A 57,671-nucleotide genomic window follows, 5' to 3' on the forward strand; every position below is an offset into this window, starting at 1 on the left:
TCTTGAAAAATCAGGAGTGAACTTGTTTGCTGCTTCTCAAAACTCGGGTATCGCAGCGACTGGAACACCAAGCACAAACGGTCTTGGGCAATTGACATCCGGTACACTGGAGATGTCGAACGTCGATTTATCAGAGGAATTCACGGAAATGATCATCGCGCAACGTGGCTTCCAAGCAAATACCCGGATCATCACAACATCAGATCAAATTTTAGAAGAACTCGTTAACTTGAAACGATGATTACTTTAACGACATTACGTGAAACGCCGCTTGTCTTAAATGCAATCTTAATCGAAGCGGTCCGGTCGACACCCGATACGACGATTCAGTTGGTCGGGGGACAGACTTACGTGGTCAAAGAAACATTGGAAGAGGTAAAAGCAGCCACAATCGATTTTTACCGACAAGTCGGTTTAACGGGCTTGAACAGTGCTAGGAGGCTCGAAGATGGCAGAAGAAAAGAAGAAGAGTAAGTTGAAATTACCACTCATCATGGTCGTCGTCGCCATCATGATGGTAGGCGCCGGTTACATGCTTTCGAAATACTTGTTAACGAGTGATCCGACCGAAGCGAAAGTCGAACAACCGACAGGCGCAGAACTCGAAGAACGAAGTTTTCAGACAGATGATTTAACGACGAACATTGCAGACGAACGCTTCTTAAATGTTCAGTTTACAATCGTTACGGATGACGCTGCGACGCGGGAAGAACTAGAATTACGAAAATTTCAAATCAACAATATCATCTTAGGAGATTTAGCTTCGATGAAAAAACAAGATTTAGATTCCAAACAAGACATGGCGAAACTCGAAGAAAAATTACGGGGGCAATTTAAAAAGCTTCTGCAAGAAGGCGATGTTCAACGTGTCTACACGACGAAAAAAATCATCCAGTGAGGTGGCCGCATGAGCGAAGTATTATCACAACATGAAATTGACGCCCTGCTATCAGCCATTTCAAGCGGAGATATGGAAGTCGAGGAAATACGCAGCCAAGAAGAAGAACGCCGCGTGAAAGTGTATGACTTTAAACGGGCGTTACGATTCTCAAAAGACCAAATGCGAAACTTAACGCGGATTCATGAACAATTCGCACGAGTCTTGACGACCCATTTCTCAGCACAGCTTAGAACATACGTCCAGTTTACAGTCAATACGGTCGAACAACTGCCTTATGATGAATTCATTCATTCAATTCCGAATATGACCTTGATTAATCTCGTTAATCTTCATCCGTTAGACGGACGAGTCATTTTCGAAGTGAATCCGAACATCGCTTATGCGATGCTTGATCGACTGCTTGGTGGACCGGGTGAAGGCATGAATAAGATTGAGAACTTGACGGAAATTGAAACCCGGATTTTGACACAGTTATTCAAGCGCGCCTTTGTCCAATACGGAGCAGCCTGGGAATCGATTGCCGAAATCGAAGCGGAGTATGACGATTTGGAAATCAATCCACAATTTCTTCAACTCGTCTCACCGAATGAAACGGTCATTCTCGTCTCGATCTACGTAACGGTCGGAGAAGTGAGCGGAACACTTAACGTCTGTCTACCGTTCGTGACGCTAGAACCAATCATTCCGAAACTATCCAGTCACTTTTGGATGCAGCAAGAAAAACGAAAGTCAGCCGATAACCAAGAGTCAGAACATATGCAAACACAGTTGATGGGATCAATCGTCGATTTGAAAGCAGTGCTCGGCCAGACGGAACTTTCGTTTGGAGAGTTGTTACACCTCGAGGTAGGCGATTGCCTGTCCCTCCAGACACGTACATCCGATCCGGTTGAATTGTTCGTCGATGACCGGAAAATGTTCAAAGCGCGGCCTGGTCTGAACGGGAAGCATCTCGCTTTACAAGTCTTACAACGAATTGAGGAGGAATAACATGAGCGATATGCTTTCGCAAGATGAAATCGATGCATTATTACGCGGGACCCCATCGGCTGAAGAACCAACCGATACCGGTTCAACGGATGACTTACATCAATTGGATGAGATGGAAATTGATGCACTTGGAGAGGTCGGGAATATCTCGCTAGGGAATTCTGCGACGGCGCTGTCCGCGTTATTGAATCAAAAAGTCGAAATCACGACACCACACGTGCGGATGATTACGATGGAAGAACTGCGGAGCCGTTATCCGATTCCACACGTCGCCCTTCGTGTCGGATATACAGAAGGATTCAAGGGAGAAAACGTTTTGATTTTGACACAACGGGATGCTTCCGTCATTGCGAACTTGATGATGGGCGGCGATGGTGTCGTGGACGAGAGCCTTGAGATGGAACCGATTGCGTTATCCGCCGTTCAGGAAGCGATGAACCAGATGATGGGGGCGGCTGCGACCTCCATGTCGACCGTGTTCTCGATGCGGATTGACATCTCACCTCCGGCAGTCGAAATTTTCGATTTCTCGCAGGAAAAAACAATTGTTGATAGTTTCTCGTTATGGGAGAGCATGGTCATCATCGAATTTGATTTGAAAATCGGTACGTTGATCGACTCGAAAATCGTACAGTTGGCACCACTTGAATTTTCCAAACAATTGATTCAGAAATTATTCAATGCCAGTACGACAACGACCGAACCAGCGCCAACAGCTCAAGTCCCTGCACCAGAACCGGTCCGGGAACAGCCGGCCGCGTCTCAGCCACAGCCGGAACCGCGGTATGAAGCACCACCAGAACACAAAAAAGAGCCGGTTGGGGTGAGTCCTGTCCAATTCGGTCAGTTTTCTGAAGTGCAACAAGAGGGTCCACCCGGTAACATCGGTATGCTCTACGACGTACCGTTGAATGTCACAGTTGAATTAGGACGGACACGCCGTTCAGTTCGGGACATTCTAGAACTGACACAAGGATCGATTATTGAATTGGATAAATTAGCAGGGGAACCCGTTGATGTGTTCGTCAATAATACATTGATTGCAACGGGAGAAGTCGTCGTCATCGAAGAGAACTTCGGTGTCCGGATTACAGAGATCGTCAATACAAAAGAACGTCTGCGGATGTTCTAAGGAGGAAATAGGATGAGTGCAAAAGTTTTGATTGTAGATGATGCAGCTTTCATGCGAATGATGATTAAGGAAATTTTATCAAAGAACGGATATGACGTCGTCGGTGAGGCAGAAAATGGTCGTGAAGCAGTTTCGAAATATAAAGAGTTAGCGCCAGATCTCGTCACACTCGATATCACGATGCCGGAAATGGACGGAATTTCAGCACTAAAAGAAATCAAAGCCTTTAACCCGGCTGCTAAAGTCATCATGTGTTCCGCAATGGGACAACAATCGATGGTTATCGATGCAATTCAAGCCGGAGCAAAAGACTTCATCGTTAAACCGTTCCAGGCAGACCGCGTCCTCGAAGCCGTTTCGAAAACCATTTCATCATGAGAAGACTGACCTGTTTGACCTGTCTTCTCCTGTTCCTACTAACGCATCAGGTCGGTGCGGAAACAGTGGAAGAGAAGCTCAACCCATCTAAGAAAAATGAACCTACAACACAACAGGTCGACGGGTCATCGACAGTCGTCACGGTCGTCAAGATTGTCGTGACGCTTGCAGTTTTGATTGGTGGATTTCTTCTTGCTGTCCGTTTCATCAATGAACGGACAAAGGGAGTCCGTCAATCGAGCCGCCTGTCCCATCTCGGTGGTGTCCCGCTTGGCAAAGATCGATCCGTTCAGCTCGTGAGGGTTCACGGTAAGATTTATGTTGTCGGTGTCGGTCAGAACGTTGAACTGCTTGATACGATTGAGGAAGATGACGAATGGTTAGCCACACAAGATGTACCAGACAGCACATCACATACGTCAAATGCGTCTCCGTTTCTGGAATCGTTTAAGCAACAGCTCGATCAATTCCAGAAGAAACGAGGACAGTCATGACGACGATTGAAAACTTGATTTCCTTGGATACACCGTCCGGGACGGCGACTTCCGTTAAATTATTGGTCTTACTTACGCTGTTGTCCTTAGCACCGTCTTTACTGATTTTGATGACTTGTTTCACACGCGTCATCGTCGTCTTATCCTTTGTGCGTTCTGCTCTAGGGACACAACAAACGCCGCCTAACCAATTGCTCGTCGGGCTGGCATTGTTCATCACATTGTTCGTCATGGCGCCTGTCTTGACGGAATTAAATACGACGGCGCTCCAACCGTACATGGATGAAAAAATCAGTCAAGATGAAGCCTTTGATCAAGCAGGCGGTACGATGAAACGATTCATGTCTCAGTACACCCGGAGCAATGATTTGGAACTTTTCTTGAAGTATGGCAATTACGACAAGCCGGAGAAAGTGGAAGATATTCCACTTGTCGCGTTAGTACCGGCTTATGCCATCAGTGAGTTAAAGACGGCATTTCAAATCGGTTTCATGATTTTCATTCCGTTCCTCGTCATCGATATGGTCGTCTCGAGTGTTCTGATGTCGATGGGGATGATGATGTTACCACCGGTCATGATTGCCTTACCGTTTAAATTATTATTGTTCATTTTAGTAGATGGTTGGCATTTGATTGTCGAATCACTACTCGTCAGCATGCGATAGGGAGGGACGACATGACGCAGGAAATGATTATTCAATTAGCCAGCTCGGCTGTATGGACCTTGTTAAAGGTGTCAGCTCCGCTCTTGCTCGTCTCACTCGTCGTTGGACTTCTCGTCAGCATCTTGCAGGCGACGACCCAAATCCAAGAGCAGACCTTATCCTTTGTTCCGAAGATTGTTGCCGTTTTTTTAGCACTCGTCTTTTTTGGACCATGGATCATGGAAGAACTCAAAACGTTTACGATTGAAATTTTTAAACAGATCGCAGAGGTTTCACGGAAATGACGTTACTGTCCTTTGTCAGTGTTTTTTTACTTGTATTTGGTCGACTTGTCGGATTTTTAGTGGCTGCTCCTTTGTTCTCATCAAAGCAGTTACCCGCCCAGCATAAGTTGGCAATCGCTGCAGGACTCGCTTATTTTGCCAGTTATGCGGTCAAGACGACAGTTCAAGTCGATGATATCGATTTCTTTTTTCGAATGGGAACAGAAGTCATCATCGGGCTGGCACTTGGTTTGCTCGCCAGTTTTTTACTATATGCGCCACAAATGGCTGGATCGATCATTGATTTACAGATGGGGCTGGCGATGGCATCAGCATATGATCCGATGTTTGGTGGTCAATCGCCGATCGTCGGTCGATTTTTTTACATGTTGACACTCCTCGTGTTGCTGGCGTCAGATATGCATTTGATTTTACTGGATGGTATCTATACGAGCTTTAAAATTTTTCCGCCCGGTAGTGCGATTCATGTTTCCGGAGAAGCCGGCATGAGCTTAGTCGTTCGTGTCGTGGGGCTAGCCATGCTCACGGCCCTTCAAATGGCGATGCCACTTGTTGTTGCCTTATTTTTAGTCGACTTGGCGCTTGGTTTTTTAGCGAAAACCGCACCCCAGTTCAATATTTTTGCGATTGGATTTTCCGTCAAGCTATTGATGGGTTACGCGATTTTGTTTTTACTCGCCGGAGCGACCATTACTGGAATCTCCCGATTTGTTCCATTATTACAAGAAGTATTGTCCGATGCGGTTCACTTACTAGGAGGTTGAGATGGGAAAATACACATTAACACTTGACCTCCAGTATTTTGCGGGCGAAAAGACGGAAAAAGCATCGCCCCGAAAACGCGATGACTCTCGAAAAAAAGGTCAGGTCGCAAAGTCAGCTGATTTAACAAGTAGTTTGATGTTGTTTGGCATGTTCTTGATTTTATTTTTCTTTGGTCCGTTTCTAGGAAAACGGTTCGTCATGGTGTTAGAGCATGGACTTAGTGCTCAAACGGTTTTAGTCGCTGTCGAAGAAGGGCGTGTTCAGGAAGTCATGATTGAAATGTTGGTCCAAATGAGTATTCTCGTGGCCCCATTCTTTCTGACAGCCGTTATCATCGGCATTTTAGGAAATTTCATGCAAATCGGAGCATTGCTCAGCGCGGAATCAATCCAACCGAAACTTGATCGGATCAATCCCCTGCAAGGAGTCAAACGAATCGTCAGCATGAAAGCATTGATTGAATTCTTGAAATCTGTTTTTAAACTGCTTGTCATCGGTGTGACGAGCGGAACCGTCTTATGGAATAACAAAGTAGAAATTTCACGCTTGACGTCAGAACCGATTGGTGACGCCTTGGCGATTATCGGTCATCTGACTTTCCTGTTGGGGATTTCGGTCAGTATCGCGTTGATTGTCCTTGCTGTCCTTGACTTTGCTTATCAAAAATTCGATTTTGAAAAGTCGATTCGGATGAGTAAGCAAGATTTAAAGGATGAACATAAGAATACGGAAGGTGATCCGCAAATCAAAGGGAAAATTAAACAGCAACAACGGGAGATGGCCATGCGGCGTATGATGCAGGAAATACCGAATGCCGATGTTGTCATTACAAACCCGACCCATTATGCCGTTGCGATTCAATATGATGACGGCAAACATGCCGCACCAATTGTCGTCGCCAAGGGAGTGGATGCTGTCGCATTCCGGATTCGGGAGAAGGCGACAGCAGCTGAGATCCCGATTATTGAAAATAGACCGCTCGCACGAGCATTATTCGCAAAATCAGAAATAGGAATGGCAGTGGATGAATCATTTTATCAGGCACTCGCTGAAACACTCGCCTTTGTCTATCAAATGAAACAAGCGAAATGAAAGGATGAAGCATCATGACCATTTCAACACGAGATTTATCTGTCCTGCTAGGCGTCATTATGATTGTCTTCATGCTCGTCATTCCACTGCCAGGATTTTTACTCGATTTTCTTATTATCATCAACATTTTAATTGCCTTAATGGTCTTACTTGTCGCGATGAACGCGAAGGAAGCATTGGAATTTTCTGTTTTCCCGACACTCTTACTGATCGTAACCTTGTTCCGGTTGGCACTGAACGTCTCAACGACCCGGTCGATTCTTTCGAACGGGAACGGTGGGGAAGTCATTGAAGCATTCGGTGATTTCGTTGTCGGCGGAAACGCCCTCGTCGGGTTCGTCGTCTTCCTGATTCTTGTCTTGATCCAGTTTTTGGTCATCACAAAAGGATCCGAGCGGGTATCGGAAGTATCCGCCCGCTTTACGCTTGATGCGATGCCCGGAAAGCAGATGGCAATCGATGCCGATTTGAACTCCGGCATGATTGATGAATTACAGGCCCGGACACGCCGCCAAAAAATCCAGTCGGAAGCTGATTTTTACGGCGCGATGGACGGAGCATCAAAATTCGTTAAAGGAGATGCGATTGCCGGTATCATCATCGTCATCATCAATTTGATTTTCGGAATGATCATCGGTGTCGTCCAACAAGGATTACCGATGGGAGAGTCCGTAAAGCTGTATACGCTGTTGACGGTTGGTGACGGGCTGGTCAGTCAAATCCCGGCCTTGTTGATTTCTGTCGCAACCGGAATCATCGTCACCCGTTCGACTTCTGACGGCAATTTAGGGGAAGATATCGTCGGACAGCTGTCACGGACGCCGCTCCTCGTCATGATTGGAGCCGGCGCAATTTTCCTGTTAGGACTTTTTACTGCAATTCCCGATTACGTGACGATTCCTGTCGCGGCTGCAGCAGGCTTCTTCGCTTGGCGATTAACACGAACGTCAAAAGCAGCGCAAGAAGAAGTGGCTGTCGAAGAAGCACCAACTGAAAATCTGCGATCCAGCGAATCGGTCATTTCGCTCTTAAACGTCGATACGATCGAATTTGAATTTGGCTATGGTTTGATTCCACTTGCCGATGAAGCACAAGGTGGGGATTTACTCGACCGGGTCGTCATGATCCGGAGACAGTTGGCACTTGAACTTGGATTCGTCTTACCGACGGTCCGCATTCGCGACCATCTGCAACTCCCGCCAAACCATTACCGGATAAAGATTCGCGGAAGTGAGATGGCAACCGGTGAACTGTTGCTCGATCATTATCTGGCGATGAGTCCGGGTGTCGATGATCCGGAAATCCAAGGCATCGAGACAGTTGAACCCGCGTTCGGAATGCCGGCGTTATGGATTGACGAGCGGACGAGAAGCCGGGCCGAGATGTCCGGATATACGGTCGTTGATCCGCCGTCTGTCGTCGCGACACACTTAACCGAACTCTTGAAAAAGCATGCGGCCGATTTACTCGGTCGAGAAGAGACAAAACAGCTGGTTGATCATTTGAAGGAGTCGCATCCGATTTTAGTCGACGAAGTGACACCACAGTTGTTGTCGATCGGCGAATTACAAAAAGTATTCGTGCAGTTATTAAAAGAAAAAATCTCGATTCGAAACTTACCGCTCATTTTTGAGACACTCGCTGATTATGCGGCGGTGACGAAAGATAGTGATTTGCTAGCCGAATATGTCCGTCAAGCGTTGGCTCGACAAATTACGGAACAAGTCTTACAAGGAGACGTATTGCATGTCGTGACGGTATCGAGTGAACTGGAGATGGATATCCAGTCGGCGATTCAAAAAACGGAGTTTGGAAATTACTTGGCGCTTGATCCGGATAAAGCAACACGTTTCATCGAGTCATTAAATGAATTGACGGCAGAATTCGAACGATACGGGGCTCAGCCAATCGTCTTGGCATCTCCAAGTATCCGGATGTTTGTTCGTCAATTGACAGAACGTTATTTCCCGGACGTGCCCGTTCTGTCCTATAACGAACTGATTCCGACAATTGAAGTCAAGAGTATTGGGGTGATTTAACACATGATGGTCAAACGAATTATCGCAAATTCTGTCAGCGAAGCGATGGAACTGGTCAAACAAGACTTAGGAAATGATGCCATCATTTTAAACACGCGTCAGATCAAAGTGGGTGGTTTGTTCGGCTTATTTGCACAAAAAAAAGTTGAACTCGTCGCCTCGGTGGAAGAACATCCGGTCGTCAAAACAGCACAGCCTGTAAAACAGATCTCGCCTGAGCTACAGCCAACTAAGACAGCAGTTCAAAGTCGTCCACCAACGATGGAATCGCTAAGCCCGAAGATTGTCTCGTTCGCTTCACGTCGATTGCCGGAAGCGCTTAGCGCATACGAGGTGTTGCTCGCTGAACCGGCTCTGCAGCATGAGGCGGAGGCACTCTATGATTTGTTAGTGTCAACCTATTACAAGACCAATGACTTGAGCCAGGTCGAACAAGCATTCATCACGACCTTGACCACCCCTATCCAAGTCACGACGGCAACTTCCCGTTTCATCATGGTGACAGGACCGACGGGAGTCGGGAAAACGACGACACTTGCAAAACTGGCTGCGTATTACCGTCTCACGAAACAACAAACCGTTGGATTGATTACGACGGATACATACCGGATTTCAGCCATCGAACAATTGCGTACTTATGCAGATATCATCGATATTCCGCTACGTGTCGCCTATGATTTACAGGAATTTGAACAAGCAAAAGCCGAGTTGTCAGACTGTGATGTCATCTTGGTCGACACAGCAGGGCGAAATTTTCTTGACGCAGGTTATGTCGAGCAGTTAAAAAAACGGCATGATTTTTCAGATACAGATGTGTTTCTTGTACTCAGCTTAACGTCAAAATACCGTGATTTAGAACAGATTCAACAACGGTTCGATCAAGTACCGCTGTCTGGTTTCATTTTTACCAAAGCAGATGAAACAACAGATTTGTGGTCGATTTACGGACTTGTGAAAAAGACGCAGTTGCCTGTGTTTTGTCTGACGACGGGACAAGAAGTGCCTGAAGACATCATCTGGCCGACAAGTGCAGAAGTTTCCCGAATGATTGTAGAAAGAGGGTTAAGATGATGCCAGAAGATCAGGCACGTGCGCTAAGATCAAAAGTTTCAGTACGGCAGACCAAAACCATTGCCATCGTCAGCGGCAAAGGTGGGGTCGGGAAAACGAATGTCGCGGTGAATCTGGGTGTCGCGCTATCGTTGCAGGCTAAAAAAGTATTAATCATTGACCTGGATATCGGCATGGCGAATGTCGGTGTGTTGCTCGGGAAATCGTCCAAAGTCTCATTAATGGATTGTGTCAAAGAGCGGTCACCCCTAAACCAAGCCGTCGTCGAAGCGACACCGGAGTTGCATTTCATCCATGGCGGAAGCGGATTCACCGAACTGATGGATCTGACGGATCATGATGTCGAATTCATGATGAGCGAGTTCCGGTTTTTCTATGAATATGATTTCGTCTTACTTGATTTAGGTGCCGGTGCAACACATCAGACTTTTGATTTCATCAGCAGTGCGGATGAAGCATGGCTGGTCGTGACTCCCGAACCGACTTCCATCATGGACGGATATGCTTTTGTCAAACTTGCCCATCACCATGCCAATGAACTTCCTGTCGCTGTCATCGTCAATCGGGCGACGAACGGACAAGAAGCACTTGAAACGTTTGACCGGTTACAACAGGTCAGTCAGAACTTTTTGGGGAAATCGTTGCGTTTCGTTGGTTTCTTGCCGGATGATCCGACTGTCATGAAGGCAGTTAAAGCACAGCGACCATTTTATGTATTTGATCGGACAAGTGATGTCAGTTGGCGACTCGACCATATCACGACATCGCTGACAGGACTTCAGGTCCAGGAACAGAAATTTTTAGACCGGTTACTGAATCGTTTGAAAAAACGGCATAACCGTGTCCGCTAACCATAAAGGAGGATACGTTCCATGGATTTAAATGAATATTTAGGATTGTTTCTTGATGAATCGATTGAACATTTACAAGCCATTAACTCGAGTTTGCTGATTTTTGAACAACGACTCGATGATGAAGCCGTCATCGATCAAATTTTCCGATCCGCTCATACGTTAAAAGGCATGTCTGGAACGATGGGATATGATGCGATTGCCGATTTAACACACGAAATGGAAAGTGCACTTGATTTAGTCCGTTCAAAGACACAACCTGCAACACCTGAATTGATTGATGTATTGTTTGTCGCAGCTGAACAGCTGGAAACGATGGTCGAGGATATCAGTCAAGGCGGTACCGGAAAGCTTGATGTGACAACAACCGTCATTCGTTTGAAGCAGTTCATCAATGCGGATTCGGAACCAAGTCAGGATACGGTTAAACCTGCAGCAACAGTCATGAAAAACTTTGAGTGTGACGTCTACTCCGAGTCCGTTGTTCGTCAATCGATGGCTTCCGGTTATCAGGCCTATGTCATTACGGTGGAATTATCGGCGGATGTCATTTTGAAGGCAGCGCGTGTGTATATGGTATTTGACCGATTACAAAACCTTGGGGATGTCATCTTGTCGAATCCGACTTCGGATGAACTGGAACAAGAACAATTCGAGACCCGTTTTGATGTCTTGTTCGTGACGATGAAGTCTGCCGAAGACATTCAGGATGAAATCAAAGCCGTTTCGGAAGTCGCTCAAGTGTTAATTCAGCCATTCGAGGTGTCGATCGAACCAGCAGCAGCGGCGACGTTGCTCGAACCGGTTGAAACTCCGGTCGTCAGTCCAACGTCGGATACTTCCAACGAGACACAAACACCGATTGCGGCAAAAACGATTCGTGTCAACCTCGAACGGATTGATCGATTGATGAATCTATTTGAAGAATTCATCATTGATCGTGGACGCCTCGAGCGGATTGCGGCAGAAGCCGGTTCTTCTGATTTAACGGAGACGGTTGAACGGATTAAACGCGGAACAAATGAATTACAATCACTTGTCCTGACGCTACGGATGATGCCAATCGAACAAGTCTTCAATCGTTTCCCGCGGATGGTGCGTTCGGTATCGAAAGATGTCGGAAAAAACATCAAGCTCCACATTACAGGAGCGGAAACGGAACTCGACCGGACGGTCATTGATGAAATCGGGGATCCACTCGTCCACTTGATCCGAAATGCTGTCGATCATGGAATTGAAAGTAAAGCCGACCGGATTCTAGCCGGAAAAGCAGTCGAAGGAAATCTGTCACTCCGGGCCTATCATTCCGGAAACCGTGTCTTTATTGAAATCGAAGATGATGGAGCAGGGATTAATCAGGAACGGGTGACGAAAATCGCGCTTGAAAAAGGATTGTTGACTGAAGAAGAAGCAGCGTTGTTGACGTCGGAAGAAGCGGCGATGTTGTTGTTCGCTCCTGGATTCTCGACGGCAGAAACGGTCACCGATTTATCAGGCCGTGGTGTTGGCTTGGACGTCGTTAAATCTAAAATCGAATCACTCGGTGGAGAAGTCTTCGTCGAGACGAAACGCGGAGAAGGAACGATTTTCAGAATCAGTTTACCGCTGACGTTATCGATTATTTCTGCGATGCTTGTCAAGCTGGGAGAAGAAACATATGCGATCCCATTAACGGCCATCCTTGAAACGACATCGCTGAAGCAGGACGCCATTTTGCAAGCCCACCGGGAAAAAGTGTTCGATTTCCGCGGTCAGCTCGTTCCATTGATTTCATTAAATCAAGTGTACGAATTACCACACGTGGAGGCAGATGCCTATTCTGTCGTCGTCGTAAGAAGCGGTGAAAAATTAGCAGGGTTAATAGTCTCAGAACTGATAGGACAACAGGAAATCGTCATGAAACCGTTAGGAAGTTATCTCGAGGGGATTCGTGCGATTTCAGGTGCGACGATTCTTGGTGACGGACAAGTTGCGTTAATCATTGACAGCAATGCACTGTTACGAAAGTGAGGGAATGAAGAATGGAACAAAAATGGGTCGTCTTTCAATTAGAAGAAAATGCATATGGAATTGATGTGCAATCGGTTCGTTCAATCGAACGTGTCATTCCGATCACACGTATCCCAAATGCCGCATCCTATGTCAAAGGTGTCATCAACTTACGTGGAGTCGTTACACCCGTGATTGATTTGCGGACACGTTTAGGATTTGAGGCCGTCGAGGAGACAGAAGAAACGCGTATCATCATCGCAACACTTGAACATGGAGATGCAGGGTTTATCGTGGATTGTGCAAATGAAGTCGTTGAAGCAGCAGATGTCCGGATTGAACCGTTGGCGGATTCAAAACAAGACGAGACAAATTATTTAACGGCCATTGCTAAAGGGGAAGATCAATTATTCTCTTTACTCGAACCAAACCGTTTATTTGAAGAGATCATCCATGCTTAATCGAATGGAACAGGATGTCTTTCGAGAAATCGGTAACATCGGGGCAGCACATGCGGCGACCGCTTTATCCACATTGCTGGGACAACCGGTTGAAATTGAAGTCCCTTCAGCAGATTTAGAAGGATTCTCGACCATCATCGAGCGGGTCGGGGGTGCTGAAGCCTATACAGCAGGAGCACTCCTTCGATTTTCCGGAGATATTAAAGCGTCCTTATTATTTTTAATGCCGCTTAAAGATGCTGAAAAGCTCGTTTCACAATTGTTGCAACAGCCGTTTCAATTTTTCTCGGACCACCATGCACTTGGCGTTTCGGCATGGGAAGAGATTGGGAATATCTTGATTGGAGCTTATGCCCGTTCGATTTCCGATTGGTTGGATTTGTCCGTCCACGTCACGGTCCCGGCCTCTGCTTTTGATATGGTGGGAGCAATTTTGGAAGTTGCCTTACTTGAGTCAACAAAATTTGGTAACATGGCAGTATACATCGATACACGTTTATCCAGTTCAGGTAATGATTTGAATGGTCATCTATTGTTATTACCTGAAGAAGGTGCCTTTCATTCGGTGTTTCAACGATTGGGTGTGGATATTGATGGATGAAGTCGTTCGGATTGGAATTGCAGAATATGCAGTCAGCCAAAAACCAATCATTCTTCGGACGGCTGGTTTAGGTTCTTGTGTCGGTGTCATTATCTACGACCAAGAACGTGGACTGTCGAGTATGGCACACGTCATGTTGCCGGACTCGGCAATCAGTCGGAATATCGCACTGGAAATCGGAAAATTTGCCGATACGGCTGTCGTCGAGTTGACACGTCGTCTTCGTCAAAGTGGAGCAATCCGTCTTCGGGCGAAAATTGCCGGTGGTGCACAGATGTTTCAATTTAAATATGAACATGAATCGATGCGAATCGGTGAACGAAATATTGCGGCTGTAAAATTGGCTTTACGAAAAGCGAACGTCCCACTCGTTGCGGAAGACGTTGGTGGAACAAATGGTCGAACGATCGAGTTCCATTCTCAGACTGGTCGGTTAGTTATCCGGACAGTCAACGTCGGAACGCTGGAAATTTAGAGGAGGAATGGTCATGCGTGAGGAATTACAACAACTTTGGAATCAGTGGCTGTCGACGCGTGATATAGCAGTAGCTGACCGGTTACTGCAAAATTATGAACCTCTTGTGCAATACCACGTTCAGCGTCTCAGCGCGACACTTCCGAAAAGTGTCGATCGTGATGAATTAAAAAGTCTTGGGATGATGGGGTTGTATGATGCCCTTCAAAAGTTTGATCAAAATCACAACAATAAATTCGACACGTATGCGGCATTTCGTATTCGTGGTGCCATTTTGGACGGATTACGGAAGATTGACTGGCTACCCCGTTCGTTACGAGAAAAATCGAAGCGGGTCGAAGCCGCTGTCGAGATTTTAGAACAGAGTCTTCAACGGACACCGACGATTGATGAAGTTTCGTCGATTGTTGATATGAATCCGGAAGAAGTCAAGACGGCACTGGCTGAGAGCTATTTTGCGAATATTCTATCGATCGATGAAGCAGTAACGCTTCAAGACGAAGGGAAATCGATGGCTGTTTCCTATCTGGATCCGGACGCAGCGACACCTGAGGATACGCTTTTGATGCGGGAGCTGATTTCAAAACTTGCGGAAGAAGTGGAGCAGTTGTCCGAGAAGGAACAATATGTCGTGTCGCTCTTTTACTTTGAAGAACTGACATTGACGGAAATCGGGGAAGTACTCGGCCTATCCACTTCACGAATTTCACAGATTCATTCGAAAGCGCTTCGGAAACTGAAACAAGCGTTAGGGAGTGCCTATCTTTCTGACCGCGTCGCGATGTGAAAGGACATACCATGACACTTTTTTATATTTTATTAGCAGCACTCATTTGCTACGGTCTTTTATTATTATTTAAACAACAAGCGCTCTTGAAGGACCGCGTCACACATCTTGAACGACAGAAGCAGGAAACGGAAGAAATTCTGTTACAATTCATGCAACAGGTGAATGAGTTGACGGACGGGGAGGAAATATCCCGCCCGTCGGCTACTGTCCAACAAGAATGGAAAGGTGAGGTCGTTGCAGCAGAAGAATCAGAGCGATCTGATCATTTATCTGAACCGGTAAAAGTGCCTTCAAAAGAAGATAAACCGGACGACCGGGGGGAAGAATCTCCTCTGTTAGATGTGAAAGATCAACTCGACAAAGGTGCTGATTTAGATCAATTGGCACGTTCGCTGAATCGTGGAGCAGGAGAAGTGGCATTGATTGCTAAACTTTCTCGGAAAACGAAGGTTGCCCGGCGCTAAACTTTATGCTATATTAGTCTACGGTGTTAATTACGCACGCATGTATCGCCGGCTGCGGTGCCTTTAATAGGTTAGCTGGAACAACGATCATCGCGGAGGACATCCAAAACCCAAAAGGAGGAATTCATCATGGCAGTAATCTCGATGAAACAATTGTTAGAAGCTGGTGTACACTTCGGTCACCAAACACGCCGTTGGAACCCAAAAATGGCAAAATACATCTTCACAGAACGTAACGGAATCTACATCATTGACCTACAAAAAACGGTTAAAAAAGTAGACGAAGCTTACAACTTCATCCGTGAAGTAGCGTCTGAAGGCGGAAACGTTCTTTTCGTTGGTACGAAAAAACAAGCTCAAGACACTGTGAAAGAAGAAGCGATCCGTGCTGGTCAATACTTCATCAACGAACGTTGGTTAGGTGGAACACTCACGAACTTCTCTACAATCAAAAAACGTATCAACCGTTTAAAACAACTCGAAAAAATGGAAGAGAACGGTACATTCGAAGTTCTTCCTAAAAAAGAAGTCATCATTCTTAAAAAAGAAATGACTCGTCTTGAGAAATTCCTCGGCGGTATCAAAGATATGCCAGGCGTTCCAGATGCACTCTTCATCGTTGACCCACGCAAAGAGCGTATCGCGATTGCAGAAGCACACAAACTCAACATCCCAATCGTTGCGATCGTTGACACAAACTGTGATCCGGACGAAATCGACTACGTCATCCCAGCAAACGACGATGCGATCCGTGCAGTCAAATTGCTTACTGGTAAAATGGCTGACGCAATCCTCGAAGTTAAACAAGGCGAAGATAACGTAGCACCTGAAACTACTGAAGAAGTAGTAGCAGACGCTGAGTAATTCGTGATGCCAGGTGATAAAGGGAATTGACCTTTTATCACCTTTTTTTTGAAAATAAGGACGTTATAAGGAGGAATATCGAATGGCTATTACAGCAGCTATGGTAAAAGAACTTCGTGAAAAAACTGGTGCAGGGATGCTTGACTGCAAAAAAGCACTCGTCGAAGCTGATGGGGACATGAACGCAGCAATCGACTTCTTGCGTGAAAAAGGAATCGCTAAGGCAGCAGCTAAAGGCGACCGAATTGCAGCAGAAGGTTTGACGGCTGTCGCAGTTAACGGAAACAAAGCGGCACTTGTTGAAATCAACTCGGAAACAGACTTCGTTGCGAAAAACGAACGTTTCCAAACACTCGTTCAAAACATTGCAGACGCAGTACTCCGCAATGGTTCTGAAACGGCTGAAGCAGCACTTGCTTCTGAATACGAAGCAGGAAAAACGATCGACACATACATCTCAGAAGAAGCATCAACAATCGGAGAGAAAATCTCACTCCGTCGTGTAGCTCTCTTCGCTAAAGAAGACAACGCAGCATTCGGTTCTTACCTCCACATGGGTGGACGTATCGGTTCTGTCGTCGTCGTCGAAGGCACAACAGATGAAGCCGTTGCAAAAGATATCGCAATGCACATCGCTGCAGCGCGCCCACTTTACGTCGACCGTTCTTCTGTCACAGAAGAAGAAAAAGCACGTGAAGAAAAAGTTCTTACAGAGCAAGCACTCAACGAAGGCAAACCTGCTAACATCGTTGAAAAAATGATTGCTGGTCGCATGAACAAATTCTACGAAGAAATCTGCCTCGTTGACCAAACATTCGTCAAAGATCCAGACTTCAAAGTTGGTAAATATGTAGAATCTAAAGGCGGGAAAATCGTTTCATTCGTACGCTTCGAAGTTGGAGAAGGTATGGAGAAACGTGAAGAAAACTTCGCTGAAGAAGTAATGAACCAACTTAAAAAATAAGAATCAGGATTTCCTGATGACAAGAGAAGGAACACGTATGCTTCAATCCACTTTCGTGTGGAAGTGGGTCGTGTTCCTTTTTTACGGAATTTAGCAAGGGGGACATAGTCATGCAACCGAAATATAACCGGATTGTGTTAAAATTGAGCGGAGAAGCGCTCGCAGGAGATCAAGGGTTCGGAATTCATCCTGGGATTGTCAATTCGATTTCGAATCAGATTAAAGAATTAGTCGAATTGAACGTAGAAGTCGCGGTCGTCGTAGGTGCAGGAAACATTTGGCGCGGTAAGACGGGAGCGGAGCTTGGGATGGACCGGGCAAATGCCGATTATATGGGAATGCTTGCGACCGTCATGAACTCGCTTGCTTTACAAGATAGCCTGGAATCTGTTGGTGTCGAAACACGTGTTCAGACGTCGATTGAAATGCGACAAGTCGCTGAACCATACATCCGCCGCCGGGCAATGCGTCATCTTGAAAAAGGACGGGTTGTCATCTTTGCAGCCGGAACAGGGAATCCATATTTCTCAACAGATACGACAGCAGCGCTTCGGGCAGCTGAAATCGAGGCAGAAGTCATCTTAATGGCGAAAAACAACGTCGATGGCGTCTATTCGGCTGATCCAAATGTTGATCCAGATGCGAAGAAATTTGAGACATTATCTTACTTGGATGTGCTTAAAGATGGTCTTCAAGTCATGGATTCAACTGCAACATCACTTTGTATGGACAATGACATCCCGCTCATCGTCTTCTCGTTGATGGAAGAAGGAAACATTAAACGAGTTGTCATCGGTGATGAAATCGGGACACTTGTAAGGGGGAAATAACATGTCACAAGCAATTATGAAACAAGCAGAAGAGCGGATGGAGAAAGCCCATCTGTCATTAAAAAAAGAACTTGCGACGTTACGTGCAGGACGTGCAAACGTATCAATCCTTGATCCGGTGCAAGTGGACTACTATGGTTCACCGACACCACTCAATCAAGTCGCAAACGTCAACACACCGGAAGCGCGTTTGATTTTGATTACACCGTGGGATAAATCGATGGTGACAGAAATCGAAAAGGCGATTCAACGTGCAGACTTGGGACTCGCTCCTTCTTCGGACGGGACAGTCATTCGCTTAGCAATTCCACCATTGACAGAAGATCGTCGGAAAGAACTCGTGAAACTTGTCAAAAAGTACACGGAAGAAGGAAAAGTTGCCCTTCGGAACATCCGTCGTGATACGAACGAACAACTGAAAAAGCAAGAAAAAGACGGTGCGTTGACTGAAGATGATCTACGCGGCTACACAGAAGACGTTCAAACATTAACGGATAAATTCGTTAAAGTACTTGATCAAACAGCTACGGATAAAGAACAAGAAATTATGGAAGTATGACACGTAATATTGTCAGGTTGGGGACTCTTTGTCACACGAAGAGTCCCTTTCTTCTTAAACTAAACGAGGGGAGGAAGAAGTAAATGTTTCAATGGTTAAATCAGACGAAAGAAGTAATTGAACAACAAGTTCCTGAACACATTGCGATTATTATGGATGGAAACGGGCGTTGGGCAAAAAAACGAGGCCTTCCCCGTATCATGGGACATCGTGAAGGGATGAAATCTGTCCGGGAAGTTGTTCGGACGGCAAACGAATTAGGTGTGAAAAGTTTGACGTTATATGCTTTTTCAACCGAAAATTGGACGCGTCCTGAAGAAGAAGTCAGTTTCCTGATGAAACTACCGGCACAATTTTTAGAGTCGGATCTTAAAGATTTGAATGAACGGAACGTCAAAGTCGAAGTGGCGGGAGAAATTTCGCGTCTGCCGGTTTACACACGGGAAGCCGTCCAACAAGCTAAAACAGATACAGCGGGCAATACAGGACTTCGATTGATTTTTGCCCTCAATTACGGAGGACGGGATGAAATCGTTCAAGTGATGCAAAAAATTGCTGAAAAAGTGCAGGCCGGTGTGTTACAACCTGACATGATTACGAATGAAGTCATTGAACAAGAATTAATGACAGGTTCGATGACAGATGTCGATCTCGTCATTCGTACGAGTGGGGAACAACGACTTTCCAACTTTTTATTATGGCAGGCTGCCTATGCCGAATTTTACTTTACGGATGTCTTATGGCCCGAGTTCCGGCGTGACCAGTTCTTAGCGGCGATTGAAGACTATAATCAACGGACACGTCGTTTTGGCGGGGTCTGACTAAACGAGGACATATCTTATGAAAACACGAATTATTACAGGACTATGGGCAGGTGCCATCTTTTTAGTATTGCTTTATCTAGGAGGACTCCCATTCCTTGCTTTCATGGCAATTTTGACAATCATCGGGTATACCGAACTGATTAAAATGCGGCAATTGTCGTTCAAGTCACTTCCGGTCCTGTTGTTTGGAGCGGGAACCTTACTTCCGTTCATTGGTTTGTATGAACAGGCGAGCGAACAGTCGCTGTCACTCGGACTGTCTCCGATTGCATGGGGAATGTTAATTGTCTTGATCGGTTTATTTTGGACAGTGTTCTCCAAAAACGTATTTACCTTTGACGATGTGGCCTTTCTGCTGTTGACTGCAGTCTATGTCGGAGTAGGCTTTGCATCGTTTACGTACATTCGTCTGCTTGAAAACGGCTTGACGTTTTCCTTACTGATTATTTTACTGATTTGGTTTACGGATTCGGGTGCTTATTTCGTTGGAAAAAGTTTTGGGAAAACGAAATTGTGGCCAGCAATCAGCCCCAATAAAACAGTTGAAGGAGCGCTCGGTGGTGTTGTTCTTGCGATTGTACTCGGAGTCGTGTTTGAACTGATTCACCCGACGGTCGGCTTTGGAACTGTCATCCTATTGGCACTGATCATTGCCGTAGTCGGTCAACTGGGGGATTTAGTCCAGTCAGCGTATAAACGTCATTATGGCGTAAAAGATTCCGGAGCGTTATTACCCGGACACGGTGGGATTCTTGACCGGTTCGACAGTATGATCATTGTGTTTACCGTTCTGATTGTACTCGATATATTCGGATAAGGAGGAAAAAGGATGAAACAGGTTAGTATCATTGGGGGAACTGGATCGATTGGTACCCAAACGTTAGATGTCATCGCCGCAAATCCGGACCGTTTCCAACTGGTCAGCTTTGCGTTCGGGAAAAACATCGAGGTTGCCTTACCTTGGCTGAATCGTTTACGTCCGGAGTTGGTAGCTGTCTTAGACGAGACAGTAAAAGATCAACTCGAAGCTGTTCTCGATTACTCGCCAACCGTGCTCGTCGGGGAAGAAGGATTGATTGCTGTTGCGACAGCAGAACAAGCGGATATCGTTATTACAGCCGTCGTTGGTGCAGTCGGACTTCGTCCTACCCTTGCCGCCATTGAAGCAGGCAAATCGATTGGACTTGCCAACAAAGAAACACTTGTGACAGCCGGACACCTCGTCATGAAAAAAGCGCGTGAAAAAGGTGTCGCTATTCTTCCAGTTGACAGTGAACATGCCGCGATTTTCCAATGTCTGAATGGCGAACGCCGCCAAGACGTCCGACAAATCATTTTAACCGCATCCGGCGGCAGTTTCCGTGATCAAACACGGGAACAGTTGGCGAACGTGACGGTGGAGCAGGCGCTAAACCATCCGAACTGGTCGATGGGTGCTAAAATTACGATTGATTCGGCGACGATGATGAATAAAGGATTTGAAGTCATCGAAGCGCACTGGTTGTTTGATGTCACGTACGATGAAATCGATGTCGTCCTCCACCGGGAATCAATCATTCATTCGATGGTTGAATTTAATGATGGTGCGGTTATGGCGCAGCTCGGGATGCCGGACATGCGAGAACCGATTCAATATGCCCTTACATATCCGTCCCGCCTTGAAATCAAAGGGGGAGAACGGTTAAACTTAAAACAAATCGGACGCCTGAATTTTGCGGAGGCTTCATTTGAACGGTATCCATTGCTTCGTCTTGCGTTTGAAGCAGGACGTGCCGGTGGATCGATGCCTTCCGTGCTCAATGCTGCGAACGAACAAGCTGTCGACCGTTTTTTAAAAGGGGAAATCAGCTTTTTAGAAATTGAAGCGAGCGTCGAGGCGGCTCTTCAAGCACATGAAAACATCGAAGATCCGTCTTTGGACCAGATTTTAGAGTCGGATCGCTGGGCCCGTGCGTTTGTTGCGTCCCTCTCACTCGCTAATTAAGGATGGGATAACAATGACGACCTTTATATCAATCGTATTGATGTTCGGTGTACTTGTTGCCGTGCATGAATGGGGTCATCTCGTCATGGCAAAACGGGCAGGAATCCTCTGTCGTGAATTCGCCATCGGATTTGGTCCGAAAATTTTTTCTTTTTTCAAAAATGAGACGTTGTACACAGTCCGCCTGTTACCAATCGGTGGATATGTCAAAATGGCCGGTGAAGAACCGGAATTCGTTGAAGTCAAACCGGGTCAAACAATCGGGTTAGGACTTCGTAACGGTGTCATCGAGACGATGTATTTGGATGCTTCCCGTCCGGAAGCAGATCAAGTCGTAACCGTCGAAAAAATTGATTTGTTGCACAAGTTAGAAGTCGTCGCCTTACAGGACGAAGTGTCGACACGTTACCCTGTCTCGAAGACGGCGTTTCTTGTCGAAGGACAAACCAAAACTCAAATCGCTCCATATGATCGGACTTTTGGATCAAAATCCGTTTTCAAACGTGTCCTAGCCATTGCAGCAGGTCCGGCAATGAACTTTGTCCTCGCGTTTGTTATCTTGTTCGGCTTAGCATTGTATAATGGATCACCGACCGGAGACAGTGTCATTGGAACGGTGCAAAAAGGATCGCCGGCCGATAAAGCAGGCCTTGTCGAAGGAGACCGGATTGTTTCCGTCAATGGAACAGATACGGATAAATGGACGGATTTACGGGCTGGCTTCCAAGATCAGGCCGGAAAAAAGACGACGGTCGTCTATAAACGAGATGGTCAGGAACAAACGACATCCATCACACCGAAAGTACAACAGCAAGGTGATCAAAAAGTTGGAATCATTGGTGTGACGAATGAGACGGAAAAGTCATTTGGAACAGCTTTACAGACAGGTGTTTCCGAAACATGGCGGATGTCGACATTAATCGTTGGAGCTGTCGGAGATCTTGTAACGGGTGTCGTCGGCGTCGATCAATTATCCGGTCCGGTCGGGATCGTCAAGATGACGGACCAAGTCGCAGACAGCGGATTTTCTATGTTGCTGACGTGGACTGCATTACTTTCAGTCAACTTAGCAGTATTCAACTTGTTACCACTACCTGCTTTAGATGGTGGCCGATTATTATTCCTATTTTTAGAAGCGTTGCGCGGGAAACCGGTCGATCCACAAAAAGAAGGACTCGTCCATTTTGTCGGATTTGCACTGTTGATGCTTTTGATGTTAGTCGTCACATGGAACGATATCCAGAAGTTCTTTTAAATTATTAGTCAAAGGGGTTCACGACTCACATGAAACAATCCAAATTATTTATGCCAACTTTACGTGAAGTACCATCCGATGCAGAAGCAATCAGTCATCAGCTTTTGTTACGGGCAGGGTTCATGCGCCAAAATGCAGCTGGAATCTATTCTTACCTTCCACTTGCAAAACGTGTTCTGTCAAAAATCGAGACGATCATTCGTCAAGAAATGGAGGGCGCTGGTGCGCAGGAATTGTTGATGCCAGCCATTCAACCCGCAGAACTATGGGAAGAAACCGGACGCTGGGATATTTACGGTCCGGAACTGATGCGTTTGACTGACCGTCACGATCGACGGTTTGCGCTTGGTGCGACACATGAAGAGTTGATTACGTCCATCGTCCGTGATGAGCTGAACTCCTATAAAAAATTACCGGTCAACTTGTTCCAGATTCAAATGAAGTACCGGGATGAGCGCCGTCCACGGTTCGGATTACTCCGTGGTCGTGAATTCATCATGAAAGATGCGTATTCATTCCATTCAACGCAAGAGAGTTTGGAAGAAGAGTATCAAAACATGTTTGATGCCTATACAAAAATCTTCACACGTGTCGGACTCGAATTCCGTCCGGTCGTTGCTGATTCCGGTGCAATCGGTGGCAGCGGAACACATGAATTTCATGCGTTAGCTGCCATCGGAGAAGATACGATCGTCTATTCTGATCAGTCGGATTATGCCGCGAACTTGGAAATGGCAGAATCAATCGATCAATATACGAAGCAAGATAAAGCACCGGAAGCGTTGGAAGAAGTCCACACAGGTGACGCTAAAACGATTGAAGCTGTCAGCGCAGTACTTGGATTACCGGAACAGGAGTCAATCAAAACGGTTGTCTTCAAAACAGAACAAGGTCTTGTCATGGCGCTCGTTCGTGGTGATCATGAAGTCAATGACATTAAACTGAAGAATTACCTCGGCGCTCTCGATATCGTGATGGCAACGGATGAAGAAATCGAGCAGGCCCTCCATTCGACACCGGGAACACTTGGACCGATTGGGGCAGACATGAAGGTTGTCGCGGATTACGCAGTGCGGGCATTAATGAATGCTGTTTGCGGCGCGAACAAGTCGGAAACCCATTACGTGCATGTCGATCCAAGCCGTGACTTTGAAGCAGAATACACAGATTTACGATTCGTTGAAGAAGGTGACGTTTCACCAGACGGACAAGGGCATGTCAAGTTCGCCCGGGGAATCGAAGTCGGACAAGTCTTTAAACTCGGGACACGTTATTCAGAGGGCATGAATGCAACTTTCCTCGATGAAGGCGGGAAAGCCCAACCGTTGATCATGGGTTGTTACGGAATCGGTGTCTCACGGACGATGTCAGCCGTCGTCGAGCAACATTACGATGAGCGCGGCATCATCTGGCCAAAAGCAATTGCACCATTTGATGTTCATTTGATTGCCGTCAACGGTAAAAATGCAGAACAATTACAAGTGGCAGAAACGGTTTACCATGAACTAACGGCTGCCGGATTCTCAGTTCTCTTTGACGATCGGAAAGAACGCGCCGGCGTCAAATTTGCCGACGCAGACTTGATTGGACTGCCTGTCCGAATTAATGTCGGTAAAAAAGCACCGGACGGTATCGTGGAACTGAAAGCACGACGCGGTGGAGAAGCTGAAGAAATTCAACAAGCAGATCTTCTTGAAGCTGTTCGTTCGCTGTATGAAGGTTTACAATAAGTAATGGGAACGGTCACTTTTCGTAAAGTGACTGTTTTCTTGTCTCACACCCATTCGCCCCTTGGGCAATCTGCAAGAGGAGGAGGAGTGGCTGTCATGGTGTGAAGCAACAACGACAGCACAAATGCGAGTGGATACACAACAACGCATGTCGCTCTTGATGAGCGATTTAGAATTACCGACCGGCATCGTCGAAGAGTTTTTTACAGATGCTTCACTTGAAAAATTACGGGTCCAAAAAGCAACTGCGACGTGGACTTTCCATATTCGACTGGCACAGGTCTTACCTCAAAACGTTTATCAGATGTTTTACAGTCGGTTAAAAAGCCGTTACCAACAGTTTGCGGAGGTCAAATTACTGCTTGAATCCGAACAACGTCCCGACGCGAAACTGTTTATTGATTATTGGCCGTATATCGTCGAAGACTTGGCGGATGCCTCGTCAGCGATGCGCAGTCATTTAAGCCGTGTTTTGCCGGAATACCGGGACAATAAATTATTTATTCCAGTTCGCAGTGAACCGGAAGCCGGATTTTTGAAAAACGATCTTTGCGGTGAAATGCAATTATTATACGGGGCATACGGGTTTCCGAAATTTGTGTGTGAACCGGTCGTCCAGATGGATCAAACCGAGCAGGAAGAATTACGGAACCAGGTCAAACAGGAAGATATTGATGAAGCAAAACGGATGCTCGAACTTCAATTCAAACGGGAACAATCCCGTGACGATGATGAAGGACCAATTGATATCCGGATCGGAAAACCGATTCAGGACGAAGTGGTACCGATCAAGACGATTCAAGATGAAGAGCGCCGGATTGCGATCCGGGGACTTGTTTTTGCAGCAGAAAGTCGGGAACTCCGCAGCGGAAAAACGATCTTTACCTTTAAACTGACCGACTATACGGATTCCTTGGTCGTCAAAATGTTTGCCCGTGACGAGACCGATGTCAAAATCTTGTCGGCGATCAAAAAAGGCATGTGGATTCAAGTGGCGGGTCGTGTCGAATTCGATACGTTCTTGCGTGACTTATGTATGATGATTGCCCAATTGTCCGAAGTCAAAATGGAATTGCCGGCCGATCCATGGGCGGGTGAGAAACGGGTTGAGTTACATGCCCATTCCCAGATGAGTCAGATGGACGCTGTCATGAACGTGACGAAATACGTGGAGCGGGCTGCTGCCTGGGGACACCCGGCAGTCGCCATCACCGATCACGCCGGGGCGCAAAGTTTCCCGGATGCGTATTATGCCGGAAAGAAAAACAACATCAAGGTGTTATACGGGATTGAAGCGAACGTCGTCAATGACGGTGTTCAAGTCGCCTATCATCCGGTTGATCAAGAGTTGGAAAAAGCAACGTTCGTCGTCTTTGACGTCGAGACGACCGGATTGTCTGCCATGTACAACAAAATCATTGAGTTAGCTGCCGTTAAGATTTATGATGGCGACGTCATCGACAAGTTCGAAGCGTTTGCCGATCCAAAACATCTATTGTCGGCGACGACGATTGATTTAACGGGGATTACGGACGAGATGGTCCGTGGAAAACCGGATCCGGAACAAGTCGTCAAAGAATTCATGGACTGGGCGGGAGATTCGATTCTTGTTGCCCACAATGCTTCCTTTGATATCGGGTTCTTAAATGCAACGTTGCGGTCCGGCAACCATGAGGAATCGACGTTACCCGTCATCGATACGCTCGAACTCGCGCGGGTCCTGATGCCAAGTCTCAAAAATCACCGGCTGAATACGCTTGCGAAACGATTTGATATTGAATTGACCCAGCATCACCGGGCGATTTATGATGCGGAAGCGACAGGGTATTTGATGCTCAAACTACTGCAAATGGCGGATGAGATGTTTAACATGAAGACTCACCTTTCGCTTAACCGCGAAATGGGGAAGGATATCTCACGGGCACGTCCGTATCATGCGACGGTCTATGCTAAAAATCGGACCGGACTCAAGAATTTGTATCAATTGATTTCGCTCGCGCATACGAAACACGTTCACCGTGTCGTCCGGACACCGCGTTCGCAACTCGTCGCGCACCGGGACGGTTTGATCATCGGTTCGGCCTGTGACAACGGGGAAGTGTTTGATGCCGCCCTCAATAAATCGGATGAAGATTTGGCGAAGGTCATGCGTTTTTACGACTTCATTGAAATTCAACCGCCTGCGATGTACGGTCATTTAATCGAACGGGAAATCGTTCAAAATGAGTTGGAACTGCGGGATTTGATTAAAAAGGTCATCCGGGTCGCGGAAGAAAATGATATTTTGCCGGTTGCGACAGGCAATGTGCATTACCTGGACACTCATGACGCGACGTATCGGGAAGTGTTGATTCGAACGCAGGGCGGCGCCAATATGCTGAATATGCGTAAACAATTGCCGCCGGCCCATTTCCGGACGACGCAGGAAATGATGAGTGATTTTAAATTTTTAGGACCGGATCTGTCGGAACGGCTTGTTATTACCAATAGCCATAAAATCGCTGACTGGTTTGAAAACATTGACATCATTCCAAAAGACTTATTCACGCCTAAAATTGAAGGCGCGGATGAAGAGGTCCGCTCACTGTCGTATGATATGGCGCATCAGATTTACGGTGATGTGTTGCCGGAAATCGTCGAAGCCCGACTGGAAAAAGAACTCAAGTCGATTATCGGACACGGATTTGCCGTCATTTATCTGATTTCGCACAAGCTCGTTAAAAAATCACTGGATGATGGATATCTTGTCGGATCACGGGGATCCGTCGGGTCGAGTCTTGTCGCGACGATGACGGAAATCACAGAAGTCAATCCGTTACCACCGCATTACGTCTGTCCGAATTGTAAGGAATCGGAGTTTTTTGATGATGGTTCAGTCGGATCTGGATTCGACTTACCGGATAAAACATGTAAGACATGCGATGTTCCGTTAATCAAGGACGGACACGATATTCCGTTTGAGACGTTCCTTGGATTCAAAGGGGATAAAGTACCGGATATTGATTTGAACTTCAGTGGAGAATACCAGCCGAAAGCCCACGCCTATACGAAAGTATTGTTTGGCGATGACTATGTGTACCGGGCGGGAACCATCGGGACGATTGCCGAGAAAACGGCTTACGGCTATGTCAAAGGGTATCAGTCTGAAAATGATTTGAATTACCGGAATGCCGAAGTCGACCGGCTCGTCAGTGGTGTGACAGGTGTCAAACGGACGACAGGACAACACCCGGGTGGAATCATCGTCGTGCCAGATTATATGGACATTTATGATATCAGCCCGATTCAGTTTCCTGCGGATGACATGGGTTCCGAATGGAAAACGACCCATTTTGATTTCCATTCGATTCACGATAATTTGTTGAAACTGGATATCCTTGGACATGATGATCCGACGATGATCCGGATGCTACAAGATCTGTCGGGACGCGATCCGAAAACAATTCCCGTTGACGATGCAGAAGTCATGAAGATTTTCAGTTCGACAGAATCGATTGGTGTGACACCGGAACAGATTGATTCGAAAACCGGGACGCTTGGGATTCCAGAGTTTGGCACAAAGTTTGTCCGGCAGATGCTTGAAGAAACAAAACCGACGACTTTTTCGGAGCTTGTCCAGATTTCCGGTCTGTCTCACGGAACGGATGTCTGGCTCGGCAATGCCAGTGAACTGATATATAACGGAACATGTGAATTGAAAGACGTCATCGGTTGTCGGGATGATATCATGGTCTACTTGATTTATGCGGGTCTTGAACCGTCGCTTGCCTTTAAAATCATGGAATCCGTCCGTAAAGGGAAAGGTCTTTCGATTGAGATGGAAGAGGCGATGATTGAAAATCATGTACCGCTTTGGTACATCGATTCATGTAAAAAAATTAAATACATGTTCCCGAAAGCCCATGCCGCGGCCTATGTTTTGATGGCCGTCCGGATTGCTTATTACAAGGTGCATCATCCAATGTATTACTATGCCTCTTACTTCACGGTTCGGGCTGGTGATTTCGATATCGGGGCGATGAATAAGGGATCGGCAGCGATCCGAAAAGTGTTGCAGGATATTAAAGATAAAGGATTTGAAGCAACGGCGAAAGACAAGGGACTGTACACCGTGCTTGAAATTGCGCTTGAAATGATTGAACGGGGCTTTACCTTCAGTAAAGTCGATTTGTATAAATCGAGTGCCTCCGAGTTTCTGATTGATGGAGATTCGCTACTGCCGCCGTTCGATGCCGTCACCGGTCTTGGGACGAACGCGGCGAAACAAATCGTCGAAGCTCGAAAAGGCGGTGAATTCCTGTCGAAGGAAGATCTGCAAAAACGGGCGAAACTCTCGAAGTCGATTATCGAAACGCTGGATAATCTCGGTTGTCTGGAAGGTCTTCCGGATGAGAACCAACTCTCGTTATTTGACCTCTAAAGCCTTGCGGATGCTTGCTTAAGAAGGTGCATTATGCTATATTGAGTGAGGAAATGTTTTTTATACTACGACTTGGAAGGAGTAGGGGGACCTGCTCCTTTCTTGTTTGTTTTTTGAAGGAGGATGAAGATGACGAACGTAACTGAGAAGGTCGAACAACTCGCTAAACCGATCGTAGAACGAGAGGGGATGGAGCTTGTCGACGTCGAATTCGTCAAAGAGGGGGCGGATTGGTTCCTACGTGTCTCCATCGATAAAGAAGGTGGCGTTGACCTGGAAGACTGTGTCAACATCAATGAAAAGTTGTCGGAAGCATTGAATCAAGATGATCCGATTGACGAACCCTACTATTTAGATGTTGCGAGTCCGGGTGCTGAACGACCACTCAAAAAAACCGAGGATTTCGAAAAGGCGATTGGCAAACACGTCTACATCAAGACACATGACCCCGTCAAGGATGCGACAGAATTTGAGGGTACATTACTGGCTTATTCTGAAGAAATGCTTGAACTCGAAGTCCGTGTGAAGACACGAAAATTGAAAATTGAAATACCGGTGAACAAGATCGCGATGGCGCGGCTTGCGGTAGTGTTCTAAGGAAAGGAAGAGAACGATGGGACCACAGTTACTTGAAGCAATCGAACAAATCGCTAAAGAAAAAGAGATTGATAAGAATATTATCATCGATGCGCTGGAACAGGCATTGATTTCCGCTTACCGTCGCAACTTTGGAAAAGAGTCGGAGGCAGTAAAAGTCGAGTTTGACCAACAGACAGGAGATATCCGTGTCTTCGCCTTAAAAGAGGTTGTTGAACGCTTGACACAGCCGGAAGAACAGCTTTCACTCGAGGAAGCACACGAAATCGATCCGACGTATGAACTCGGTGATTTCCATAAAGTTGAAGTGACACCAGGTGATTTTGGACGTGTTGCAGCACAAACGGCGAAACAAATCGTCACACAAAAGATGCGCGAAGCAGAACGGGAACGTATTTACAATCACTTCGCCGACCGGGAAGATGAAATCATGACGGGAATGGTTGAACGTCAAGATGCACGTAACCTTTACGTCAATCTCGAAGGTATTGAAGCCGTATTGACGACACACGAACAGATGCCGAATGAACGTTTCGGAATTCGTGAATACATCAAAGTGTACGTGACGAAAGTCGATCCAATGGTCAAAGGATCCGGCGCATCGATTCTCGTATCACGGACACATCCAGGTTTATTAAAACGCCTGTTTGAAATCGAAGTACCTGAAATCGCCAGCGGAGAAGTCGAAGTGAAGTCGGTGGCACGTGAAGCCGGCGACCGTTCGAAGATTGCCGTTGCTTCCGACGAGATCGATCCTGTCGGTGCATGTGTCGGTCAAAAAGGAGCGCGTGTCCAACGTATCGTCAACGAATTAAACGGAGAAAAGATTGATATCGTCCGTTATTCAGATGATCCGAAAGAATACGTCGCCAATGCATTAAGCCCGGCACAAGTCGTCGCAGTGTATGTCAATGAGCCGGCAAAAGCAACAATCGTCGTCGTACCTGATTTCCAATTGTCACTGGCGATCGGAAAACGTGGTCAAAATGCCCGTCTAGCTGCCAAGTTAACAGGATGGAAAATTGATATCAAGAGCGAATCAGAAGCAGAATCGATGGAATTGAAAGATGTCTTCATGAAAGTCGAACCTGCGGCAGCAGAAGCAGTTGACGTGGAAACGGTCCAAGTCGAAGGCGAGGAATAATTCGTGCAAAAAAAGGTACCATTACGCAAATGTGTCATCACACAGGAGATGCGTCCTAAAAAAGAGTTAATTCGGGTCGTTCGGACACCTGATAGTGAGGTTGTCGTCGATCTTAATGGTAAAATGAATGGGCGAGGCGCCTATTTGACGAAAGATGCCACTGTCATTGCGACAGCAAAAAAGAAGCGCACACTCGATCACCATCTGAAAGTCAAGACAACAGATGCGTTATATGATCAATTGCTTGCGATCGCGGGAGGTACACATGAGTAAATGGGAATCGCTCCTTGGTCTCGCGAACCGAGCGCGGAAAGTGACGACTGGAGAAGAACTCGTACTGAAAGAAGTACGGGGGGGACAAGCCAAACTCGTCCTCTTAGCAGCAGATGCGGGGGCTGCCACGCGTAAGAAAGTGACGGATAAATGTACAAGTTATCGTGTTCCGTACATCGAAGTCGGAGATCGAAATATTCTTGGACATGCACTTGGGAAAGACGCGCGTGTTGTCGTGTCAGTCAACGAAGCCGGATTTGCGAAAAAGCTAACGGAACTCCTCTCGAACGATTAACTGGAGGTGGATCTTTTGGGTAAACGTGTATACGAATTCGCGAAAGAACAGAATGTAACGAGTAAGCAGGTCATCGCCCAGCTCGAAAAGCTGGAAAAACCGGTTAAGAATCATATGGCGGTTTTAGATGAACAGACAGTACAGCAACTCGACAAAGTATTTAATCCCGAGAAACATCGGGTCCAAAAAACGGAGGCTCCAAAACAAGTGAAATCAGACAATAAACCGAACAGACCAGGAACAACTAACAAACCAGCAGGGAACCAATCACGCAATACAAAAGGCGGACGTCCAGAATTCGGAAACCGTAACAACCGCGGTGGAAAACGTCGTCCACAGAAAAAAGTGGAACCACGTAAACTAGAAGTAGCAGATCCAAATTCAAAATCAAGCCAACGAAAAGCAGCACGTCGGGCGCAAGAAGAAGCAATGGCGAACGTCGTTCAATACGCAGACAATTTAACAGTCGGCGAATTGGCTGAAAAAATGGATAAAAAACCAAACGAACTGATCATGAAATTGATGGGAATGGGCGTCATGGCGACCATTAACCAAGATCTTGATGATGAGACGGTTGAATTGCTTGCATCTGACTTCGGATTTGAAGTCGAGAAAACAGTGAAAGTCGATGAAACAGACTTCGATGCATATGAACTGAATCTCGATAACTACGAATTGTCAGAACGTCCACCGGTCGTTACGATCATGGGACACGTTGACCACGGTAAAACGACATTGCTTGACTCGATTCGAAACACAAAAGTCACAGCAGGCGAAGCCGGCGGAATCACGCAGCATATCGGTGCCTACCAAGTTGAAATCGAAGGAAAGAAAATCACATTCCTCGATACACCAGGTCACGCAGCCTTTACAACAATGCGTGCACGTGGAGCAGATGTCACGGATATCGCAATTATCGTTGTCGCAGCAGATGACGGTGTCATGCCGCAAACGGAAGAAGCAATCAGCCACGCAAAAGCAGCTGGTGTTCCAATCATCGTTGCTGTCAACAAAATGGATAAAGAAGGCGCTAACCCAGACCGCGTCAAACAAGAATTGACGGAGTTCGAACTCGTAGCCGAGGACTGGGGCGGCGACACGATTTTCGTACCAGTTTCAGCTCTTAAAGGAGACGGAATCGATGAGTTGCTTGAGATGATTCTCCTTGTCTCTGAAGTCCAAGAATATAAATCTACACCAGACATGCACGGCCGTGGAACGGTCATCGAAGCGAAACTCGATAAAGGACGTGGACCTGTCGCAACATTACTTGTCCAACACGGAACACTTCGTGTCGGAGATCCAATCGTCGTCGGTCATACGTTTGGCCGGATTCGGGCAATGGTCAACGATATCGGTCGCCGTGTCAAAGAAGTTGGTCCGTCGACACCAATCGAAATCACAGGCTTAAACGATGTACCAAAAGCCGGCGATCAATTCTTTGCGTTTGAAGATGAGAAAAAAGCCCGTCAAATCGGGGAAGCGCGTTACCAACGTGAAATCGAGGCACAACGCCGCGATTCAGCGAAAGTCAGCTTGGAAGATCTCTTCGACCGGATCAAAGAAGGCGAAGTCAAAGACCTTAACATCATCATCAAAGGTGACGTTCAAGGTTCTGTCGAAGCCCTTGCCGGTTCACTCAAAAAAATCGACGTCGAAGGTGCTAAAATCAACATCGTTCACTCAGGTGTCGGTGCGATCACAGAAGGTGACGTCATCTTGGCTTCAGCAGCCAACGCAATCATCATCGGCTTTAACGTCCGTCCGGATGGTAACGCGAAATCGATGGCAGACCAAGAGAAGGTTGAGATTCGTCTTCACAAAATCATCTACAATGCGATTGAAGAAATCGAACAAGCGATGAAAGGTCTTCTTGACCCAGAATTCGTTGAGAAAATCATCGGTCAAGCTGAAGTTCGTGACGTCATCAAAGTCTCGAAAGTCGGAACGATTGCCGGTGGTTATGTCACAGAAGGTAAATTGACACGTGCTGCAGGTGTCCGTGTTGTTCGTGACAGCATCGTTATTTATGAAGGAAAACTCGATACGTTGCGCCGCTTCAAAGACGATGTCAAAGAAGTAGCAGCCGGTTACGAGTGTGGAATCAAGATCGAACGGTATGACGACATCAAAGTAGACGATGTCATCGAAGCATTCATCATGGAAGAAGTAAAACGCAAGTAACAGAACGGATCAGAATCCGAACTGGAGGGATATAGAATGAGTGTACGTTCCAATCGTGTAGCAGAACAGGTGCGTAAAGAAATTACGCAAATGTTGATCAAAGATGTGAATGATCCGCGCGTCAAGGCGGTCACGGTAACTGGTGTTGAAGTCACAGGTGACTTACAACAAGCAACGATCTTTTATTCGGTGCTCGGTGATGAAACAGTGCGTGAAGAAGCGCGCGTTGGTCTTGAAAAGTCAAAAGGGTTCATGCGTAAAGAAATCGGATCACGGATCCGTTTACGGAAGACACCTGAATTGCTGTTTGAGATCGATACATCTGTCGAGTATGGATCACGGATCGATGAGTTGCTCCGGAACTTGAACAAGGATTAACAAGACAAGGGCAACCACACCTGTGGTTGTCCTTTTTTAGGAGGGACAAGGATGGAACCCATCGGAGTATTACCGTTAGATAAACCAGCAGGTATGACGAGTCACGATTGTGTTTTTCGACTGCGTCGCCTTTTTCAAACAAAAAAAGTCGGACATACCGGAACGCTTGATCCGGAAGTGACAGGTGTTTTGCCGATTTGTCTCGGACGAGCGACGAAGCTTGCGCGCTTCATTACGGACGAAGGGAAAAGGTATGTCGCAGAAGTGACGATTGGCTATGCAACGACGACCGAAGATGCCCACGGGGAAACCGTCCGGGAAACGTCGGTCATACCCGATGCATTTACAGAGCAGCAAGTCGATGAAATACTCAATCAACTGACCGGACAGGTTGAACAGACACCGCCCTATTATTCGGCCGTGAAAGTAAACGGGAAAAAATTATATGAATATGCCCGTAAAGGCATCGAAGTGGAACGACCGACCCGGATCGTCCAAATCGATACATTAGAACGAACATCCGGGCTGACTTTCGAAGACGATGTCTGCCGTTTTCAAATTGAAATTGCCTGTGGAAAAGGGACGTATATCCGGACGCTTGCGGTTGAAATCGGTGAACGTTTAGGTTATGCGGCCCATATGAGTGAGTTACGCCGGACGAGCTCGGGTGCGATGTCCGAAACAGAAGCGGTGACACTTGCAACGCTTGAAGCATGCGAGACTGTCGAAGAGCGGATGAAGTACGTCTTACCGATTGAACAAGTCATTCAAAAATGGCCGCGGTTGACTGTAGATGCCGAGACGGCAGCCCGTGTATTGAATGGTGCCAAATTACCAGGCATTCCGGTCGAATTTGAACGCTTTACTGTCTATAATGAAGAGGGCATCCCTTTAGCAATCTATCGGCTTGATTCCGAAATCAATATGGGACGCGTGGAAGTCATGTTACAAATCGATTAGGATCGGAGAGATCAGGAATGGACATCATTCATTTAACATATCCAGAACAACCAGTAGAAGACCCGGCTGTCATCGCACTAGGCTTTTTTGATGGCGTACACCTTGGACACCAACGTGTTTTACAAACAGCAATTGAAAAAAGCCGAGAATTACATCTGCCGGTAGCGGTCATGACGTTTGACCCTCATCCGAAACAAGTCCTTGGGAACGGAACGGAACAGATTCTCTACATTACACCACTTGACCGAAAACTCGAAAAGATGGCGGAACTTGGCATTGACCGGGTGTATGTCATTGAATTCACAGTCGCCTTTTCAGAATTGTCACCACAAGACTTCGTTGATCATTATTTAATTGCTGCCGGGGCACGCCATATCGTCGCAGGCTTTGATTATTCGTATGGACGGTTCGGGGCGGGCAAGATGGCGACGCTTGACTTCCACAGCCGTGGACGGTTTGATCATACAATCGTTTCAGAACACCAAGCAGACGATGAAAAGGTCAGTTCGACACGAATTCGCCGTCTGCTCGCCGATGGCGCTGTCGCGGAGGCAGCCCTGTTGCTAGGCGAGCCGTATCAAACGAAAGGGATTGTCATTCATGGTGACGCCCGCGGTCGACAAATTGGGTTTCCGACGGCCAATATCCGCCCGGAATTCGCCTATGTCATTCCGAAACTAGGTGTCTATGCGACGTTCGTTCATCTAGAGGATGGTCGGAAATTTCCGGCGATGACGAACATCGGACGGAGACCGACGTTTTATGAGACGGGAGAAGTCAGTATCGAAACCCACCTGCTCGCATTTGACGAAGATTTATATGGACAGGAACTGAAGATTGAGTGGATGGCATACTTACGGGATGAACGAGCGTTCGACGGTATTGAAAGTCTGAAAACACAGCTCGCCCAAGATAAAATTCACGCGATGCAGGCATTAACGGTTTGACAGACGATGACGGGTTCGTTATGATGAGTCAGTACGAATACGTACAGCCGGTTGGCTTGGCATCAGGTCTCACCATCCGATGCTCGGCAATACGGTCATTCAAAAGATGGAGGTGGAGTGACAATGGCACTCACTAAAGAACGTAAAAATGAAATTATCGAAGCTTATGCTACGAAACAAGGCGATACTGGTTCGCCGGAAGTACAAGTTGCTGTTTTAACTGAACAGATTACAACTTTAAACGATCACTTACGTACACACAAAAAGGATCACCACTCACGTCGTGGTCTCTTGAAAATGGTTGGTCGTCGCCGTAACTTGCTCACATACCTTCGTAACAAGGATGTTTCACGTTACCGTTCATTAATCGAGCGTCTTGGTCTTCGTCGCTAATCCGAACAGATCAACAAGGAAGCAGGAGCATCGTCTCCTGCTTCTTTTTTTTGCCGATTCATGGACATTTGGCGCAAGAACATCCATAATTAGATTTGAATGAAAAAACGGATAGAAGTGAGAGGGGATTTGTGCATGTCACAAACAAAGCAGACGTTTTCGACCGAACTCGGTGGACGTCCATTAACAATTGAAATCGGTCAACTGGCCAAACAAGCAAACGGAGCAGCATTGATCCGTTACGGTGAGACTGCAGTCCTTGCGACGGTCGTCGCATCAAAACAACCAAAAGACTTAGATTTCTTCCCATTAACAGTGAACTATGAAGAAAAATTATATGCAGCAGGTAAGATTCCAGGCGGTTTCCTAAAACGTGAAGGACGTCCAGGCGAAAATGCGATTTTGACATCACGCCTGATTGACCGTCCGATCCGTCCATTGTTCCCGGATGGATTCCGTCACGACATCCAAGTCGCAACGACGGTATTATCTTCGGACGAAGATAATTCACCAGAAGTCGCAGCGATGATTGGGGCTTCAATCGCCTTGTCGATTTCAGACATTCCATTCGATGGTCCGATTGCAGGCGTGACGATTGGTCGTGTGAACGGTGAGTTCATCGTCAATCCGACAATGAGTCAAGCGGCTGAAAGCGATATTGACCTTCAAGTTGCCGGAACGAAACATGCGGTCAACATGGTTGAAGCAGGTGCAAAAGAAGTTTCAGAAGAAGCGATGCTTGAAGCGATTCTTCTCGGACATGACGTCATCAAGACATTGATTGCGTTCCAAGAAGAAATCGTCGCAGCTGTTGGTCAAGAAAAATTCGCCTATACGGTCTCTTCGTTTGACGAGACACTTGTCAATCGCTTGAAAGCCGACGCGCTTGCAGAAGTGACGATGGCTGTTCAAGTCGAAGAAAAACAAGCACGTGATCTTGCCATCAATGAAGTCATTTCGAAATATATCGATCAGTACGCAGCAGATGATTCGATTACGGAAGCACAATTAGCAGAAGTATCGGGTGTCTTGAACAAATTCGTCAAAACAGAAGTGCGTCGTTTGATTACAGAAGATAAAGTCCGCCCAGACGGTCGTGGTCTTGCCGAGATCCGTCCGCTTGATTCAGAAATCGGATTGTTACCGCGTGCACACGGTTCAGGTCTCTTCACTCGTGGTCAAACTCAAGTCTTGTCTGTTGCAACGCTCGGTGTCGCAGGAGATGCGCAAATCATCGATGGTCTTGGACTCAAAGCAGAAAAACGTTTCATGCACCACTATAACTTCCCGCCGTTCTCAGTCGGAGAAGCGCGTCCGATGCGTGCACCGGGTCGTCGTGAAATCGGTCACGGAGCACTAGGGGAACGTGCACTGTTACCAGTTCTTCCATCAGAAACAGATTTCCCTTACACGATTCGTCTGGTGTCGGAAGTCCTCGAATCAAACGGATCGTCTTCACAGGCGTCGATTTGTGGATCAATCCTTGCCATGATGGATGCAGGTGTGCCGCTGAAAGCGCCGGTTGCCGGAATTGCAATGGGCTTGATCAAAGAAGGCGAAAACTATTCAATCTTGACTGACATTCAAGGTATGGAAGATCATCTCGGCGATATGGACTTTAAAGTCGCAGGAACTAAAGATGGTGTGACTGCCCTTCAAATGGATATGAAGATTGGCGGAATTACGCGCCAAATTTTAGAAGAGGCACTTGAACAAGCGCGTCTTGGTCGTTTACACATCCTCGAACACATGAATTCAGTCATTGCTGAACCACGTGTTGAGTTGTCTAAATATGCACCGAAAATCGTCACACTCAAAATCAATCCGGATAAAATCCGTGATGTGATTGGACCCGGCGGTAAAGTCATCAACAGCATCATCGATGAGACGGGTGTTAAAATCGATATCGATCAAGACGGAACCGTCTTTATCGCGTCAACGGATCAAGACGGTATTAACCGTGCTCGTCAGTTGATTGAAGATATCGTCCGTGAAGTCGTCATCGGAGAAGAATTTGACGGGACAGTTCGCCGCGTCGAAAAATTCGGTGCCTTCGTCGAATTGTTCAAAGGGAAAGATGCCCTTGTGCATATCTCGGAACTAGCGCTTGAGCGTGTTGGTCAAACCGAAGATGTCGTTAAATTAGGCGATAAATTGAAAGTCCGTGTCACGGAAGTCGATGACAAAGGACGTGTCAATGCATCGCATAAAGTACTGCTTGTTGAAGGTATGAGTGCGGAAGATCGCGCTGCATACGATGAAAAGAAAAAAACAGAGCGTGACAGCCGCCCGCCGCGTCGGGATACTGGATCTCGCCCACCACGTGACGGACAACGTCCACCGCGTCGTAACTAATGAAAACAAAGGTGGCTCAACGGTGCGAATACGTGCACCGCGGGCCACCTTGTTTCATATTTCAAGGAGGAATGAACGATGGTCGAAAGACTTGTATTAGAGAACGGGGTTCGAATCGTCAGTGAACGGATTGAGAATGCCCGGAGTGTGGCAACCGGTATTTTCATCAAAGCCGGTTCACGGACGGAAACAAAAGAAGAACATGGTATCAGTCATTTGATTGAACACATGATGTTTAAAGGGACGAAAAAACAATCGGCAAAAGAAATTGCCGTTTATTTTGACCGCCTGGGTGGTAATATTAATGCATTCACGAGTAAAGATCAGACCTGTTATTATGTGAAGACATTGGATGAACACGCCATCACGGCGTTTGATGTCTTGGCAGACATGTTTTTGGAGTCGACGTTTGACGAAGAGGAACTGGAAAAAGAAAAGCGGGTCGTGATTGAAGAAATTAAAATGTATGAAGATACACCGGATGATTTGGTACATGAACTGTTAGCAGTTGCGGCGTACGGGGAAGATGTCATGGCACGACCGATTCTCGGTACGGAAGAAAGTGTCAAACAGCTCAGCCGTCAAATGATTGTAGAGTACCTGCAGGAAGCGTATGCACCGGAACAAATCGTCATCTCAGTTGCAGGGCATGTGACGGACGAACTGATTACACAAATTAAAAACCGATTCAGTGTACTGCAGACAAATGGGACCGTTCGGCAGATTGAAGAGCCCGTTTTGAAAAGTGATTCGTTACGGAAGGAAAAAGATACGGAACAAGTCCATGTTTGTTATAATTTCCGGGCGATTCCTTCTGCGGATGATCGTTTGCCGACGTTAGCCTTACTCAATAATGCGTTTGGAGCAACGATGTCGAGCCGCTTGTTTCAATCGATTCGTGAAGACCGCGGATTAGCATATTCCGTCTTTTCGTACTATACGACGTTTGATGATCATGGCACGTTTACGATTTATGTCGGAACATCAAAAGAAACGTTGGAAGAAGTGGAAACTGTTCTTTCAACGGAAATCCAGCAACTGCTCGAACACGGTCTGACAACGAAAGAGCTTGAAGATGGAATTGAGCAGTTAAAGGGATCGTTGATTTTAGGAAATGAGAGCACATCGAGTCATATGAACCGTAATGCCCGGAATGAACTCCATCTCGGAATGCATCCGACACTAGAAGATGTACTTGCTGAAGTGGAACAGATTACGCCTGCTAACGTTCAGGAAATGATTGCCTATATCTTTAGCGAACCACCTGCTAAAGCGTACATCTTGCCGGAAATCGATGAGGCAGACCTTGAAACCGAGTGAGCCTTACCATACACTGAAGTAGCATGTAACTGAAAAACAAGTTGTGGAGAAAGAAGGAATACCCTTGAATTTAGCTGAACTAATCGAAGTCATTCAGACTCAAAAAACGGAACGTATGGTAGATGCAGTCGTGACATCCTTAACAACCGATTCGCGTGATGTGAAGCCAGGTACGTTATTTGTCGCCATCAAAGGTTATACAGTGGATGGACACGATTATGCCAAACAGGCCGAAGCACAGGGGGCTGTCGCCATCGTGTCAGAACGCTTGCTTGATGTGACGATTCCTGTCATTCTTGTCAGAAGCACAACCCGAGCGATGGCAGAACTTGCCGGTAAGTTTTATGATTATCCTTCCGAAAAGATGCGGATGATCGGCATCACCGGAACGAATGGAAAAACGACGACGACGACGATCGTGCGTGATGTCTTGGCTCAGTTGGGACGGAAAACGGGTATCATCGGTACCGTCGAAGTCAAAATCGGTGATCGGGTCGTCCCGAGTCGAAATACGACACCTCAAAGTTCGGAACTGCAGGCCTTTTTCCATCAGATGCACCAAGAAGGCGTCGAAGACGTCATCATGGAAGTTTCTTCACATGGATTGGAGCTTGGTCGAGTGACCGGAACAGATTTTGATGTGGCTGGTTTTACAAACTTGACACACGATCATCTGGATTTCCATAAGACGTTCGAGAATTATGCACGGGCAAAAGGCTTGCTCTTCGCCCAACTCGGACAACGGTTGTCCGATAAAAAAGTGGCAGTCTTGAATGCGGATGATGAGATCAGTCATTTATTTGAGATGATGACGGGTGCTCGTGTCATGACATACGGGATTGATCAACCGGCCGACTTGAAGGCTACAAATATTACACAAACACTTCAGGAAACGACGTTTACGATGGTCTATCAAGAACAATCGGTCGAACTGACCGTTCAATTCATCGGTCGATTCAACGTCTATAACTTACTGCTCGCTACCGGCATCCTTCTTTCAATCGGCTACAGTTTAACTGAGATTTCGAATGCGATCACTCAGATACAGCCAGCAAAAGGCCGGATGCAACGTTTGCCGATTGACGGCTACAACATTTACGTCGATTATGCCCATACGCCAGATGGAATTGAACAATGTCTGAAAGCATTGGTCGATGTTCCGAAAGAAAACATCATCTTCTTGATTGGAACAGGTGGTAATCGGGATGTGACTAAACGTCCGATGATGGGGCAACTCGCATCGACGTATGCGGGGACAGTCGTCATCACAACCGATGATCCTCGTTTTGAATCGTATGAGTCCATCACATCCGGAATCGCATCCGGTATGCTCCACGATCAATTCGTTGAAATCGGAGACCGGGAAGAAGCAGTCCGCTACGCAGCGAGTCTTGCTCGTCCAGACAACATCGTCATCCTGGCAGGAAAAGGGCATGAAAAATATCAAATCATTGGGGATGAGAAGACACCCCTCGACGAAGAAGTACTCGTCAAAGAGATGATACGCCAATTGGAGGAAAAGAAGTGACTTATCAACAACTTGAAATTGAACAGGCGCAGTTTGAACAGTTTGTAAAAACCCACCCGAAAGGAGATCTCCTGCAGTTACCTGCTTGGGGATCCGTCAAGGCGGCAACTGGCTGGACGCATGAACGGATTGCGGTCGGAACATCAACCGGTCAACTGGTTGGGGTCGCGTTGTTATTATTTAAAAAAGTTCCAAAATTACCGTTTACGTTATGTTATGCTCCACGCGGATTTGTCGTTGATTATACAGATCAGGCAGCCGTTGCGGCATTACGGGATGCGGCGATTCAAGTCGCAAAGAAACGAAAAGCAATTACCATTAAACTCGATCCGAACGTCGACCGGACAGAATATCCGAACTTGCTTCAAGAAATGAAGGAACTCGGATTCAAGCACAACGGATTCGGAGGCGGATTTGATTATGCGCAACCGCGCTTTACGATGGAGACAAGTCTTGAAGGATCGGAAAAAGAAATTTTTGATCGCTTCCATTCCAAGTTCCGTTATAATGTCCGTTTGGCCGAACGAAAAGGGATTGTTTGTTACGAGGCATCGCGGGAAGAGTTAAAAACATTTGCGAACCTGATGGTCGAAACGGGCGAACGCGATGGATTTTCGATTCGTGGTCTCGATTATTTTGAAAATCTCTACGATCATCTGCGTCCAACTGGAGACGCGGCATTGTTTTTGACTAAACTGGATGTCGTCCGGGCGCTTGAAAATACGGAAGCAGCCTTATTACAAGCAGATAAAGAATTAACGAAAATCCATCGTCAGCTGGAAAAAGAAACGGTCGAGAAAAAAATCAACAGTTTAAATAATCGACTCGAACAGACGACCGCTCAGATTGAAAAAGCAGAGAAATCCAAAACCGAACTGATGGCGATTGCGGCAAAACATCCAAACGGAGTGATTCTTTCGGGCGGCTTGTTGACCTTGGCCGGTCGACGGTCATATTACCTTTACGGTGCTTCATCAAACGAATACCGTGAATTCATGCCGAATCATTTAATGCAGTGGACGATGATGCGTCATGCGAAAGCGCACGGCGCCCTCTCATATGACTTTGGTGGTGTCAGCGGGTCAACGGATCCGGACGATCATTATGCCGGTCTATATGCGTTTAAATCAGGTTGGGGCAGTGAAATGATTGAAAAAATCGGTGAATTCGACTATGTCTTGAACAAGCCGTTGTATCTGTTGCTTGAAACAGGGTTGCCGATTCTTCAAAAAATCCGGAAGAAGTTACGCCGCTAATGAAACGGGGAACAATCTTCATCTGGATTTTGTTCCTGTTGGTCATGTTTGCCATCGGATCCTTTCTTGCAGCGTCTACTAATCGAATGCCGAGTATTTTGATCGATCAGCCGGAGTTAGGACTTGACAGTTGTCCGCGGGACAGCGCCGGTGAGAACCGTCTCATCAACGACAGTGTGGATCAATTAAAGCAACTTCATCCAGCAGTTCGTGCAGGTGCCAAGGATTTGATTCGTCTCAGTCATTCCTGCTACAACATCGATATCCGGATCACACAAGGGTATCGGACAAAAAAACAGCAGGATACGCTGTATGAACAAGGGCGATCGCAAGCAGGAGAAGTCGTGACTAACGCGCGGGGCGGAGAATCGATGCACAATTATGGTTTGGCGATTGACTTTGTTCAAATGATAGACGGAGATATTTCTTACGATTTAGACTATGACGGAAATCAATCAGGTAAAAGTGATTGGCGTGAGGTGGCTGCTGTTGGGAAGGCGCTTGGCTTTGAATGGGGTGGAGATTGGAAACGGTTTGTCGATTATCCGCACTTCGAGATGACATTCGGTTATTCCTTGAATGAGCTTCAAGCAGGCGAGAAACCGAGCAGGCAGGAAAAAGCGAACCGAACAGAGGAAATCGAGAAGCTGTTGAATCCGTAAAACGAACATCGTGTGGACCGAAAGAATGGTCACACGATGTTTTTTTTCGTTTTCACCATCCCTGTTGTTGGCAGAATGGCAAAGTTCGGCTAGAATAGTGATAGTGATAAGTGGACGGCTCACGAAAAGTGAATATAAATAGGAGGTCATATCGTGTCAAAGAAAAAGACGGAAAAGGTAAGCGTCTTTGCTCTTGGTGGCGCCGGTGAAATCGGTAAGAACATGTACGTCGTCGAACTCGACGAGGACATCTTCGTAATCGATGCTGGATTAATGTTCCCAGGAGATGAGATGCTTGGAATTGATAAAGTCATTCCAGACATTAGTTATTTAAAAGAAAACAAAGAGCGGATTCAAGGGATTTTCATTACTCATGGACATGAGGACCACATTGGTGCCCTCAGTTATGTCTTACGGGACTTAAAAGTACCGGTTTATGGAACACGTTTAACGCTTGGTTTGATTGAAATTAAATTAAAAGAAGCCGGTTTATTGAAAAAGGCAGATCTTCGTCCAATTGATGCCAAGACGAAATTAACCGTAGCAGGTCACTTCATTACATTTTTCCGTGTTAATCACTCGATTCCGGATGCAGTCGGGGTATGTATCCAAACATCGCAAGGGGCGATTGTCCATACGGGAGACTTTAAATTTGATTACACACCGGTTGACGGCAAACAAGCCGATTTCGGGAAAATTGCTGCGATTGGTCAGCGTGGTGTCCTGTGTCTCTTATCGGACTCGACAAATGCAGAACGTCCTGGAATGTCCGGATCAGAATCAACGGTCGGATCGGAACTTAATGATGTCATCTACGAGGCACCAGGTCGCGTCATCGTAGCTTCATTCGCATCAAACGTTCACCGTCTGCAACAAGTCTTTGCAGCGGCAGAAGCCAACAACCGGAAAGTTGCGGTTGTCGGTCGCAGCATGGTCAATATCGTGGAGGTCGCTCAACGTTTGAACTACTTGCGCTTTAAACAAAAAACGTTGGTCGAACTGTCGGATATCAATCGACTCGATGACAATCAGGTTGTGATTTTAACGACGGGCTCGCAAGGCGAACCGATGGCAGCTCTCACACGAATGGCACGGAACGCGCATAAGCAGGTCAATATCCGCTTAAACGATACCGTGGTTGTCGCAGCGTCACCGATTCCTGGAAACGAGAAATCCGTTTCGAAAACGATTGATCTCTTGTTCCGCGCGGGAGCGAACGTCATCTACAATCAACGGAAAGTTCATGTATCCGGTCACGGTCATGCGGAAGACTTGAAATTAATGCTGAACTTGATCAAACCGAAATTCTTCGTTCCCATCCACGGGGAGTTCCGGATGCAAAAGGCACACAGCCGTTTAGCACAGACAGTTGGTGTCAATGCAAACAACATCTTTATCATCGAAAACGGGGATGTCGTCGAGTTTGAAAAACGGAAAGCCCGGATGTCACGGAAAGTGAACGCCGGAAACGTCCTGATTGACGGAATCGGTGTCGGGGATGTCGGAAACATCGTCTTACGTGATCGTCGTCTGTTGTCACAAGATGGTGTCGTCCTCTGTGTCATTACAATCAGCCGAAAAAATAAAACGATTGTCTCCGGGCCAGAAATCATTTCCCGCGGCTTCGTTTATATGCGTGAATCAGAAGATATGATCAACGAAGCCAACCGTATCGTTGCCAAGCAATTGCAAGGTAAATTGACTGGTGAGCTCGACTGGACAGAAATGAAATCATTGATTCGTGACAAGTTAAGTTCATACTTGTATGAACAGACGAAACGTCGTCCGATGATTTTACCGATCATCATGGAAATTTAACAAGAAGAGCGACTCAGGGAGGCCGATCGATGGTCAGCTGAGTCGTTTTTTTATCAGGAGGTCAGAGAAAGATGGCAACGACAAAAAAAGGACCGGTCCGGAAAACACCACCACGAAAGCGCACCACAGCGAAAAAACGGCCGCCAACGAAAAAACAGCGTCAACCCATTCAATACCGTACATATGCAGCAATCATCGCGGTCCTTTCGTTGCTGGCGTATGTATTAGCACTTGGACAGTTTGGACGTGTCGGTGAAGTGCTGGCCGAGTTCGCAAAAGATCAAGTCGGACAGTTTGGTTCGCTCCTGTATGGTTTGATTGGGGGAATGCTGTTGCTGATCTTATCGAACCAAGAACGGTTAGCCAAATGGGCCTGGTCTTCCTTGATTTTAGGCGGCTTAATCTGGATTGATTTGTTAATCGGTCAACCGCGTGGTGCCATGAATGCTTGGCTGTATCAAGGTTCTTCATATTACATCTCAAGTTTTGGGGCATTTATGATCGGGTTATTTCTGATTGTGACAGGTATTCATCTGCTTCAGCCGACATTTTTCAGTGAACTGGCTTTCGGAATCAAGGAACGCATTCAGGAATTCCGGCAACGCGAACGACAGACAGTACCAAAAGAACGTCCTGAGAAAAAGAAACCGACCCAGTCAGAAACGCTAGAACAACCGGTTGCTAAAAAGAAAACACTGAAAAAACAAGCCGGCGAAGAACTTGTACCGGAAGAAGCACCGGTCAACCTTCAAGATGTACCGATCATCGGATTTGCGGATCATGTCGAACCACAAGCGAAAGAGCCGCAAGGACCTCTGACGATGACGGAGACGCCGGACGGGTATCAATTGCCGTCGCTCGATTTACTGGCAGAACCCGTCACTAAAGATTTATCAGGAGAAAACAAACGATTAAAAGACAATGCGACGAAACTGATTGCCACGTTAAAGTCGTTTGGAATCGGAGCAAAAGTCTTAAAAATCCACCTTGGTCCAAGTGTGACGAAATATGAGATTGAACCGGATCAAGGTATCAAGCTAAGTCGAATCACCGGACTGGCAGATGACTTGGCACTTGCGCTCGCAGCAAAAGATATCCGGATCGAAGCACCGATCCCCGGAAAAGCTGCCGTCGGAATCGAAGTACCGAACCGAGAAGTCGCCATGGTCTCTTTACGAGAGGTCTTAGGGGCGGAAAGTGTCCAGGCAGACCCGGACCGCTTACTCGTCGCGCTTGGTCGAAGCATTTCCGGTGAGACGGTCACGGCGAAACTGAATAAAATGCCGCACGTCTTAGTCGCCGGTTCAACCGGATCCGGGAAATCGGTTTGTATCAACGGGATGATTGTCTCGATTTTGATGCGGGCCCGACCGGATGAAGTCCGCCTGATGATGATTGATCCGAAGATGGTCGAACTGAATGTCTATAACGGCATTCCCCATTTGCTCGCCCCTGTCGTGACCGATCCGAAGAAAGCGGCCCAAGCCTTAAAGCAGGTCGTTTCGGAAATGGAACGGCGATATGAAATCTTCAGTCAGAACGGGGCGCGGAATATCGAAGGTTACAATGCCTTGATCGATAAGATGAACGCGGAGGAAAAAGTCCATCAACGCCTCCCGTACATCGTCGTCATCGTCGATGAGTTAGCCGATTTGATGATGGTCGCCTCAAACGAAGTCGAAGATGCCATCATGCGTCTCGCCCAGATGGCACGGGCAGCTGGGATACACATGGTCATCGCGACGCAACGGCCAAGTGTCGACATCATTACCGGTGTCATCAAGGCCAACATCCCGTCTCGGATTGCCTTCAGCGTTTCCAGTGGAACGGATTCCCGAACGATTCTTGATACAAGTGGAGCAGACAAGTTGCTTGGACGAGGAGATATGTTATTGCTTGGGAACGGAATGAATAAACCGGTTCGCGTCCAAGGGGCATTTTTGTCTGATGAAGAAGTCGAAACAATCGTCAATCATGTCATTTCCCAACAAAAAGCGCAGTATGTCGAGGCAATGATTCCAAAGGATATTCCAGAAGGGGAGACGGAAGTCGACGATCCGCTATACGATGAAGTCGTTCAGTTCATCTTGACGCAAGAAACAGCATCAACCTCGATGATTCAACGAAAATATCGAATCGGCTACAACCGAGCCGCCCGACTGATTGATGCGTTAGAAGAAAATGGATTGATTGGTCCGTCCGAAGGATCAAAACCCCGACGTGTCATGGGGCATTAACAGCGGAAAGAGGAGGAAGCCACCATAGGCTTTGTCCTCTTTTTTCATCCGAAAAACAAAAAATGAAAACTTAAACCGTTTTCATGAAAATAGTTGTCAGACGTCTGTTGATTTTGTGCGAGATATTTGTCATACTCAGTCATATGAGTTGGCGTACCCGATAAAGGTACGTGAGCGACTTTTTCACAAATAGATAATGAAAGCGCTCACATTACAGGAAGAGGAGTTGGCGATGATGAAAAAGCAGTATGCATTCGTATCAATGATGACCGTTGCGACAGTCGGACTAGCAGCATGTGGAGGTTCAGCAGACAACGATTCAAGTAAAAAGGAACAGTTTTCTGTAGCGATGGTTGCCGATAAAGGCGGAATCGATGATAAGTCTTTTAACCAGTCAGCATGGGAAGGTTTGCAAGCATACGGAAAAGAAAACAAACTCAAGCAAAATGACGGCTATTCGTACCTTCAGTCGAAGTCACAGCAAGACTATCAACCGAACCTTTCGCGTCTCGCGCGCGGCGGTGAAAATCTCGTGTTCGGAATCGGCAATACCTTTAACGAAGATATCGAAACAGTAGCGAAACAATTTAACGATACACAATTTGCCATCATCGATAATGTCGTACCGGGTAAAAATGTGACGTCGATTACGTTCAAAGAAAACGAAGGTGCTTATCTTGCAGGGATCGTAGCGGCCATGCAGACGAAAACAGACCATATCGGATTTGTCGGCGGCATGAAGATGGATGTCATTGAACGGTTCCGAGCCGGATTCGAAGCAGGCGCGAAATCCGTCAATCCGAAAATCAAAGTCGATGTCCAATACGCAGAAGACTTTGCAGCACCGGAAAAAGGACAGGCAATCGCAGCCGGTATGTACGGAAAAGGCGCAGATATCATTTTCCCTGCAGCTGGCGGAACAGGAAATGGTGTCTTTACAGAAGCGAAGAACCGTAAGAAAAACGGCGAAGATGTTTCAGTCATCGGAGTCGACCGGGATCAAAAAGAAGAAGGTATGCCGGAAGATGTGACATTGACATCGGTCATTAAACGAGTAGATCGTGCCGTTCAAGATACAGCAAATGCGGCCAAAGACGGAAAACTAACGGGTGGAAAAACGATTCGTTACGGTTTAAAAGAACAAGGTGTCGATTTAGTAGAATCAGACAAGTTGTCAAAAGAGACATTGAAAAAGGTCGAACAAGCTAAAAAAGCCGTCATTCAAGGGAAAACAGTTGTCCCTGAACAATAAGCGGTAGAGTGAAAAGGGGTATTCTTAGGTAGAATGCCCTATTTTCTTCCAATCTTATTTACGTTATGAAAAGGGTTACAAAAGCGCCAGAAGTCAGACTTCTAACCTGTTACAAAATGATTGCAGGATTGAGTCCGGCATCATATACTTATCTTGGCTGGAGTTCTCATACGTCAGAAGTCTGAGCACTGGTTACAACTAGATAGAGGATGGAGATGCGTCATGTCGATTAAATTAGATCATCGTTTGCTTTATTTACGTGTGATTGAAAAAATCAAGTCTGACATCGATGACGGCGTTTACAAGGAAGGCGAAAAGTTACCTTCAGAGTTTGAACTTTCAAAGCAACTTGGCGTTAGTCGAGCGACTCTTCGAGAGGCTTTACGAATTCTTGAAGATGAGAACATCGTCATCCGTAAACACGGTGTCGGTACGTTTATCAATGCAAGACCACCGTTTACTTCAGGGATTGAGGAGCTTTACAGTGTCACGGAGATGATTGCGCGTGCAGGTATGATTCCGACCTCAGAAGTCCTGTCATCAGAAATGGTACAACCAACTGAACGTGATCGAGAACGTTTTCAGTTAGGACCGGATGAACTGGTTTATCGAATCGAACGAATCCGACTTGCGGGAGATGTTCCTGTCGTCTATTGTGTCGATAAGATTCCAAGCCATTATATTAAAAATGAAGAACAGTTTACGTCCTCGACGTCACTGTTTGACGCACTAGAAAAAGAACTGGGACGCCGTGTCACTCATGCGGTCACGCACATCGAGCCGCGGATTGATCCAAAGATCGCTGAACAATTACATACGGACCAACCGTTACTCGTACTGCGACAAACGCATTATGATGAGCTTGACCGATCCGTTCTTTATTCAGCGAACTATTTCCGTGCGGACAAGTTTGATTTCCATGTCATCCGTAAGCGTGTCTAACCACTCGTTTTAGGGGTTTTACTGAAAGCGCTTTCCACCTACCTACGTAACGCTCCTCATCACCAGCCTCAGGTGCTTGACGTAGTCAGGAACTTTGTATGACCATATTCGAAAGGGGATTATTTCAGATGAAAAAGAAGTCACTTCTCGCATTAGCAGCAACAGGTTTAGCAATGAGTTCGGTACTCGCAGCATGTGGTGGTAACGATGATTCGAAAGATTCAAGCGGCGGGGATGAAAAAGCAGGCTTCAAAGTAGGTATGGTTACAGATACAGGCGGTGTTGACGATAAGTCGTTCAACCAATCAGCGTGGGAAGGGATTCAAAAATTCGGTAAAGACAACGACTTAAAAGAAGGTACAGGCTACAAGTATCTCCAGTCGGCAAAACAATCGGATTATCAACCGAACCTTCAGCAATTGGCTCGTGCAAAATATGACTTGATTCTCGGTATCGGATTCTTGATGGCGGAAGATATCGGTAAAGTCGCGGATCAGTTCAAAGACAACAACTTTGCACTCGTCGATATGGTCGTTGATAAGCCAAACGTTGCTTCAATCGTCTTCAAAGAAAACGAAGGGTCATTCCTCGTTGGTGTTGTTGCCGGTTTGACAACAAAATCAGACAAAGTTGGTTTCGTTGGTGGTGTTAACTCTGACTTGATCAAAAAGTTCGAAAGTGGATTTAAAGCCGGCGTTAAAGCTGTCAACCCGAAAGCAGAAATCGAAGTTCAATATGCAGAAGACTTTAACGCTGCTGAAAAAGGACAAGCGATTGCTTCAGGTATGTACGGTAAAAAAGTTGACGTCATCTATCATGCTGCTGGTGGAACAGGACAAGGTGTCTTCACAGAAGCGAAAAACCGTAAGAAAAACGGCGAAGATGTTTGGGTAATCGGTGTCGACCGTGACCAAGTTGAAGAAGGTATGCCGGAAAACGTTACATTGACGTCAATGGTTAAACGTGTGGATACGGCCGTTGAACAAGTAGCAAAAGATACGAAAGACGGTAACTTCCCAGCTGGTAAAGTCGTTGAGTTCGGTCTCAAAGACGGCGGAGTTGATATCGCACCATCGCAAGACAATGTAGCGAAAGATGTCTTGACGAAAGTTGAAGACTTCAAAAAACAAATCATCGCTGGCGACATCAAAGTTCCAGCTACTGACGACGAGTACAAAGAATACGAAGCGTCACTGAAATAAACTGGAAGCGGGGGTCGCTAGTACTGCGGCCTCCCCTTTTAAACTAAACATGGGAGTGGATTTTCTTGGAATACGTCATTGAGATGCTAAACATACGAAAAGAGTTTGGCAGTTTCGTCGCAAATGATAACATCACGCTCCAGCTTCGGAAAGGTGAGATTCACGCTTTACTTGGTGAAAACGGTGCCGGAAAATCGACGCTGATGAACGTCTTATTTGGTTTGTATCAGCCTGAGGCTGGAGAGATTCGTGTACGTGGTGAAAAAGTCAATATTACGAGTCCGAACGTTGCGAATGATCTGGGAATCGGGATGGTACACCAACATTTCATGCTCGTTCAAAATTTCACAGTAACAGAAAACATCATCTTGGGTGCAGAACCGAAAGCCGGTCTGAAAATCGACCGAGCAGCGGCACGCGAAAAAGTCCGTCAAATTTCGGAGCAATACGGTCTTGCCGTTGATCCAGATGCAAAAATCGAAGATATTTCGGTAGGGATGCAACAGCGTGTTGAAATTTTAAAAACACTGTACCGTGGCGCAGATATTCTAATCTTCGATGAGCCATCTGCTGTTTTAACCCCACAAGAAATCAAAGAATTGATTCAAATCATGAATCGATTGATTGCTGAAGGGAAATCGATTATCTTGATTACCCACAAATTGAAGGAAATCATGGAAGTCGCCGATCGCTGTACGACGATTCGTCGTGGTAAGTATATCGGAACAGTTGATATCGATGAAACGATGACCCAATCAAGACTGGCTGAGATGATGGTAGGGCGGGAAGTAAACTTCAATGCGGAGTATTCCAAGGCAACTCCACAAGAACTTGTACTGGACATCAAAGACTTAGTCGTCAAAGACAGTCGCGGTATCAAGTCAGTAGACGGATTGAACCTCGATATCCGTGCCGGTGAAATCGTCGGAATCGCTGGAATCGATGGAAATGGACAAACGGAATTGATTGAAGCCATTACCGGTTTGCGTAAAGCGGACAGCGGTGAGATCTTCCTCAACAACAAATCGATTAAAAACTTAAAACCACGAAAAGTGACGGAAGCCGGAGTCGGACATATTCCGCAAGACCGTCATAAACATGGACTGGTCCTCGACTACTCAATCGGACACAACATGGTGTTACAAACGTATTATCAAAAACCGTATTCAAAAGCAGGCATCATGAACTACGGTCAGGTCATGGAAAAAGCAAAAACTTTAATCGAGAAGTTCGACGTCCGAACTCCAAGTCCAGAAACATTTGCTCGTGCCCTGTCAGGCGGAAACCAACAAAAGGCGATTATCGCCCGTGAAGTGGATCGTTCCCCTGACTTACTGATTGCGGCACAACCAACACGCGGACTAGATGTCGGAGCCATTGAATTCATTCACGAACAATTGGTTCTGGAACGAGAAAAAGGTCGAGCTGTTCTATTGATTTCATTTGAATTGGAAGAAATTCTGCAAGTATCCGACCGGATTGCTGTTCTTTATGAAGGACGCACAGTTGCCTTCCTTGATCCAAAAGAAACAAATGAAATCGAACTTGGCTTCTTGATGGCCGGCGGTAAGAAAGAGGAGGTCGGTCGTTCATGAAACTGGAACGTTTTTACGGAATATTAATTCCAATTCTGTCCATCATCTTAGGGATGGTCGTCGGTGCAATCGTCATGCTGGCTGGCGGCTATAATCCGATTGACGGATTTGATCAATTATTTTACGGCATCTTCGGGGAGCCATACAGCATCGGTGAAACATTACGAGCCGCTGCCCCGTTAATTTTTGCGGGCCTTGCCGTTGCCTTCGCCTTCCGGACAGGACTATTTAACATCGGAGTTGAAGGACAAGTGTTAGTCGGCTGGATGGTTGCCGTCTGGATCGGGATTGAGTTTGATCTCCCGACAGCGATTCACTTACCGCTCGCTCTGATTGGAGCAGGCCTTGCTGGAGCGCTTTGGGCGTCAGTCCCAGGTATCTTAAAAGCAAAATTCCACGTTCACGAAGTTATCACATCAATCATGATGAACTATATCGCCCTATATGTGACGAATGATATTTTACGTCACGTCATCGGGATTGAAAACGAACGGACGGAGTCGGTTAAAGAATCAGCATCACTTGCTTCACCGTTCCTACAAGAATTGACGGATTTCTCACGTCTTCATAACGGAATTTTCATTGCTGTCTTGGCAGCACTTGTCTTTTGGTTCATCCTTTGGAAAACGACGCTCGGTTATGAATTACGGGCAGTTGGTTTCAATAAGAGTGCAGCAGAATATGCCGGTATGGGCGTCAACAAGAACATTGTTCTTTCATTCGTCATCTCGGGTGTATTTGCTGGGTTAGCGGGTGCGATGGAAGGGTTAGGAACATTCCAAAACATGACGCTGAATGCCTCATTCACGGGCGTTGGATTCGACGGGATTGCCGTTGCCTTACTAGGTGCCAACAATCCGATTGGGGTCGTACTTGCCGCCTTACTGTTTGCGGGTCTGAACATCGGTGGTCTGTCGATGCAACAAATCGGAATCCCGCCAGAGTTAATTAAAATCATCATCGCGTTTATCATCATCTTCGTCGCTTCGGGTTACGCGATCCGTCTCTTGATCGAGAAATTCACGGTCAAGAAACCCGAAGATAAAAAAGTGAAAGGAGCCGATAAATAATGGGCTTTTTAGAAGTACTGTATATTATCGTACCGATCGCACTTGCCTATTCGGCTCCATTGATCATTGCAGCACTCGGTGGAATCTTCAGTGAGCGTTCTGGTGTCGTCAACATCGCACTTGAAGGGCTGATGGTCATGGGGGCATTCTCAGGTATCGTCTCGGCCTTAACGTTATCGAAGATGGGTTTAGGCGCTGCTAGTCCATGGATTGCCATGCTGGTTGCTATCGTTGTCGGAGCAGTGTTCTCGTTGTTCCTCGCGATTCCGGCAATTTTGTTCCGGGCCGATCAGACGGTTCTTGGAGTAGCGATTAATATGTTAGCAGTTGGTCTTGCTATTTTCCTTGTTCGTGCGTTTTATGGAAAAGGACAGACAGATTCGATCCCGAACCGGATTTCAAAAGAAAACGTCCCGTTTTTATCAGATATCCCGGTGTTGAAGATGTTTTTTGCCAACGTCTATTACACGTCGTACATTGCGATTGCTTTAGCTTTCGTTGCTTGGTACGTCATCTTTAAAACACCATTTGGTCTCCGTCTTCGTTCGGTCGGGGAACACCCGATGGCAGCAGATACGATGGGAATCAACGTTACGAAAATGCGTTTCATCGGTGTCATGATCTCAGGTGGTTTCGGTGGTCTTGCCGGCGCTGTTTATGCGACATCAATTTCATTGAACTTCAGTGTCACGACGATTCTCGGACAAGGATTCCTTGCGATTGCGGCCATGATTTTCGGAAAATGGAATCCACTCGGAGCGATGGGAGCTGCCCTGTTCTTCGGATTCGCTCAAGCGATTTCGATCATCGGGCAACAGTTACCGCTTCTTGATCAAATTCCACAAGTCTACTTGTTGATTGCACCATACTTGCTGACGATTTTGGCACTTGCCGGTGTCGTTGGACGGGCGGATGCGCCGAAAGCTGTTGGTGTACCGTATATCAAAGGAAAACGGTAACGTTTCCTGTCTTAGATCACTTTTCTGCGCCGGTCGCAGGAAAGTGATTTTTTTTACGAAAAAAAGATCTGCTCCTGTAAGAGCAGACCGGTGAATCAAACATTATTCGTATTTAAGTGCGTCGCCTTCAAATGATTCATCCGCTACTTTGATAGAATCTGTCGGGCATCCTTCGAATGCATCGATCATATCATCAAATAACGCTTCTGGAATTTCAGCTGTTCCCTTGTTATCATCTAAAATGACATAAGCCAAGCCCTCATCATCGTAATCATAAATATCAGGGGCAGCTGCGCCGCAAGCACCACATGCGATACATGTGTCTTTGTCAACAATTGTAAATTTAGCCATCGGTCATTCTCCTCTCGATTCGAAAACATTGGAAACTAAGTACTGTTCTCATCTATAAGTCATTGTATCGGACTCATGCGTGCATTTCAATGAGGAAGAGGCAGAAGTATGTGAATAAACCAATCGACGGAGGGAAATCGTCTTTTTGGTTCCATTAATTGATTCAGCATAGCGTAAATCAGATAGGAAATGTAAAATAAGAACAAATGTACGAAGTCAGAGCCGGATGTATCCTGAACATGAACGATATATCACAGTAAAAACTTGCGACATGACGGAAAGGAGGACTGACGTGGAAAAAACAATCGTACGACAGATTGTGCTAGAAGCCATTCTTCGTTTGCAAAATGAACGGACGGATCGAAGCTTATTTCATCTGCTCCAAGGAAAACGTTCGGCCACTTCCTTACAAGACGCCCATTTTTATGGTCTGGAAGCTATTTTCGGGATGCTTCCATTAAAAAAAGACCGATTTGAGCAACTGTTACAGGAGCTGGAACATGCGGGATGGATCAAGCGGGAACAAACCTTGATGCTTACAGATGCCGGAAGAGCACAAATCAGTCCCCCTTTTTTACTGGATGACTTAGGTGGAGAACTGCGTGGCTATCCGATCCATTTATGGAAACGGATTAGCCTGATGATTCAATCAATCGTCTGTCTGGATCAAAACACTTTTTTTATTCCGGTACAACAAGACAGTGGGGTAAAAGAATGGGTCAAACAACGAATCCGTCAGGTACCTGAACGATCGGTTTGGATTACGACCGTATACCAAGAGCTCAATAAGGCGTTACATCAATTGACAGAACGAGAAGCGATTCTCATCAGTTATCGGTTATCCGGGCAAAAAACGGGATTATCGTTTCCTCAATTGAGTGAACGGCTAGGAACGGACCTGCTCTCCTTACAGTTGGAATTTATGATGGCCTGGCGAAGATGCTTACGGGCGTTACCTGAAGACGGCTTGATTTTGTCATTAGGGAACGATATTGATCATCTTAAAATGACACAATCCGCACAAAAAACCTGGGAGTTGCTGAAGCAAGGCTACAGCGTGCAACAAATTGCCGAGAGGCGACGATTAAAAAAAAGTACGATGGAAGATCATCTCGTCGAAATCGCGATGTACGCAACTGTTTTTCCGACTGAACAATTTGTGACTGCCGAACAGTATGAAGAAGTCGTCCGACTTTCTGACCAGTTACACACGTTCTCACTAAAACGAATTAAACAAGAATTGACGCAGGAAATGGACTATTTTCAAATTCGCATCGTCTTAGCCAGAAAGGTGGTTCGTCCATGATGGAAGAAGTATTAAAACGGATCTTTCGATATGATACATTTCGAGACGGGCAACGGCAAATCGTCGAATCGGTCCTCGCCGGTCATGATACAGTCGCCATCCTGCCGACGGGTGGCGGGAAATCGATTTGTTACCAATTACCGTCTTATCTGCAACCGACCGGGCTGACGTTGATTGTATCGCCCTTGCTCTCGCTGATCGAAGACCAGGTCATGCAGATTAGGCGCCGGGGAGAACGATCCGTCGCCAAGCTGACGTCGCTTGAGTCCCGCGACCAGAAAGAACATATTTTGCGCCATCTGAATCAGTTACGTTACTTATATCTGTCACCTGAACAATTGGCTGTCCCGCAGATCCAACAACGGTTAGCGGACATTAAAATCAATCTGTTTGTCGTTGATGAAGCTCACTGCATTTCGCAATGGGGGCATGAGTTCAGGACAGATTATGCAAAACTAGGATTCATCCGGGAACAACTCGGAAATCCGCCCTGCTTAGCCTTGACGGCAACGGCAACGAAACAAGTCGAACAAGATATCATTCAAGGACTGACACTCACGCAACCCAATCGGATTCGACATTCCGTCAACCGACCGGAAATTCAACTCATCGTCGAGCAAACGGAGTCGAGTGAAAAAGATACTGCGTTGACAAAACGTTTGAAGACCGTCAATCGTCCGTGCGTCATTTACACGACGACGCGGAAAGAAGCCGAACGCATCGCTTCGTTTGTTTCTCATGCCGCCTATTATCACGCCGGTCTTGAACCGGAAGATCGACAATTGATTCAACAGCAGTTCCTTCACGACGAAATTGACTGTCTTGTCTGTACTAGTGCCTTTGGTATGGGTGTCGATAAAGGGAATGTCCGGACTGTCATCCATTATACGATGCCGGCGACGATTGAAGCCTATATGCAGGAAATCGGGCGAGCAGGACGGGATGGTCAACCATCGACTGCTGTATTACTCTATGCACCGGGAGACCAACAACTGCAGCAATTCTTAGTGGATAAACAATATGCGTCGTTGCTTTGGATTGATCAGGTGACACAATTCCGCGGACAGGGGGAGTCGTTTGAGTCGATTGAACAACGCCTGCATCTCGAACCGGATGATCCTGCCTATCGTTTACTGAAAAATCAACTTATGGAAGGGAAAACAAAATCACAGATCATTGATTGGCAAGAGGAACGGAAAAAAATACGTTTACGTGAACTTATGCAAATGATAAATTATATTCAAAATGCATTATGTCGGCGTGCCTTTATTTTGCAGCATTTTGATGAGGCAGCTGTTGTGCAAGACCGATGTTGTGATCTTTGCGGTAACTTGACGGAAGATAAACCAATCATCCAGATGGAAGACGACCAACTGAACTGGAAACGCCGATTAGAAGAAGTCTTTTTTTCATCCCGTCCTTCAGTGTAAACTAATAGTATTCCTTATTTTTTAGAAAAGGTGATGAAATTGAGTAAACACGACCAACGAAAAAATCGGCAAGACGAACAACAACGAACAACATTACCGCCACGTTCCTCAAGAATCGAACACGTTCGAAATGAACGGTTAAAACAACCATTTGCTAAAAATCCACTCGCGATTACACTCACAGTTTTGATGATTACCATTATCATTGCCTTTGTCTCCATCGGTTTCATGATGTAAGCGCACATTGTGAACGGAGATTTTTTTCCTTTACGGGTATACTAAAAGGAAGAAGAAAGGAGGCACGGTGCATGGATCGTGGGAAATATAATATCAAAGCAGTTGCTG

At 46.4% G+C, this 57,671-nt stretch carries 57 protein-coding genes (2 of these 57 cut by a window edge); 56 read left to right on the top strand and 1 reads right to left on the bottom strand.

The features are described from left to right. From flgG to P402_RS0107160, 52 genes are all read left to right on the top strand, one after another. Positions 1 to 241, top strand: the 3' end of a protein-coding gene (flgG, locus tag P402_RS0106905) for a flagellar basal body rod protein FlgG (RefSeq protein WP_026828014.1). The gene continues 656 nt to the left of window position 1, outside the view; 241 of the gene's 897 nt are visible here — the last part of the coding sequence; its start codon lies beyond the left edge, outside the window; the stop codon is at positions 239 to 241. Continuing rightward, positions 238 to 474, top strand: a complete 237-nt coding sequence (locus P402_RS0106910; RefSeq protein WP_026828015.1) for a flagellar FlbD family protein — start codon at positions 238 to 240, stop codon at positions 472 to 474. Before flgG ends, P402_RS0106910 begins: the two co-directional genes overlap by 4 nt. After that, entirely contained in the window at positions 449 to 898 is a 450-nt protein-coding gene (locus P402_RS0106915; protein ID WP_026828016.1) for a flagellar basal body-associated FliL family protein, read from the top strand. The genes P402_RS0106910 and P402_RS0106915 overlap by 26 nt, the downstream gene beginning before the upstream one ends. Positions 899 to 907: 9 nt before the next feature. Then, entirely contained in the window at positions 908 to 1,891 is a 984-nt protein-coding gene (fliM, locus tag P402_RS0106920; protein ID WP_012370738.1) for a flagellar motor switch protein FliM, read from the top strand. Between the two features lies 1 nt (position 1,892). Beyond that, a complete protein-coding gene (gene fliY, locus P402_RS0106925; protein WP_026828017.1) occupies positions 1,893 to 3,023 on the top strand; it encodes a flagellar motor switch phosphatase FliY in 1,131 nt (376 codons plus the stop codon). A gap of 12 nt (positions 3,024 to 3,035) precedes the next feature. Further along, a complete protein-coding gene (locus P402_RS0106930; RefSeq protein WP_026828018.1) occupies positions 3,036 to 3,401 on the top strand; it encodes a response regulator in 366 nt (121 codons plus the stop codon). After that, complete coding sequence (locus P402_RS0106935) at positions 3,398 to 3,895, top strand: flagellar biosynthetic protein FliO (protein WP_026828019.1); 498 nt, start codon at positions 3,398 to 3,400, stop codon at positions 3,893 to 3,895. Before P402_RS0106930 ends, P402_RS0106935 begins: the two co-directional genes overlap by 4 nt. Beyond that, on the top strand, positions 3,892 to 4,560 hold the full coding sequence (fliP, locus tag P402_RS0106940) for a flagellar type III secretion system pore protein FliP (protein WP_026828020.1): 669 nt from the start codon (positions 3,892 to 3,894) through the stop codon (positions 4,558 to 4,560). Before P402_RS0106935 ends, fliP begins: the two co-directional genes overlap by 4 nt. Positions 4,561 to 4,571: 11 nt before the next feature. Then, complete coding sequence (gene fliQ / locus P402_RS0106945) at positions 4,572 to 4,844, top strand: flagellar biosynthesis protein FliQ (RefSeq protein ID WP_012370733.1); 273 nt, start codon at positions 4,572 to 4,574, stop codon at positions 4,842 to 4,844. After that, a complete protein-coding gene (gene fliR / locus P402_RS0106950) occupies positions 4,841 to 5,608 on the top strand; it encodes a flagellar biosynthetic protein FliR (protein WP_026828021.1) in 768 nt (255 codons plus the stop codon). The genes fliQ and fliR overlap by 4 nt, the downstream gene beginning before the upstream one ends. Before the next feature lies 1 nt (position 5,609). Continuing rightward, a complete protein-coding gene (flhB, locus tag P402_RS0106955; RefSeq protein ID WP_026828022.1) occupies positions 5,610 to 6,701 on the top strand; it encodes a flagellar biosynthesis protein FlhB in 1,092 nt (363 codons plus the stop codon). A gap of 14 nt (positions 6,702 to 6,715) precedes the next feature. Next, the gene (flhA, locus tag P402_RS0106960) at positions 6,716 to 8,740 is read left to right on the top strand and encodes a flagellar biosynthesis protein FlhA (protein WP_026828023.1); all 2,025 of its coding nucleotides are present in this window, start codon (positions 6,716 to 6,718) and stop codon (positions 8,738 to 8,740) included. A 3-nt stretch (positions 8,741 to 8,743) separates the two neighbouring features. Continuing rightward, the gene (locus P402_RS0106965; RefSeq protein ID WP_026828024.1) at positions 8,744 to 9,811 is read left to right on the top strand and encodes an AAA family ATPase; all 1,068 of its coding nucleotides are present in this window, start codon (positions 8,744 to 8,746) and stop codon (positions 9,809 to 9,811) included. Next, on the top strand, positions 9,808 to 10,662 hold the full coding sequence (locus P402_RS0106970) for a MinD/ParA family protein (RefSeq protein WP_026828025.1): 855 nt from the start codon (positions 9,808 to 9,810) through the stop codon (positions 10,660 to 10,662). Before P402_RS0106965 ends, P402_RS0106970 begins: the two co-directional genes overlap by 4 nt. 21 nt (positions 10,663 to 10,683) lie before the next feature. Next, entirely contained in the window at positions 10,684 to 12,672 is a 1,989-nt protein-coding gene (locus P402_RS0106975; protein WP_026828026.1) for a chemotaxis protein CheA, read from the top strand. A gap of 11 nt (positions 12,673 to 12,683) precedes the next feature. Continuing rightward, entirely contained in the window at positions 12,684 to 13,112 is a 429-nt protein-coding gene (locus P402_RS0106980) for a chemotaxis protein CheW (RefSeq protein WP_026828027.1), read from the top strand. Then, a complete protein-coding gene (locus tag P402_RS0106985; protein WP_026828028.1) occupies positions 13,105 to 13,713 on the top strand; it encodes a chemotaxis protein CheC in 609 nt (202 codons plus the stop codon). The genes P402_RS0106980 and P402_RS0106985 overlap by 8 nt, the downstream gene beginning before the upstream one ends. Further along, positions 13,706 to 14,188, top strand: a complete 483-nt coding sequence (locus P402_RS0106990) for a chemotaxis protein CheD (protein WP_026828029.1) — start codon at positions 13,706 to 13,708, stop codon at positions 14,186 to 14,188. Before P402_RS0106985 ends, P402_RS0106990 begins: the two co-directional genes overlap by 8 nt. A gap of 13 nt (positions 14,189 to 14,201) precedes the next feature. Next, a complete protein-coding gene (locus P402_RS0106995) occupies positions 14,202 to 14,975 on the top strand; it encodes a FliA/WhiG family RNA polymerase sigma factor (RefSeq protein ID WP_026828030.1) in 774 nt (257 codons plus the stop codon). A gap of 11 nt (positions 14,976 to 14,986) precedes the next feature. After that, positions 14,987 to 15,442 (top strand): hypothetical protein, encoded by a 456-nt coding sequence (locus tag P402_RS0107000; RefSeq protein WP_152538820.1) that lies wholly within the window; start codon positions 14,987 to 14,989, stop codon positions 15,440 to 15,442. Between the two features lie 129 nt (positions 15,443 to 15,571). Next, positions 15,572 to 16,306, top strand: coding sequence for a 30S ribosomal protein S2 (gene rpsB / locus P402_RS0107005; RefSeq protein WP_012370721.1), 735 nt, complete (start codon positions 15,572 to 15,574; stop codon positions 16,304 to 16,306). Positions 16,307 to 16,388: 82 nt separating this feature from the next. Further along, positions 16,389 to 17,270 (top strand): translation elongation factor Ts, encoded by an 882-nt coding sequence (tsf, locus tag P402_RS0107010; protein ID WP_026828032.1) that lies wholly within the window; start codon positions 16,389 to 16,391, stop codon positions 17,268 to 17,270. A 110-nt stretch (positions 17,271 to 17,380) separates the two neighbouring features. Continuing rightward, complete coding sequence (gene pyrH / locus P402_RS0107015; protein ID WP_026828033.1) at positions 17,381 to 18,100, top strand: UMP kinase; 720 nt, start codon at positions 17,381 to 17,383, stop codon at positions 18,098 to 18,100. Position 18,101: 1 nt separating this feature from the next. Then, positions 18,102 to 18,659 carry a ribosome recycling factor gene (gene frr, locus P402_RS0107020; RefSeq protein WP_026828034.1) on the top strand — a complete coding sequence of 186 codons (558 nt, stop codon included), beginning with the start codon at positions 18,102 to 18,104 and terminating at the stop codon, positions 18,657 to 18,659. 83 nt (positions 18,660 to 18,742) lie between these two features. Then, positions 18,743 to 19,480, top strand: coding sequence for an isoprenyl transferase (locus tag P402_RS0107025; protein ID WP_026828035.1), 738 nt, complete (start codon positions 18,743 to 18,745; stop codon positions 19,478 to 19,480). A 19-nt stretch (positions 19,481 to 19,499) separates the two neighbouring features. Beyond that, positions 19,500 to 20,300 (top strand): phosphatidate cytidylyltransferase, encoded by an 801-nt coding sequence (locus P402_RS0107030; protein WP_026828036.1) that lies wholly within the window; start codon positions 19,500 to 19,502, stop codon positions 20,298 to 20,300. A gap of 12 nt (positions 20,301 to 20,312) precedes the next feature. Continuing rightward, positions 20,313 to 21,467 carry a 1-deoxy-D-xylulose-5-phosphate reductoisomerase gene (locus tag P402_RS0107035; protein WP_026828037.1) on the top strand — a complete coding sequence of 385 codons (1,155 nt, stop codon included), beginning with the start codon at positions 20,313 to 20,315 and terminating at the stop codon, positions 21,465 to 21,467. Positions 21,468 to 21,480: 13 nt separating this feature from the next. Then, the gene (rseP, locus tag P402_RS0107040; protein WP_026828038.1) at positions 21,481 to 22,722 is read left to right on the top strand and encodes an RIP metalloprotease RseP; all 1,242 of its coding nucleotides are present in this window, start codon (positions 21,481 to 21,483) and stop codon (positions 22,720 to 22,722) included. A gap of 29 nt (positions 22,723 to 22,751) precedes the next feature. Then, positions 22,752 to 24,452 carry a proline--tRNA ligase gene (locus P402_RS0107045; RefSeq protein WP_026828039.1) on the top strand — a complete coding sequence of 567 codons (1,701 nt, stop codon included), beginning with the start codon at positions 22,752 to 22,754 and terminating at the stop codon, positions 24,450 to 24,452. A gap of 124 nt (positions 24,453 to 24,576) precedes the next feature. Beyond that, on the top strand, positions 24,577 to 28,872 hold the full coding sequence (locus tag P402_RS0107050) for a PolC-type DNA polymerase III (protein ID WP_026828040.1): 4,296 nt from the start codon (positions 24,577 to 24,579) through the stop codon (positions 28,870 to 28,872). A 129-nt stretch (positions 28,873 to 29,001) separates the two neighbouring features. After that, positions 29,002 to 29,469, top strand: coding sequence for a ribosome maturation factor RimP (gene rimP / locus P402_RS0107055; RefSeq protein ID WP_026828041.1), 468 nt, complete (start codon positions 29,002 to 29,004; stop codon positions 29,467 to 29,469). 16 nt (positions 29,470 to 29,485) lie between these two features. Beyond that, positions 29,486 to 30,613, top strand: a complete 1,128-nt coding sequence (gene nusA, locus P402_RS0107060; RefSeq protein ID WP_026828042.1) for a transcription termination factor NusA — start codon at positions 29,486 to 29,488, stop codon at positions 30,611 to 30,613. 3 nt (positions 30,614 to 30,616) lie between these two features. Beyond that, a complete protein-coding gene (gene rnpM, locus P402_RS0107065; protein ID WP_012370709.1) occupies positions 30,617 to 30,886 on the top strand; it encodes an RNase P modulator RnpM in 270 nt (89 codons plus the stop codon). After that, positions 30,879 to 31,181 (top strand): YlxQ family RNA-binding protein, encoded by a 303-nt coding sequence (locus P402_RS0107070; RefSeq protein ID WP_012370708.1) that lies wholly within the window; start codon positions 30,879 to 30,881, stop codon positions 31,179 to 31,181. Before rnpM ends, P402_RS0107070 begins: the two co-directional genes overlap by 8 nt. 15 nt (positions 31,182 to 31,196) lie before the next feature. Next, positions 31,197 to 33,365 carry a translation initiation factor IF-2 gene (gene infB / locus P402_RS0107075; protein ID WP_026828043.1) on the top strand — a complete coding sequence of 723 codons (2,169 nt, stop codon included), beginning with the start codon at positions 31,197 to 31,199 and terminating at the stop codon, positions 33,363 to 33,365. A 36-nt stretch (positions 33,366 to 33,401) separates the two neighbouring features. Then, complete coding sequence (gene rbfA, locus P402_RS0107080) at positions 33,402 to 33,743, top strand: 30S ribosome-binding factor RbfA (protein ID WP_012370706.1); 342 nt, start codon at positions 33,402 to 33,404, stop codon at positions 33,741 to 33,743. Between the two features lie 51 nt (positions 33,744 to 33,794). Continuing rightward, entirely contained in the window at positions 33,795 to 34,703 is a 909-nt protein-coding gene (gene truB, locus P402_RS0107085) for a tRNA pseudouridine(55) synthase TruB (RefSeq protein ID WP_026828044.1), read from the top strand. 17 nt (positions 34,704 to 34,720) lie between these two features. Beyond that, the gene (locus P402_RS0107090; protein ID WP_026828045.1) at positions 34,721 to 35,650 is read left to right on the top strand and encodes a bifunctional riboflavin kinase/FAD synthetase; all 930 of its coding nucleotides are present in this window, start codon (positions 34,721 to 34,723) and stop codon (positions 35,648 to 35,650) included. Between the two features lie 123 nt (positions 35,651 to 35,773). Then, positions 35,774 to 36,043, top strand: a complete 270-nt coding sequence (gene rpsO, locus P402_RS0107095) for a 30S ribosomal protein S15 (protein WP_012370703.1) — start codon at positions 35,774 to 35,776, stop codon at positions 36,041 to 36,043. A 135-nt stretch (positions 36,044 to 36,178) separates the two neighbouring features. Next, the gene (pnp, locus tag P402_RS0107100) at positions 36,179 to 38,398 is read left to right on the top strand and encodes a polyribonucleotide nucleotidyltransferase (protein WP_026828046.1); all 2,220 of its coding nucleotides are present in this window, start codon (positions 36,179 to 36,181) and stop codon (positions 38,396 to 38,398) included. Positions 38,399 to 38,476: 78 nt separating this feature from the next. Beyond that, entirely contained in the window at positions 38,477 to 39,718 is a 1,242-nt protein-coding gene (locus tag P402_RS0107105) for a M16 family metallopeptidase (protein WP_026828047.1), read from the top strand. Positions 39,719 to 39,782: 64 nt separating this feature from the next. After that, complete coding sequence (locus tag P402_RS0107110; protein WP_026828048.1) at positions 39,783 to 41,246, top strand: UDP-N-acetylmuramoyl-L-alanyl-D-glutamate--2,6-diaminopimelate ligase; 1,464 nt, start codon at positions 39,783 to 39,785, stop codon at positions 41,244 to 41,246. Then, entirely contained in the window at positions 41,243 to 42,502 is a 1,260-nt protein-coding gene (locus P402_RS0107115; RefSeq protein WP_026828049.1) for a lipid II:glycine glycyltransferase FemX, read from the top strand. The genes P402_RS0107110 and P402_RS0107115 overlap by 4 nt, the downstream gene beginning before the upstream one ends. Then, a complete protein-coding gene (locus P402_RS0107120) occupies positions 42,502 to 43,164 on the top strand; it encodes a M15 family metallopeptidase (RefSeq protein ID WP_026828050.1) in 663 nt (220 codons plus the stop codon). The genes P402_RS0107115 and P402_RS0107120 overlap by 1 nt, the downstream gene beginning before the upstream one ends. A 153-nt stretch (positions 43,165 to 43,317) precedes the next feature. Beyond that, the gene (locus tag P402_RS0107125; RefSeq protein ID WP_026828051.1) at positions 43,318 to 44,982 is read left to right on the top strand and encodes a ribonuclease J; all 1,665 of its coding nucleotides are present in this window, start codon (positions 43,318 to 43,320) and stop codon (positions 44,980 to 44,982) included. A gap of 71 nt (positions 44,983 to 45,053) precedes the next feature. Beyond that, positions 45,054 to 47,219 (top strand): DNA translocase FtsK, encoded by a 2,166-nt coding sequence (locus P402_RS0107130; RefSeq protein ID WP_026828052.1) that lies wholly within the window; start codon positions 45,054 to 45,056, stop codon positions 47,217 to 47,219. A 232-nt stretch (positions 47,220 to 47,451) separates the two neighbouring features. Further along, positions 47,452 to 48,471, top strand: coding sequence for a BMP family lipoprotein (locus P402_RS0107135; protein WP_026828053.1), 1,020 nt, complete (start codon positions 47,452 to 47,454; stop codon positions 48,469 to 48,471). 222 nt (positions 48,472 to 48,693) lie between these two features. Next, positions 48,694 to 49,413: a GntR family transcriptional regulator gene (locus tag P402_RS0107140; RefSeq protein WP_012370694.1), complete on the top strand. Its 720-nt coding sequence runs from the start codon at positions 48,694 to 48,696 to the stop codon at positions 49,411 to 49,413. A gap of 128 nt (positions 49,414 to 49,541) precedes the next feature. Next, positions 49,542 to 50,615, top strand: a complete 1,074-nt coding sequence (locus P402_RS0107145; protein WP_026828054.1) for a BMP family lipoprotein — start codon at positions 49,542 to 49,544, stop codon at positions 50,613 to 50,615. A 65-nt stretch (positions 50,616 to 50,680) separates the two neighbouring features. Beyond that, complete coding sequence (locus tag P402_RS0107150; protein WP_026828055.1) at positions 50,681 to 52,210, top strand: ABC transporter ATP-binding protein; 1,530 nt, start codon at positions 50,681 to 50,683, stop codon at positions 52,208 to 52,210. After that, the gene (locus tag P402_RS0107155) at positions 52,207 to 53,280 is read left to right on the top strand and encodes an ABC transporter permease (protein WP_026828056.1); all 1,074 of its coding nucleotides are present in this window, start codon (positions 52,207 to 52,209) and stop codon (positions 53,278 to 53,280) included. The genes P402_RS0107150 and P402_RS0107155 overlap by 4 nt, the downstream gene beginning before the upstream one ends. Then, positions 53,280 to 54,239, top strand: coding sequence for an ABC transporter permease (locus P402_RS0107160; protein ID WP_026828057.1), 960 nt, complete (start codon positions 53,280 to 53,282; stop codon positions 54,237 to 54,239). Before P402_RS0107155 ends, P402_RS0107160 begins: the two co-directional genes overlap by 1 nt. A 102-nt stretch (positions 54,240 to 54,341) precedes the next feature. Here P402_RS0107160 and P402_RS0107165 read toward each other — a convergent pair whose 3' ends face one another. Then, the gene (locus tag P402_RS0107165) at positions 54,342 to 54,590 is read right to left on the bottom strand and encodes a ferredoxin (protein WP_012370689.1); all 249 of its coding nucleotides are present in this window, start codon (positions 54,588 to 54,590) and stop codon (positions 54,342 to 54,344) included. Between the two features lie 292 nt (positions 54,591 to 54,882). On the opposite strand from P402_RS0107165, the gene P402_RS0107170 reads away from it, so the two are divergent. The 4 genes from P402_RS0107170 to P402_RS0107185 all read left to right on the top strand — a co-directional run. Then, positions 54,883 to 55,896 (top strand): helix-turn-helix domain-containing protein, encoded by a 1,014-nt coding sequence (locus P402_RS0107170; RefSeq protein ID WP_026828058.1) that lies wholly within the window; start codon positions 54,883 to 54,885, stop codon positions 55,894 to 55,896. Then, positions 55,893 to 57,326, top strand: a complete 1,434-nt coding sequence (locus P402_RS16295) for a RecQ family ATP-dependent DNA helicase (RefSeq protein WP_034769838.1) — start codon at positions 55,893 to 55,895, stop codon at positions 57,324 to 57,326. Before P402_RS0107170 ends, P402_RS16295 begins: the two co-directional genes overlap by 4 nt. Before the next feature lie 39 nt (positions 57,327 to 57,365). Beyond that, positions 57,366 to 57,563: a hypothetical protein gene (locus P402_RS16300; protein ID WP_235188831.1), complete on the top strand. Its 198-nt coding sequence runs from the start codon at positions 57,366 to 57,368 to the stop codon at positions 57,561 to 57,563. A gap of 71 nt (positions 57,564 to 57,634) precedes the next feature. After that, positions 57,635 to 57,671, top strand: partial view of a MerR family transcriptional regulator gene (locus tag P402_RS0107185; RefSeq protein WP_026828059.1) — the start only. Its footprint extends 848 nt past the window's final position; the window shows 37 of its 885 coding nt (coding positions 1–37); the start codon lies at positions 57,635 to 57,637; its stop codon lies off the right edge, out of view.

It is taken from the genome of Exiguobacterium sibiricum 7-3 (assembly GCF_000620865.1).
GTDB classification, from domain to species: Bacteria; Bacillota; Bacilli; order Exiguobacteriales; family Exiguobacteriaceae; genus Exiguobacterium_A; species Exiguobacterium_A sibiricum_A.

Excerpts from the sequence above, each read along its gene's own strand:
- P402_RS0106910 (WP_026828015.1), top strand. The coding sequence starts at position 238 with ATGATTACTTTAACGACATTACGTGAAACGCCGCTTGTCTTAAATGCA.
- P402_RS0106915 (WP_026828016.1), top strand. The coding sequence starts at position 449 with ATGGCAGAAGAAAAGAAGAAGAGTAAGTTGAAATTACCACTCATCATG.
- fliM (WP_012370738.1), top strand. The coding sequence starts at position 908 with ATGAGCGAAGTATTATCACAACATGAAATTGACGCCCTGCTATCAGCC.
- fliY (WP_026828017.1), top strand. The coding sequence starts at position 1,893 with ATGAGCGATATGCTTTCGCAAGATGAAATCGATGCATTATTACGCGGG.
- P402_RS0106930 (WP_026828018.1), top strand. The coding sequence starts at position 3,036 with ATGAGTGCAAAAGTTTTGATTGTAGATGATGCAGCTTTCATGCGAATG.
- P402_RS0106935 (WP_026828019.1), top strand. The coding sequence starts at position 3,398 with ATGAGAAGACTGACCTGTTTGACCTGTCTTCTCCTGTTCCTACTAACG.
- fliP (WP_026828020.1), top strand. The coding sequence starts at position 3,892 with ATGACGACGATTGAAAACTTGATTTCCTTGGATACACCGTCCGGGACG.
- fliQ (WP_012370733.1), top strand. The coding sequence starts at position 4,572 with ATGACGCAGGAAATGATTATTCAATTAGCCAGCTCGGCTGTATGGACC.
- fliR (WP_026828021.1), top strand. The coding sequence starts at position 4,841 with ATGACGTTACTGTCCTTTGTCAGTGTTTTTTTACTTGTATTTGGTCGA.
- flhB (WP_026828022.1), top strand. The coding sequence starts at position 5,610 with ATGGGAAAATACACATTAACACTTGACCTCCAGTATTTTGCGGGCGAA.
- flhA (WP_026828023.1), top strand. The coding sequence starts at position 6,716 with ATGACCATTTCAACACGAGATTTATCTGTCCTGCTAGGCGTCATTATG.
- P402_RS0106965 (WP_026828024.1), top strand. The coding sequence starts at position 8,744 with ATGATGGTCAAACGAATTATCGCAAATTCTGTCAGCGAAGCGATGGAA.
- P402_RS0106970 (WP_026828025.1), top strand. The coding sequence starts at position 9,808 with ATGATGCCAGAAGATCAGGCACGTGCGCTAAGATCAAAAGTTTCAGTA.
- P402_RS0106975 (WP_026828026.1), top strand. The coding sequence starts at position 10,684 with ATGGATTTAAATGAATATTTAGGATTGTTTCTTGATGAATCGATTGAA.
- P402_RS0106980 (WP_026828027.1), top strand. The coding sequence starts at position 12,684 with ATGGAACAAAAATGGGTCGTCTTTCAATTAGAAGAAAATGCATATGGA.
- P402_RS0106985 (WP_026828028.1), top strand. The coding sequence starts at position 13,105 with ATGCTTAATCGAATGGAACAGGATGTCTTTCGAGAAATCGGTAACATC.
- P402_RS0106990 (WP_026828029.1), top strand. The coding sequence starts at position 13,706 with ATGGATGAAGTCGTTCGGATTGGAATTGCAGAATATGCAGTCAGCCAA.
- P402_RS0106995 (WP_026828030.1), top strand. The coding sequence starts at position 14,202 with ATGCGTGAGGAATTACAACAACTTTGGAATCAGTGGCTGTCGACGCGT.
- P402_RS0107000 (WP_152538820.1), top strand. The coding sequence starts at position 14,987 with ATGACACTTTTTTATATTTTATTAGCAGCACTCATTTGCTACGGTCTT.
- rpsB (WP_012370721.1), top strand. The coding sequence starts at position 15,572 with ATGGCAGTAATCTCGATGAAACAATTGTTAGAAGCTGGTGTACACTTC.
- tsf (WP_026828032.1), top strand. The coding sequence starts at position 16,389 with ATGGCTATTACAGCAGCTATGGTAAAAGAACTTCGTGAAAAAACTGGT.
- pyrH (WP_026828033.1), top strand. The coding sequence starts at position 17,381 with ATGCAACCGAAATATAACCGGATTGTGTTAAAATTGAGCGGAGAAGCG.
- frr (WP_026828034.1), top strand. The coding sequence starts at position 18,102 with ATGTCACAAGCAATTATGAAACAAGCAGAAGAGCGGATGGAGAAAGCC.
- P402_RS0107025 (WP_026828035.1), top strand. The coding sequence starts at position 18,743 with ATGTTTCAATGGTTAAATCAGACGAAAGAAGTAATTGAACAACAAGTT.
- P402_RS0107030 (WP_026828036.1), top strand. The coding sequence starts at position 19,500 with ATGAAAACACGAATTATTACAGGACTATGGGCAGGTGCCATCTTTTTA.
- P402_RS0107035 (WP_026828037.1), top strand. The coding sequence starts at position 20,313 with ATGAAACAGGTTAGTATCATTGGGGGAACTGGATCGATTGGTACCCAA.
- rseP (WP_026828038.1), top strand. The coding sequence starts at position 21,481 with ATGACGACCTTTATATCAATCGTATTGATGTTCGGTGTACTTGTTGCC.
- P402_RS0107045 (WP_026828039.1), top strand. The coding sequence starts at position 22,752 with ATGAAACAATCCAAATTATTTATGCCAACTTTACGTGAAGTACCATCC.
- P402_RS0107050 (WP_026828040.1), top strand. The coding sequence starts at position 24,577 with ATGCGAGTGGATACACAACAACGCATGTCGCTCTTGATGAGCGATTTA.
- rimP (WP_026828041.1), top strand. The coding sequence starts at position 29,002 with ATGACGAACGTAACTGAGAAGGTCGAACAACTCGCTAAACCGATCGTA.
- nusA (WP_026828042.1), top strand. The coding sequence starts at position 29,486 with ATGGGACCACAGTTACTTGAAGCAATCGAACAAATCGCTAAAGAAAAA.
- P402_RS0107070 (WP_012370708.1), top strand. The coding sequence starts at position 30,879 with ATGAGTAAATGGGAATCGCTCCTTGGTCTCGCGAACCGAGCGCGGAAA.
- rbfA (WP_012370706.1), top strand. The coding sequence starts at position 33,402 with ATGAGTGTACGTTCCAATCGTGTAGCAGAACAGGTGCGTAAAGAAATT.
- truB (WP_026828044.1), top strand. The coding sequence starts at position 33,795 with ATGGAACCCATCGGAGTATTACCGTTAGATAAACCAGCAGGTATGACG.
- P402_RS0107090 (WP_026828045.1), top strand. The coding sequence starts at position 34,721 with ATGGACATCATTCATTTAACATATCCAGAACAACCAGTAGAAGACCCG.
- rpsO (WP_012370703.1), top strand. The coding sequence starts at position 35,774 with ATGGCACTCACTAAAGAACGTAAAAATGAAATTATCGAAGCTTATGCT.
- pnp (WP_026828046.1), top strand. The coding sequence starts at position 36,179 with ATGTCACAAACAAAGCAGACGTTTTCGACCGAACTCGGTGGACGTCCA.
- P402_RS0107105 (WP_026828047.1), top strand. The coding sequence starts at position 38,477 with ATGGTCGAAAGACTTGTATTAGAGAACGGGGTTCGAATCGTCAGTGAA.
- P402_RS0107120 (WP_026828050.1), top strand. The coding sequence starts at position 42,502 with ATGAAACGGGGAACAATCTTCATCTGGATTTTGTTCCTGTTGGTCATG.
- P402_RS0107130 (WP_026828052.1), top strand. The coding sequence starts at position 45,054 with ATGGCAACGACAAAAAAAGGACCGGTCCGGAAAACACCACCACGAAAG.
- P402_RS0107135 (WP_026828053.1), top strand. The coding sequence starts at position 47,452 with ATGATGAAAAAGCAGTATGCATTCGTATCAATGATGACCGTTGCGACA.
- P402_RS0107140 (WP_012370694.1), top strand. The coding sequence starts at position 48,694 with ATGTCGATTAAATTAGATCATCGTTTGCTTTATTTACGTGTGATTGAA.
- P402_RS0107145 (WP_026828054.1), top strand. The coding sequence starts at position 49,542 with ATGAAAAAGAAGTCACTTCTCGCATTAGCAGCAACAGGTTTAGCAATG.
- P402_RS0107155 (WP_026828056.1), top strand. The coding sequence starts at position 52,207 with ATGAAACTGGAACGTTTTTACGGAATATTAATTCCAATTCTGTCCATC.
- P402_RS0107160 (WP_026828057.1), top strand. The coding sequence starts at position 53,280 with ATGGGCTTTTTAGAAGTACTGTATATTATCGTACCGATCGCACTTGCC.
- P402_RS0107165 (WP_012370689.1), bottom strand. The coding sequence starts at position 54,590 with ATGGCTAAATTTACAATTGTTGACAAAGACACATGTATCGCATGTGGT.
- P402_RS16295 (WP_034769838.1), top strand. The coding sequence starts at position 55,893 with ATGATGGAAGAAGTATTAAAACGGATCTTTCGATATGATACATTTCGA.